Below are 57671 nucleotides of genomic sequence, written 5' to 3'. Positions count from 1 at the left end.
TCGTCGAGCAGATCACCGGGGTGGCGCAGCGCGAGACGGTTCCCGACAGTTTCTTGCGGGGCGCCGCCCAGATCGAGGTCGTTGATATCGCGCCGCAGGCATTGCGCGACCGGCTCGGCGCCGGATTCGTGTACCCAGCCGAGCGGATCGACGCCGCGCTCGCCAACTACTTTCGGCTCGGTAACCTCACCGCGCTGCGCGAGCTCGCGCTCATCTGGCTCGCCGACGAGGTCGACCAGGCGCTCAACGGCTACCGCGAGCACCACGGCATCGACAGCACGTGGGAGGCGCGCGAGCGGGTCGTCGTCGCGCTCACGGGAGGGGCAGAGGGCGAGACGCTCTTGCGCCGCGGGGCCCGCATCGCCGCTCGTTCGGCGGGCGGCGAGCTGCTCGCGGTGCACGTCTCGACGCAGGACGGGCTGCGGGCGACGAACCCCGCCCGGCTCACCGAGCAGCGTGCCCTCGTTGAAAAGCTCAACGGAACCTATCACCAGGTGGTAGGCGACGACATTCCCGCGGCGCTCGTGCAGTTTGCCCGCTCGGTCAACGCGACCCAGCTCGTGCTCGGAGCGAGCCGACGCGGCAGGCTCGCCGCGATGTTCTCGGGCCCCGGCATCGGCGCGACGGTCGTGCGGGAGTCGGGCGACATCGACGTGCACATGGTCAACCACGCCTCGGCCGGTCGCGGCCTCAGGCTGCCGCCGCTCAAGGGATCGCTCACGGGCAAGCGCCGCCTGCTCGGGCTCCTCGTGGCGCTCATCGGCGGGCCGCTCATCACGGGCGCCCTGATGCTGCTGCAGGGCGAGTCGACGATCACGACCGAGGTGCTGAGCTACCAGCTGCTCGTGGTGGTCGCGGCGCTCGTCGGCGGCATCTGGCCCGCGCTCTTTGCCGCGGTGCTCTCGGCTTTCACCCTTGACTTCTTCTTCATGGCGCCGCTCTACACGGTGCACATTCACCAGCCAAGCCACCTCGTCGTGCTGTGCCTCTACGTGATCATCGCGAGCCTCGTGAGCGTCATCGTCGACCGGGCGGCCCGCTACACGAGGGCCGCGAGGCGGGCCGCGGCCGAGTCAGAGCTCATGCAGACCGTTTCTGGAACCGTGCTGCGCGGCGAAAGCGCCGTCACGGCGCTCGTTGAGCACACCCGCGAGGCGTTTCACCTCGAGTCGGTGCGGCTCGTCACCGACGGCTCCGTGGTCGCGGAGGCGGGCGTGGGCGTGGGCGTGGGCGCTGGTGCTGCGGCACCCACGGTCATGCGGGTGAACGAGGCGACGACGCTCGAACTCGTGGGGCCCGACCTCGAAGCCTCAGAGCAGCGGCTGCTCGCCGTCATCATCGAGCAGCTTCGAGCGGCGCTTGAGCACCAACACCTCGAGCAGACGGCACGGCAAATCGAGCCGCTCGCGGCTTCAGATCGGGTGCGCGGCGCGCTCCTCTCGGCGCTCAGCCATGACCTGCGCAGGCCGCTCGCCGCCGCGACCACGGCGATTGGAGGCATCAAGATGGCCGGTTCGGCGCTCGACGAGCGTGACACCGCAGAGTTGCTCGATACCGCGCACGAGAGCCTCATGGCGCTCGCCGCACTGCTCACCGACCTGCTCGACGTGAGCCGGCTCGAGGCGGGCATGCTCTCAACGAGGAGCCGGCCCGTTGACCCCGCCGAGACCATCGCTCCCGCGCTCGACGAGCTCGAGTTGAGCCCCACCGACGTGACCCTCGGGTTGCAGCACGGCGAGGCCGCGGCCTACAGCGACCCGACACTGCTGCAAAGGGTGCTCGTGAACCTCTTGGCGAACGCTCACCGCTTCAGCCCCGAGGGCCAGCCGGTGCATGTGAGCACGAGCACCTTTGGCGAGAAGCTCGAGATTCGCGTGATCGACCACGGCCCCGGCATTGAGCAGAGCCGACAGCAAGACATCTTCGTTCCGTTTCAACGACTCGGTGACACCGACAACACGACCGGCCTTGGCCTCGGGCTCGCGCTTTCGCGCGGCTTCATCGAGGCAATGCAAGGCACCCTCGAACCCGAAGACACCCCTGGCGGCGGCCTCACCATGGTCGTCTCGCTCCCCATCGCACCGCCAGCCGAGGCCGAAAGGCACGCATGAAAATTCTCATCGCCGACGACGACGCGCAAATCCTGCGAGCCCTTCGTATCACCCTCACGGCAAAGGGCTACTCGGTCGTGACCGCGACCGACGGGGCTGAGGCCATCTCGCTCGCGATCGACGAGCGCCCAGACCTCCACCTCATCGACCTCGGAATGCCGGGCCTCGACGGCCTCGACGTCATTCACGGCGTGCGCGGCTGGTCGCAGGCCCCCATTCTCGTGGTGTCGGGCAGGGCCGGAGCCGCCGACAAGGTCGAAGCGCTCGATGCCGGTGCCGACGACTACATCACGAAACCCTTCGCGGTCGAAGAGCTGCTCGCGCGCATCAGGGCCCTGACCCGGCGGGTTCCGCAGGAGGAGGCGTTGCCCGTGGTGCGCCTCGGCCCGGTCACGATCGACCTCGCCGCCCACAGCGTCACGCGCGAAACCCCCGAAGCGACCCGCCAGATACGGCTCACGCCCACCGAGTGGCAGTTCATTGAGATCCTCATTCGCAACGCGGGCAAGCTCGTCACGCGCCAGACGATTCTCACGAGCATCTGGGGAACCGAGCACGCCGAAGACACGGGCTATCTGCGCCTCTACGTCTCGCAGCTACGCAGCAAGCTCGAGACCGACCCGGCAAACCCGGTGCACCTCATCACCGAACCCGGCATGGGCTACCGGCTCGAGGGCCTCACCACCTAGGCGCTTGCCCCGGTCACAGCGCTCACACGAACTCGGGAGAGTACACTAAGCACGTGAGGCATGCCCGCTCATCGCTCTGGCGAGTAACGATGCTTAGCGAATGCCGTTCACGACTCACCCCACGCCCAGGCGTGTGAATCGGCCCAACGTTGCCGTTGCTCTCTGACGATTCGCCGCCCGAGCGACCCGACGAGAGGCGGCCCAACCCCCAATGCACAACGCGAGAAGCGAACTCAAGAGCGCCCTGCGCAGCCTGTTCACCCTGAACCCCCAGAAGGGGCCAAGACGGTGGATCGCAACGCGCGCAGCCCTCTCGATGGGTGTTCCTCTCGCCGTCATGACCTTCGCTGGCCGCCCCGACCTCGGGCTGCAGGCCGGCACGGGAGCGTTTCTCGCCCTCTTCTTCGCGGGGGCCCAGGCCAAGGAGCGCGCCAAAGTACTACCCGTCATGGCCGCGGCCCTGCTCGCCTGCGCCGCGATCGGCACCTGGCTCGCCCCCTGGCCGTGGATCAGCGCAACGGTCATGGTCTTCGTCGCGATCGCCGGCAGCGCCTTCGCCTTCGGCTTCCGCATCGGCCCGCCCGGCCCCGTGTTCTTCGTGCTCATGTACGGGCTTGCGAGCATGATCACGGCCGAGTACGACGGGGCTCGGCGCATCGATCCGCTCGTGTTCCTCACGGCCCTCGCCTCTGGCCTCGCCTTCGCCTACCTGCTCGCGCTGCTGCCGCTCTTGCTTCCGAGCCAGCGCACCCGCCCCGCCCGCACCCTGCGCGAACTGTTGCCCGGCCCGTGGCTCGGCGACGGCGAGGGCTGGCTCATCGCCCGCGTCGCCGTGGTCTCGGCCGCCGGCATGGTCGTGAGCATGCTGTGGATCGACCCCGGCCGCGCCTACTGGACCGTCGCCGCGGGCATCGCCGTGATCGGCCTGAGTACGGTTCCGACGCACGCCCTCTCGCGCGGCATGCACCGCACCTTCGGAACCCTCGTCGGGGCCCTGCTCTACCTCGTGATCGCCCCGCTCGGTGCGCACCCTTGGGCGTTCGTGCTGCTGCTCGCTGGCCTGCAGTTTGTCATCGAACTCGTCGTGGTGCGCAACTACGGCGTCGCGCTCGTGTTCATTACGCCCCTCGTGCTGCTCATCGCAGGCGCCGCCATGGGCAGCACCGACCACCTCACGACCGCGACCGAACGCCTCGTCGACACCGCGGTCGGCTCGGCCCTCGCGATGGCTTCGGGCTTCTTGCAGCGCCCGGGCGCGGCGTCGCGCGCTTCGCGCTGACGGGTCGGGGGCGCGTGCCCCGCGCCGCCCGCGCCCCCATCGTGTGGTCAAAAAGTGTCGAAAATCGAGGGCGGTTTCTAGCGGTCAGCGCAACAGTATCTCTTCGATGACCTCGGCCGGCTTCGCGAACGCTAACCGTTTCCGGGGCCGGTCGTTCATCTCCCACTCAACATAATCGAGATCTGCCTGACTGAACACACTCAGATCAGTGCCCTTGGGGAAATACTCCCGCAGTAACCCATTCGTGTTCTCATTCGTCGGCCGCTGCCAGGGCGAGTGCGGGTCGCAAAAGAACACATCAATATCAGCTCCCATAGCGACTTCTTGATGCTTACTCATCTCTTTGCCCTGGTCCCAGGTGAGAGTCCGACGAAGCACATCAGGTAACTCTTTCATCTTCGCGATAAGCCCCTCAGTGACTGCTTCTACCCGCGGTAACGAGGGGTCTAACCAAACAAGGAATAGATAGTTCGAGTGGCGTTCAACGACCGTCCCGATAGCGCTCTTGCCATCTTTCCCGATAATTAAGTCACCTTCCCAATGCCCAGGAACAGCCCGATCAAGTGCTTCTGCGGGACGGTCAACAATGTTCACCATCCCAGCAATTCGGCCCTGCCTAGACTGGCCAGAACGGTGACTGTGTCGGATCTTCCTCCCCGTACGAACCCGAACCTCAAGCTCGCGTTTGAGCCCACCCCTGGCAAGGAGATAGATCGCTTGATAGATCGTTTCGTGTGACACTCGCATCTCCGGCTGATCCGGAAACTCGCGCTGTAGCCTGCCCACAACCTGTTCCGGTGACCGCTTCAACGATAGTTCAGCCTCCACAAAACGCCGTAACCGCGGATTCGTTACCAGCTTCGACGGTTTCGGTCTGCGGGCGCGCTGAAACGTTTGCGATTGTGCCTGTGTTGCCCGATACCTCGGCCTACGAGCCCGTTCAGAAGAAAAGAACGCGTTCCGCCGAATCTCACGACTCACTGTTGACGGGGCACGCCCCAACTTCCTCGCGATCTCACGAATCCCAGCCTTTGCCGTCCATAACGCCTGAATCTCGATACGCTCCTCGAACGATAACGACGACACCCGGGCTACTCTTCGGGGTCTCACCCCGCCCTGCGAATGAATATGTGACAAGATCGCGGCTTCGCTCTTGTCTACCCGTTCACCAATCTCTCGTGCGGTGAAGCCAGCAGCTCGCATATCCCAGATCGTGTTCACATGCTCAGCAAGCATGTTCCTTGAGAACTTCATGTCAGTGTCCACCCTTGTATTGTCTCGGGTGTTGCAACCACCGTTAGAACCCGCGAGCGAAATTCGACACTTTTTGACCACGTGGTGTGTGAAAGTGACCACACGGCGTGCGAAAGTGGCCCCATGAAGGGGAGGCGGCTAGGCCGCCGCGTTTGCCCGGTCGACGAGGCGCTCGAGCGAGGCGTTGAACAGTTCGATCTCTTCGGCCTGAATCGCGTGGGCGCTGTCTTCAAAGACCACGAGTTCGGCGTTCGGGATCGCCTCCTGGAGCACCGACGCACCCTCGAAACGCTGCTTCGTGTCGTGCTTTGAGTGCAGAATCACGGTTGGTTGGGTGATGTCGCCAAGGTAGGCGCGGTGGTCGAGATCGCGCATGTTGATGTCGTATGCGTCGAGCACGTAGAGGGGCCATTCGAGCTGCTGCAAGATTGTCGCGGTGCGCACGATGTCGCTCACCGGGTGCTTGAAGAGGTACGTATCGGTCATCTTCGCCATGACGTCTGGGTAGGTGAGGCCGGTTCCCGAGACCGAGCCCTCGATGAACTCCATCGACATTCCGCCGACGAGACCGTCGCGTTCACCGGCGTACCAGGGGCCTGAACTTGCAACGGCGAGGCCAGACACGAGCTCGGGGTGCTTCGCCGCAACAAGAATTGCGAGGTGCCCGCCCATGCCATGCCCGACCAGTACGGCGGGAGCGGCAACCACCTGCTCAAGTAGCTCGGCAAGATCTTCGGCGGCGCGTTCTGCGGTGTATCCCGAGCGAGGTCGGCCAGAAAGGCCGGTGCCACGCCAATCGAAGGTGATGGTGCGGTGCTTGGGAGCGAGCCCCGCGACCTGCTCCTCCCACATTGAGTGGGTCGCGTTGCCAGAGCAAATAAAGACGATCGGCGTTCCCTCTCCGAAATCTTCGTAGTAAATCGAGGTCTCATCTGAAGCAATGAACGTTGGCATGTGGTGTTCTCCTAAACCTGTGAGGTGGGTGTTGTGAAGGGGTGAATTAGGCATCGAGGTGGGTTGGCGCGAAGAGGTCGAGGTGCGTCTCAACGACGATTACCCGGGGGCCCTTTGCGGCGAGCGATTCGGCGACCGCTTGCGGGGCGTCAGCCACTGCGACGATTTCGGCCTCGATGCCGAACGACTGAACGAGTTCGACGAAGTTAGGGCGGCTCAGTTCAGTTGCGGTGGAGGCGCCAAACGCTGCCTCCATATAGTCACGCAAGATGCCGTAGCCGCCGTCGTCGATGATGAGCCAGGTGACATCGAGCTGGTGCTGAGCCAGCGTCGCGAGCTCAGCAATGCTGTACATTGCACCGCCGTCGCCTGAAACCGCGAGAACCGGCCGTGTGTCGGCCGATACTTCAATGCCGAGTGCTGCGCCCATCGCGGCGGGAAGCCCGTAGCCGAGCCCTCCGGCGCCCTGGGCCGAGGCGAAGAGACCCCCGCGAGGGTCCCAGGCCGACCAGGCCCAGTACGCAAGAACCGTCATGTCCCAGAACGTGTCGACGTCGCTCGCAACGGCATCGCGCAAGCCCTCGAGCAGTTGCCGCTCCTTGGCCAGGGGCTGCGAGTCGATGCGCTGCTGAACCCGCTCACGCACCGATCCAGCCCACTGGGCGCCACGCTCCTGCCTGGCCTCGCTGTCAGTAACCGATACGAGATCAACGATCGCCGGCAGAGCGTCTTCGGCAGCCGCATGAATGCCGAGACCGGGGTGGTTTGAGGTGACTTTGCCGAGGTCGGCCTCGATGTGTATGAATGATCCGCCCGGTTGCAACGTGAAGTAGTTGCTTGAGAGTTCGCCAAGGCCCGTACCGACGGCGAGTAAGACGTCGGCCTGTTCGAGGGCATCGGTGGTGTGACGGTCTTCGATCCAGCTCTGTAAGCTCAGCGGGTGGTCCCAAGCGAAAGCGCTTTTGCCCCCGAACGTGGTCGCGACGGGTGCGCCAAGGCGCTCGGCGAGTTCACGCAGTGCCTCGCGAGCGGCCGGGGTTTTCACCCCGCCACCCGCAAAAATGACGGGCCTCTCGGCGCTCGACAGGGTCGCCGCAGCGGCAGCAACGAGCTCGGCGGGCACCGCCGGTGTCTGAGGAGTAGAGGTGAGATGGGCGACAGTGGGAAGCGCATCGGCCGATTCGAGCAGAATGTCCTGCGGAATCTCGACGAGAACGGGGCCAGCAGGGGCCGACTCTGCGATCTGCCAGGCCTCGTGAATCGCGGGAACGATCTGCGAGATCGTGCGCACCGTTCGAACGTGTTTGACCACCTGGGCGAAGGCCGCGCTCTGCTCAGGCAACTCGTGCAGAAAGCCATGGCGGCCACCGCCAAGCCCTGCGACCGGAACCTGAGCGGCGATCGCGAGCACCGGCGTCGACGACAGCTTGGCCTCTTGGAGCGCCGCGAGCGAGGTGAGCGCCCCTGGGCCCGTTGAGAGCAGGAGCGGGGCGACGGTTCCGGTCGATCGGGCGAGGCCCTCAGCCATGAAACCGGCGTTGTTCTCGACCCGTGAACTGAGGTAGGTGAGAGAGCTGCGGCGCAGCGCGTCAAAGAGGCCGAGGGCGTGTTGGCCGGGAAGGCCGACGACCGCTGTCGCGCCGAGGGCGGTGATGGCTTCGAGTGCCAGGTCGCCGCCAATGCGTGGGGTGCCGTTCATAGTTCACTGTTCCTTACTGTGTGCGTTGTGCAATGTCTTGGTCATGGGTGAGCGCTCGGCGCCTCGCAGAACCCACTCGCTGGGGCTGCCACTCTCGTGCCACTCGGCGATTCTGAGCGCCGCGGTCTCTTCGTACTGCGTGAGCGATCCGCTCGAAAGAAAAGCCACGTGGGGCGTGAGTAAGACCCGGGGGTGGGTGCGCATGGGGTGCTGTGCGCTTGGCGGTTCGGTGTCGAGCACGTCAACGCACGCTGCCGAGAGCCTTTCGGCATCGAGCGCCTCGACGAGGGCGGTTTCGTCAACGAGTTCGCCGCGCGAAACATTGACAAGGGTCGCGCCGGGTCGCATGCTCGCGAGCGCTTTGGCATCAATGATGTGGTGGGTCTCAGCGGTAAGTGGCAGGTGCAGCGAGAGCACGTCTGAGCCTGTGACGACCTCGCCGAGCGGTAGCGCGGTGACCTCGCCGAGCACACCCGTTTGTGAGGGGTCGTGCACGATTACCGAGGCGAAGAACGGCTTGGCGAGCTCGGCAACGGCCTGACCGATTTTGCCAAAACCGACGATACCGAGCGTCAGGGTACTGAGCCTGCGAGGGGTGAGCGTGACCTCGGTGGTCCAACCTCCTTCACGGGCGATGTGCTGCATGGCTCCCAGGTGCCGCTCGGCGGCGAGAATCAGCGACATGGTGTGAACCGCGACTTCTTCGGTCGCTGCGTGCCCAACGTTCGTGACCCAAATACCGCGTTCGCGGGCGTGATCGAGGTCGATCATGTCGAAACCGTTGCTCGTCGTTCCAATGATGCCGAGGCTCCCGAACTGCGCGAGCAGATCGGCGGTCAGCTGCCGATACCCGACAATGAGTGCGACCGCCTCACGCTGGTGGGTAGCAACGACGCCCGACGCGTCGACCTCGAGCACCTCGCTCTGAAACCCGTGCTCGGCAAGAATGCGTTTGGCGGGTTCGATCGAGAGGTCTGTGAGGTCGGTGAAGAGTGCGAGTGGTGGGGTAGACATGGGTTATAAGACCTTTGAGAGAAATGATTGAGTGCGCTCGTGCTCTGGGTGAACAAGCACCTGTTGAGGGTCGCCCTCTTCGACGATGCGGCCCGCGTGCAAGAAGGCCACCTTGTCGCACACTTCGCGCGCGAAGCCGATCTCGTGTGTTACCACGATCATCGTCATGCCACTTTCGGCGAGTTCGCGCATCACGTCGAGCACTTCGCCCACGAGCTCGGGGTCGAGGGCCGATGTTGGTTCGTCGAAGAGCATGAGCTCGGGCTGCATCGCGAGCGCTCGCGCGATCGCCACGCGTTGTTGCTGGCCGCCAGAGAGCTGCACCGGGTAGTGGCCGTATTTATCGCTCAGGCCAACCCGCTCAAGCAGTTGGTGCGCGTGCTCGATCGCCTCTGCGCGAGATTTTTGCAAGACGCGGATCGGCGCCTCGATGATATTTTCGAGGGCAGTCATGTGCGCAAAAAGATTGAACCGTTGAAATACCATGCCCGTCTTGCGGCGCTGCATGGCCTCCTCTGCCTCGGTCAGGTCGTGCAGTTTGTCGCCCCGAACGCGATAACCGACGAGCTCGCCGTCGACCCAGATGCGGCCCTCATTGAGGCGCTCCAGGGTGTTGATGCAGCGAAGAAAGGTCGACTTGCCGCTCCCGCTCGCCCCTAGGAGCGAGACGACACTGCCCTTTGGTACTTCAAAGTCGATGCCGCGCAAGACCTCATGATCGCCGAACGACTTGTGCACATTGCGTGCTCTCACCATTGGGATGCTTGCGTCACGTACGGTCTCGGTCATGGTGTTCTCCGTTCGCCGATGGCTTCGATGAGTTCGGTGTTGGTTACCCTTCCGGGGGCAAGATTCTTGACGATGCGTTTGCGCATCTTTGCTCCCGTTGCGACGGTTCCCTTCGCGAAGCGGCGCTCCAACTGCATTTGGACGAGTGTGAAGATGGTCGTGAGCAGCATGTACCAGACGCTCGCGACGATGAGCAGCTCAAACACGTAGAAGTTTTTGGCCGAGATCGCCTGGGCGCGGTTGAGAAGGTCGGGGGCCGCGATGACCGTTACGAGCGATGTCATCTTGAGCATGGTGATGAGGTTGTTGCCGGTCGGGGGAATGATGACGCGCATCGCCTGAGGCAAGATGATGCGCCGCATCACCAGCGAACGTCGCATGCCGAGGGCCGAAGCGGCTTCGGCCTGGCCGGCGTCAACCGCTTGAATGCCACTGCGCATGATCTCGGCCATGTACGCGCCCTCATTGAGCCCGAGGCCAAGAAGCGCGGCAACAAACGCCGTGATGAGCGCATTGGTGTCAACCGAGAAGTCGCCGAAGCCGATGCGTGGAAAGAAGAGGGCGAGGTTGAACCACAGCAGCAACTGCACGAGCAGCGGTGTGCCGCGAAAGAGCCAAATGTATGCGAGCGAGACGCCGCGCAACACGGAGTTCTTTGAGAGCCTCGCGACGGCCAGTAGCATGCCGAGGACGATGCCGATGAGCATCGCGAGAACCGTCAGCGTGATGGTGGTCGTGAGCCCGCGCAGAATGCTCGGGGCGGTGAGGTTCTTGGCCACAATGCCCCAGTTGAAGTTGGGGTTGGTTGCGACGGTGAAGACAAGCCAGCCGACCACGACAGCGATAATGGTTCCCGCGATGATCTGGCCTGGCTTGCGAACGGGCACCGCGTTGATGGGGCCCGTTATTGAGCCGGCATTGGCAAACGGTTCGCTGCGTCGCGGCGACGAAGTTTCGGCGATCATGATTATTCAGCCACCACGTTGATCTCTGAGCTCTCGACCGCGCCGAGCGCGAGGCCATGCTCATCAAGAATGTCGCCGTAGACTCCTGAACGAATGAGCTCGTTCATCGCGGCCTGAACGGCGTCACGAAGCTCCTGCTCATCTTTTCTGAAGATCTTGCCGAGCAGCTGCGCTCCGAAGGTCTCATCGTTGACGACCGCAAACTTCTTGCCCTCACCAAACGTCGTAGCGTTGTAGACCGCGACCGGGTACTGGGCAATGTGCGCGTCTGCGCGGCCGTTTTGCAACTGCATGAGCGCGTCTGAGTCAGACTGGAAGGCCTGAATCTTCATGGGGTTCGAGGCGCACTCGTTGTCGTTGAACGACTCGAGCAGGCTCAGCTGGTAGGAAGCGTCGAGCACCGCAACGTTCAAACCGCAGAGGTCGTCTTTGCCCTTGATGCCCTTCGGGTTCTCGGCCACGGTTGTGATGCCCTGCGTCGCTGAGAAGTATGTGACGAAGTCGTACTTAGCGATGCGTTCTTCGGTCGTGCCGAGGGCTCCAGACACCATGTCGAATCGTCCCGCCTCGAGCGCTGGGAGGAGCCCATCAAACGCCATATTTTCGATGGAAAACTCGACCCCGAGAATGCTACCGAGCGCGTGCAACAGGTCAGGATCAAGCCCAACGATGGTTTCTTCATCGTCGCCGAAGTAGTCATATGGAGGGTAGTAGGCCTCGGTGCCAACCTTGATAACCCCGGCATCTTGAATACGCTTCGGCAAAAGCTCCCGAATCTCGTCAACCACCTCGGTCTTGGTCTCTGCGGAGTCTGCCGGATCTTTAGCGGTGTCGTTGTCTGCCGAGCACCCGGTCAGTGCGACAAGGGTCGTTGCGGCTATGGCGGCAATGCCGCCAAACAAAAGTCTGTGGTTTCGCACGGTGATTCTCCTCATTGAGTGGTTTCGGAACCCGACGTGTTCCTTGGGGCATTACATTATGAGATTGATCACCAATTATCAATAGATAAAGTGAAATCAAATAAAATTGGTGATCATTCTCTAGAAACTGTGTAACATTTGTGGTGCCCTTGCATAAGGTTGACCACGGGCAATCGTTATCGAAAGGCAGTTGATTGGGAAGAACCGCTGTGGCGGTCGCAGATGACCTGCGTTCGCAAATATTCGAGGGCTCTCTCTCAAGCGGCACACCGCTTCGTGAGATAGCGCTGGCGCAATTCTTTGAGGTCTCAAGACGCACTGTGCGCGAGGCGCTCCTACTGCTCGCGAGCGAGGGCCTTGTGGTTCACAAGCACAACCAGGGCGCGCACGTGAAGGTATTCACCATGGCCGACGTACACGACCTATACCGAATTCGGCGCGTGCTCGAACTCGAGGGCGCGAGATTCGTGTCTGTCGCTTCAGAAGAGCAACTCGCGAGGGTCACGGTTGCGATGGGGGGCATTCGTGACGCCGCGGCTGGTGGTCTCTTGAGCCCCGAACTCGCCCGCGCCGACGTTGGTTTTCACGCGAGCATCATTGCCTTGATTGGCAGTCCCGGCATCGATAAGTTTTACGAGCAGAGCGGTAACCAGACGGCATACGCGCTCTTGCAGCTTCAGCGTCATGACGCCTCGCAGGCGGCCGAGGTTGCCGCGACAGTGTACGAGCATCAAGCGATTCACGATGCGGTCGTGGGCCGCAATGCCCTCGACGCCCAGCGGCTCATTCTCGAGCATATTGAGCGCCACGAGTCGTCGTTCCTGCACTCGCTGCGCGCGGTGGCACTGCACGAGGCCTGACGCTGCGCGCGGTGGCACTGCGCGCGCTCGCTCGCTCGACCACCCTTTCGCCCCAATGTGTGGTCAAAAAGTGTCGAATTTCGCTCGTTTTTCGACACTTTTTGACCACACGGCGCGCGAAAGTGACCACAGGGCGTGCCAGCAGTGTCACGGGGCGCGCGGGGGTGGCACAGGGTGTGACGGGAGTGCCACAGGGCGCGGGAACGTGAGCGCGCGCGGGGTCGGGCGGAGCGATCCGCCCCCAAAAAGTCGCCCGGCGGGCACGGTTTGTTGCTGTAATAGGTGAGGGGCCGACGCGCGGCCCGGGCGAAGCGGCGCAGGAGGCCAGTGTGACGGAGCAAACAGGCAAAGCGGCGATCGTGGTGTGCGCACCCGACTCGTTTAAGGGAACGCACACGGCGGCCGAGGTCGCCGAGGCGATGCGCGACGGGGTGCTCGCGGCGGGCGGCAGGGCGATCTGCCTGCCGATTGCTGACGGGGGTGAGGGGACGATTGCGACGATCCACGCGGTGCTCGGCGGAGAGTACGTCGAGACGAGCACCGTCGACCCGATGGGTGGCCCGCTGACCGCGCACTATTTGCGGGTGGGTGACCACGCCTACGTCGAGATGGCGATCGCGAGCGGCATCCAGTTTGCGAAGCTCGAGGGTTTCGACGCCCTGCGCGCCTCGACCCGCGGGACGGGCCTGCAGATCGTCCATGCTTTGCGTGCCGGGTGTCGCTCGGTGACGGTCGCGGTTGGCGGCAGCTCGACGAGCGACGGCGGGCGCGGAGCGATCGAGGCCCTGAGTGAGGCGGGCTTGGCGGGCGCGGCAAGCGGCGATGGGGCGGGGCAGACCGGCGCCACCATTGCCGTGCTCACCGACGTCGAGACTCCCTATGAGCAGGCCGCCGAGGTGTTCGGGCCGCAGAAGGGCGTGCTGCCGGGACAGATCGACGGGGTGACGGAGCGGTTGCGCGGGTATGCCGAGACGCTTCCGAGGAGCCCGATCGGGGTTGCATACACCGGCGCCGGCGGGGGACTCTCGGGTGCCCTTTGGGCCGCGTGCGGGGCAGAGCTCGTGAGCGGCATCGACTCGCTGCTCGGGCTCGTCGGCTTCGAAGAGGCAGCGCGAGGGGCCGACCTCGTGCTCACCGGCGAGGGCCGTTTCGATGGGCAGTCTGAAAGCGGCAAGGTCGTTTCTGGGGTGCTGCGCGCGAGCCGGGGGCTCGGGGTCGCCTGCACGGTCATCGCGGGTCAGCTCGCCGACGGCGGCGAAGCGCTGGCTGAGCGCATGGGGTTTGTCGGGGCGATGACCGCTTCGACGCTCGACGAGATTCGCGAGGCGGCGCGTGAGGCAACGCAGGACGCGGCGCGAGAGGCCACGCTCTTCAACCGCCTCAGCGCGCGAGATGCTCGCTAACGAGCGCGACGCCCGGGCCTGAGAGCCGGCCCTCGCCGACCTCGCGACCCGTCGCCGTGAGCAAGAGGTCGAGGGCGCTCGCTGTCACCTCGGGGCCTTCACCCCAGGATGATCCGCCGCCATTGGTCACGAGACGCACCCGCGCTGCCAGCTCGCGGCAGCCGCCAAACGAGGCCGGCGTGCGCGCGAGGTAGTCGATGGCGTCGTGTATTGCCCAGGCCTCGTAGTCGCGGGTGATTCCGAGGGGCCGCCGAATGTCTTCGCCGTGCGCGATGGCCTCGACGAGCCGGGTGCTCGGGCTCGCTGGCGGCGACTTCGTGAGGGTGCGGGCCGCGCGAAAGGCCTCGAGCGTGTGCGCCCCCGTCGCGCCCAGGTGCCGCTTCACGCCCCGCTCGTTCGCACGGTCAAAGTTGCCGGCGCTCGCGATCATGCTGCCCACGAAGGCGAGCTTGCCCGTGTGCGCGGTGTCGACGAGGTGGGCGAGAACGTCGTGCACGCTCCATCCGGCGCAGAGCGAGGGTGTGGCCCACTGCTCGTCGGTGAGGTGCGCGAGATCGTCTGCGAGCCTGCCGCGCTCGGCGTGAACGAACGACCAGATTTCGGCGGTGCTTGGCGGCATGAGGGGCTCCTTTGGCGGGTGGTGAGTTTGAGAATAGCGCGGCGGGGTGCAAACTGCACACCCCAATACGCGAACTGGGCCAACAACGTCCCTGAACCGCGCGGCCCACTGCTCGTACCATGGGGCAATGCCATTGGAAGCTGATCACTGGCGATCGGCTCAGAAGGGACGGCAATGACGCTGACACATTTGCTTTGGGAGTCGCCCGCCGCGGGCACGGGAAACGATTGCCTCGGAGACGAAGATCGCACGCTGAGCTACGCCGAGGTCGAAGACTTGGCGCTCGCCTTTGCCGAGCAGCTCGCTGAGCTCGGGGTGGCCGAGGGCGAGGTGCTCGGCATCATGCTCGAGAACAGCATCGAGCTCGTCATCGGCATGCTCGGGGCGTGGATCGCGGGGGTCACCGCGACCCCGATCAACCCGACGTTCACCGAGCGAGAGCTCAGCTATCAGCTCGAAGATTCGGCGACGAAGCTGCTGCTCACCGAGCGCAGCATTCTCGACCGCCTGCCGGGCCTCACCGCGCCGGGTTCGGCTGTGCCGGTGCTCGACGTTGCCGCGATGCGCACCGAGCGATCGAGTGACGCCGGGGCTATAGCGATCGACCCCGCGAGCATCGCGCTGCTCATTTACACGAGTGGATCGACGGGCCAGCCGAAGGGCGTCATGCTCGACCACGCCAACCTTGACGCGATGGCGCGCGGCATGGCCGCTCACGCCGAGATGACCGCCGAAGAGCGCGCGCTCGTCGTGCTGCCATTCTTTCACGTCAACGCGATTTGCGTGAGCTGGCTGGCTCCCATGTCGGTTGGCGGATCGACGATCATCTTGAGGCGGTTTGCGCCGGTCGCCTTCCTTGAGGCGATCGAGAAGCACCGGCCGACGTACTTCTCGGTCGTGCCCGCGATTCTCGCGCGCCTCGTGCAGCTGCCGAGCGACGTGAGTACCGACTTCAGTTCGATCCGCTTCGTGATTTGCGGGGCGGCTCCAGTGTCTCGCGAGCTGCTGCAGTTGTGCGCCGAACGTTTCGGGCTGCTCATCATCGAGGGCTACGGCCTCACCGAGGCGACCTGCGTTTCGGCGGGTAACCCCCTGCGCGGGCCGCAGAAGCTCGGGACCGTGGGGCCCGTGGTCTCGGGCCAGGAACTCAAGCTCACCGATGAGCATGGAGCCGAGGTTGCGGTGGGTGAGCGCGGCGAGGTGCGCATCAAGGGTGCCACGGTCATGCGCGGCTACCTCGGCAGGCCAGAGGCGACCGCCGAGACCGTCGTTGACGGCTGGCTGCGCACGGGTGACGTCGGCGTGCTCGACGAAGACGGTTACCTGAGCATCGTCGACCGCATCAAAGACATGATCATTCGCGGTGGCGAAAACATTTACCCGAAAGAAATCGAGGCGCATCTCGCGACTCACCAGGCGGTGCTCGAGTCGGCCGTCGTCGGCGCGCCACATCCAACGTTGGGTGAGGTGCCCGTCGCCTACGTCGTCACGCAGCCCGGCAGCGAGGCGACCGCGGCCGAACTGCTCGCACACTGCTCGGCGGGCCTCATGAAAATCAAGGTGCCCGCGAGGCTCGAGGTCGTGAGCGACCTGCCGAGAAACCCCGTCGGCAAGGTCGATAAGCCAGAACTCAGGCGGCAAACGGTGCCGATTGGGTCGGCGAACGACGTGGGCGCCCCACAGAACGACGCCGCGGTGAGCGAGACTGCCGCCGCGAGCGTCGGAGCCAGCGTGTAGCGCGGCGCGCCACGGTTTTTTCTAGGCCGCCCCGAAGCGAACGCGGGGTGTCGGCCTCACTTGCGGTGCCTTGGCCGCCGCATGCCCATTTTCGTTCAGCATTCATACACCTGTCACCAAAGGAGTTGTCATGGGATATCACCAACCGAGGCTTCCGAATATCGAGCCCGATGAGTTTTTGCGCAGCACGTTTCAAGAGCGCATCAAGTTTGTGTCGAAGGAGTGGGGTGAGTGGGGTTTTGGTGCGGCGCGCAAGATCTCGGTCATGTACCTCGTGAAGCTCTTTGGCGGGTGGCTGCTTGGCGGCGCCCTCGTGATCACCCTCACCTCGGGACTGAACCCCCTCGATGTGGCTTCGTGGTGGACCAACCCGATCGTGTACCAGAAGTACCTTGTCATGGCGATGCTGCTCGACGCGATTGGGGTGGCGGGGTCCTGGGGCCCGCTCGCCGGCAAATTTGGCCCCTACACGGGCGGCATTCTGTTCTGGTCACGACCAGGTACGATCAAGCTGAGCCCGTATAAGTGGATCCCGTGGCGCGGCGGCAACCGGCGCACGATCTTCGACGTGTTTCTGTACTGGGGGTTCCTCTTCTCGATGGGTCTCGCTCTGCTCTCGCCTGGGCAGACGGCGGCAGACCTGCCGGCGCTCGCTCGCTTTCAGGCGTTGCTCACCGACCCCGCGAACGGGGTACCGTCGTGGCTTGCGAACAATGCCGAGAGCTTCATGCTCATTCAGACCACCCCGCTCATCAGCGCCGTCATCTTCCTGTGCCTCATCGGCATGCGCGACAAGATTATCTTCCTCGCGGCACGTTCTGAGCAGTACCTGCTGCCCGTCGTGTGCTTCATCGTGTTCCCCAACCTGTTCGAGGTGACCGACATGGTGATCGCGCTCAAAATCTTCCTCGTGACGGTGTGGGTAGGCGCGGGCTTCTCGAAGCTCAACCGGCACTTCAGCCCGGTGATTCCACCGATGCTCAGCAACACGCCCTTCTGGCCGCCACGCTGGCTCAAGAAGAAGGCCTACCAGGATTACGACAACGACAACCTGCTTCCCGGCCCCATCGCGCACTTCTTTGCACACGTGCTCGGTACAATCGTCGAGATCGCAGCGCCACTCACCATGCTCTTTGTCGTCGGTCAGGCATTCGGTGGCCAGGTCACCGTGACGCTTGCGACGCTGCTCATGGTCGGGTTCTGCCTCTTCATCATCTCGACCTTCCCGATTGCGGTGCCACTCGAGTGGAACCTCCTCTTTGCCATCTGTGCCGTGGTCTTTTTCATCGGCTACCCGAACTCGGCCGGTTTCAGCGTGTTCGACATGTCACAGCCGTGGATGCCGTTCTCGGTCATCGCCGTGCCCGTCTTCTTCGTGATTTTCGGGAGCATTCGACCCGACAAGGTATCGTTTCTTGCGGCGCTTAGACAGTACGGCGGCAACTGGGCGACGGGGCTCTGGGCGATTCACCCCGATGCCGAGAAGAAACTGCACCGGGTATACCGCCCGACCCTCGACCAGATCGACCAGTTCCAGGCGATGGGGCTGCCCTACAAGCAGGCCGAGACCTTTCTCGAGGTGTCGCTCGCATGGCGCGCGCTACACACGCAGGGTCGCGGGCTCTTCTCGATCATGCTGCAAAACGTGCCCGACATCGACCACCGCCGGGTGCGCGAGGGCGAGTTCGCCTGCAACGCGATGATCGGCTTCAACTTCGGCGAGGGACACTTTCACGACGAAGAGCTCATCGCGGCGATTCAGGAGCAGGCCCGCTTCGAGCCCGGCGAGTTCATTGTCGCCTGGGCTGAGTCTGAGCCGCTCTGGCACGGCTATCAGGAGTATAAGCTCATCGACGCGGCCCTCGGCGTTGTTGAGCGGGGCCGCTGGCAGGTGAAGGATGCCGCGCAGGCGCAGCCCTGGCTTCCCGACGGCCCGTTGCCCCTCACCGTCACCTGGCGTTCGCCAGACTTCGACAAGTTGCGCTTCACCGCAACCGATATCATCGGCCCTGACGCCGAGCCGCCGCTCACCGACGGCACCGGCGGCATTGACGTCGCGAATACCGACCTCGTGAACGTCGTGGCCGAGGCCGAAGAGGCGCTCACGGAGGGAGTGAAGCGATGACCACAGCGGTCGTTGTTGGCAGCGGGCCGAACGGGCTCGCCGCCGCGACCGTGCTCGCACGCGCGGGAGTTCAGGTCACCGTCGTCGAGGCTGCCGAGCAGCTCGGCGGCGGTGCCCGCTCGACCGAGTCGCCCATCTCGGGTCTCGTGCAAGACCACTGCGCTGCCGTGCACCCCATGGCGCCCGGCTCGCCCTTCTTCAAGACCCTCGATCTCGAGGCGATGGGGGTGCGCTGGGCGCGGGCGCCGATCGATGCGGCTCACCCGCTCGACGGCGCCGAGCCGGGCTTCTTGCACACCTCGGTCGATGAGACCGCGGCGGGGCTCGGCCGTGACGGCGCCCGCTGGGCGGGGGCCTTCGGTCCATCGGCCCGGGCGTTTGACCGGCTCTCTGGCGTCATTATGTCGCCCATGCTGAGGGTGCCACGGCACCCGCTCCTGCTCGCCCGCATGGGGCTCGTCGCAGGCCCGCCACCATCGCTCGTGGGTAAGCTCTTTCGCGACGAGCGAGCTCGGGCCCTCTTCATGGGCGTTGCCGCTCACGCCTGCCAGCCGCTCACACAGCCGCTCGTGACGGGCATCGGAGCGGGCATCATCATCGCCGGCCACGCGGTTGGCTGGCCCGTGATCGAGGGCGGCACCGGCCGCTTCACCGACGCCCACATCGAGATGCTTCGCGGCATGGGCGTGCGCTTCGAGACGGGGCAGCGGGTGAACCGCCTTTACGAGCTGCCGCCCCGTGACATCACGATGCTTGACGTGCACCCCCGAATCGCCGCGGGCATTCTCGCCGAGCAGCAACCGGCCAGAGCCCGTGCCGCCTTTCGCCGCTTCAAACCGGGCCCCGCCGCGTTCAAGGTCGACTTCGCGGTCGACGGCGGCGTGCCCTGGCTCGACGAGCGCGTCTCGCAGGCGGGAACGGTGCACCTCGGCGGATCCGCCGAAGAAATCGTCGCGACCGAACGCGACGTCGGAGCGGGGCGCATGCCCGCTCGCCCCTTCGTGCTCGTCGGCCAGCAGGCGGCCGCCGACCCGACGCGAGCGAGCGGATCGATCGTTCCCATCTATGCCTATGCGCACGTTCCCGCGGGCTATTCGGGCGACGCGACCGAGGCGATCATCGCCCAGATCGAGCGCTTTGCGCCGGGGTTTCGTGAGCGCATCGTCGCGCTCAGTTCGCGCACGACGGCCGAGAGTGAGGCCGAGAACGAGAACTTTCTCGGCGGTGATATTCTCACCGGCGCGAAGTCGCCCCTGCAGTTTCTGCTCGGGCCGCGCCTCAGCGCACACCCTTACGACACAGGCATCCCAGGGGTGTATTTGTGCTCGGCCGCGACCCCGCCCGGGCCCGGGATTCACGGCATGGGCGGGTATAATTCAGCTCAGCGTGCGCTGCAGTTTTTGCAGCACCGAAGCGCCGTGCACACCGAGGTGTACGAGCCATGCCGGTAGTGGGGGCGACGATGGGTGATCTGCACATGCGGGAGTTGGTCGCGCAGGCAGGCCGCAACCTGCAAGAGATGGGGCCGCGCATTGTCGACGAGATGACCGAGCTCCTTTCTGAACGGGTTGCGGGGCTCGACCAAGACCCGCAACTCATCGAGATGCTGCACGCCAGCATCGACGGGAACGTTTGGACCCTCGGCCACATTCTCACGAACGACATCGGCGTCGACTCGATGCAGCCGAACACTGGCGCGGTCGAGTATGCGGTGCGGCTCGCACAGCGTGACGTTCCGCTCGGTTCGCTGACCCGCGCGTACTACCTCGGCCAGTCGATGTGCGTGAGGCGGGGCATCGACGCGGTCGACCAGCTGCAGCTTGAAGACAAAGAGATGCAGATGAACATTGTGCGTCTCGTGACCGACGTCGTGCACAACTATTTCGACTGGATTTTGCAGTATGTCGTCGAGGTGCACGTCGTCGAACAGCAGAAGTGGTGGACGGCGAGGGCGGTCACGAACGCCGCCGCCGTGCTCAAGGTTCTGCGAGGCGAACCAGCATCGGCGGCTGGCTTCGAGGCAAAGACCCGCTACTCGCTCGAGCAGCAGCACCTCGCGATCATCGCGTGGCTCGAGTTCGAGACCCCCGACACCGAAGACCAGCAGCGCATCGACCAACTCCTGCGCCGCATTGCGTCGCTCGTGCACTCGACCAAGCCGCCGCTCATCACGGCCTCTGACCGCTCAACTGCCTGGGCGTGGGTTGCGCTTCCTGACCCCGAGCTCACGCCGAGCCTCTTGCGGCGGCTCGCTGAGTTCGCCGACTCAGACGAGGCCCGCAACATTCGCTTTGCGATCGGCGGCTCGGCGAACGGTATCGAGGGGTTTAAGCGCAGCCATGAGCAGGCGGCGAAGGCCCGCCACGTCGCCCTCGGTGCCCAACGCTACCGCGAGGCCCGCCTGGTCTCGTTCACCGACCCCGACGTGGGCTTTCTCTCGCTCATCATGCACGACACCCAGAGCGCTCTCACCTGGACCAAGGAGGTGCTCGGCCAGGTCGCAACCGAGGGCGAGGCCACGGCGGCCCTGCGCGAAACCCTCGCCACCTTCTACGCCACGGGTGAGAACTCGTCGCGCACCGCCGAACTGCTCGGCCTGCACCGCAACACCGTGCGGCAGCGCGTCGCCCGCTTCGAACAGGAACGTGGCGCCAAGCGAACGAACGGGCTCGAGATCTCGCTCGCGCTGAAGCTCTTCGACCTTTTGGGTGGCTGAGCGGGGGCGCGGTGCTTCGGGCTGTGCCCCCGCTCGCGCTCGGCTCGCGCTCGGCTGCGTTCGACGCGCGTTCGGGCCGTTTCCTGCCCGTTTGCGGTCTACTTGACGAAAAGCAGGGTGTTATCGCCGAAACACCCTGCTTTTCGTCAAGTAGATGCCGTATCCGGTTTCAGCGGCGGATCCGCCAACTTCAGCCCACTCGCCACCCATCGGCGGCACCATTTCGCCCGAGACATCACCCTAGAATTGTGGCCTGTCTGAGCGGCAGCCGTGACCGGACGCTTCGCCGACTACGCCCCGACCCTGCCCGCCGACGCGGTCAAGATCGCCGTGCCCGGTGCCGGCCAGGCCCCAGAGCTGCGCGCCATGACGGTTGCGAAACGGCCATCGCCCACGAGCATCGAGATCGAGGTGCTGCGGCACGGGGGCGGCATTGTGGGGCCGTGGATCGCCGCTGCCAAACCCGGTGACACCGTCGAGGTGTATGCCGTACGCCGGGAGCACGCGCTCGGCGACGGGGTCACCCGGCACCTCATCGTCGCCGACGCGAGCGCGCTGCCCGCGGCCGCCTCGATCGTCGCGGCGATTCCCCGCGACCACCGCATCTCGCTCATCGCCGAAACCCCCGCTGCCGAGGGCTCACAGGCGCTCCTGCCAGCGCACCCCGGCCTTCGCGCCACGCTGCTTTGCGCGGCCGAGTGGAACGAAGAACGGGTTGCCGGTCTCGTTCGTGCCGAGCCGATCGAGCCCGGCGATCCGCTGCAGTCGTGGATCGCGGCCGAGGCCGAGATCGTCGCCCGCCTGCGCCGGCAACTGCGCGAGGCTGGTCACCCGCGCGACCACCTCTTCGCTGCGGCCTACTGGAAAGCGGGACGTGACAGCACCGCCAGGGACCGGCTCATTGGTGAGGCCTTCGCCGAGGCGGCGGCTCGCCAGGCCGATCTCGCCGACCCGAGCGTTCGTGGCGAGGTCGAATCGGCCGCCGATGCGAGAAATGTTGCCCCGTGAACGAGGTCGTTTGGCCCCCAAAATATAACGCCCAATGTCGGTAGCGCGAACTACACTCATGGGTATGGAAGCCTCGAATACCCCTCCCGTGCATATCCGACCAGAAGTGCTCGCGGTTCCCGCTTACAAGCAGGGCGCGACGCCAGAGAAGAAGGGCTACAAGCTCTCAAGTAACGAAAACCCATTCCCACCCTTGCCCGCAGTGCAGCGGGCCATCGCTGAAGCACAGGTCAACCGCTACGCCAATGCAGCGCTGCCAGAGCTCAAGGCCAAGATCGGCGAGCTCTACGGGCTCGACCCGGCCACGAGCATGCAGCGCGTGCACGTCGGTGCGGGGTCAGTGTCGATTCTGTATCAGCTCGTGCAAGCAACCGTCGCCCAGGGCGACAACTTCATTTACCCCTGGCCCAGCTTTGAGGGCTACCCGATGCTCGCCCTCGTGGCCGGCGGTGAGGGTCGTGGCGTTCGCGGCAACGATGACGGAACGCACAACCTCGACGTCATGGCCGACGCGATCGATGAGCGCACCCGCGCCATCATGGTGTGTACGCCCAACAACCCGACCGGGCCCATCGTCACGAAGCAGCAGTTCGCGAACTTCATGCAGCGTGTGCCCTCGAACGTGCTCGTCGTGCTCGACGAGGCCTACGCCGAGTTCGTGACCGATCCCGAGGCAGTGCGCGGCGACGAAGAGGTCGGCAAGTACGACAACCTCGTCGTGTTGCGCACCTTCTCGAAGGCCTACGGCCTCGCTGGCCTGCGCGCCGGTTACGGCGTCGGCCACCCCATGATCTGGGAGGCCTGCCGTGTCGTCGGCATTCCCCTCTCGGTGTCGCCACAGGCTGAGGCGGCGGCGCTTGCCTCGCTCGAAGCCGAGTCGACACGGCAGCTGAAAGAAAATATTGCGGTGCTCGTTGAGCGGCGCGAACGGCTCGTTCAGGGGCTTCGTGACCAGGGTTACGAGGTCGCCGAATCGCAGTCAAACTTTGTCTGGCTACCGCTAAGAGACAATTCGCAGGAATTGGCTTTAGCCTTTGCAGAACAAGGGACCCTTGTACGTAACTTCGCTGGTGAAGGTGTGCGCATCTCTGTCGGCGAAGAAGAGAGCACCCACGAAGTGCTCCGAATTACCGCAGCATTCCAACAGGGAGCGTGACACCTATGAGGATCGACATCAATGATCCAGAACCCATTCGCTTTCTCGACGCCGAAGGAACCTTCGCGCCGAACGAAAGCGCTCAAGAATATCTCGCAGAGATCGAGGCACTTGACACCGAAGAGGTGCAAGAGTGGTACCGCGCAATGGTGCGCGCCCGAGCCTTCGATACTGAGTGCACCAACCTGCAACGTCAGGGGCAACTCGCACTGTGGGCACCGAGCCTTGGGCAGGAGGGCTGCCAGGCGGGTCTCGCCTTCGCTGCCGAACCCCAAGACCATCTGTTTCCCGCCTACCGCGAGCACCTCGTGGCCGACGTGCGCGGCGTCTCGATGCTCGACCTCGCGGCGCAGTTTCGCGGCCTGACCCACGGCGGCTGGGACGTGAACGACCCGAAAAACGGCAACTTTCACCTCTACACCCTCGTGCTCGGCGCGCAGGCACAGCACGCGCAGGGCTTCGCGCTCGGCATGGTGCTCGAGGCCAAGCTCAAGGCCGGCGATAACGCCCTCGACCCGGGCGAGGCAGGCACCCCTACCGACGCGGCCGTGATCAGCTTCTACGGCGACGGCACGACGAGCCAGGGCGATGCCAACGAGGCACTCGTGTTTGCTCAGAGCTACCAGTCGCCCACCGTTTTTGTGGTGCAAAACAACCAGTACGCGATCTCGGTGCCCGTTGCGCGCCAGTCACGCACCCCGATTTACCGTCGCGCTGTTGGCTTCGGCATTCCCGCCGTGCAGATCGACGGCAACGACGCGCTCGCGGCCTACGCCGTGGGCAAGCGGTTCATGCGCCACGCTCGTGAGGGCCACGGGCCCTCGTACATCGAGGCGCTCACCTACCGCATCGGCGCCCACACCACGAGCGACGACCCCACGCGCTACCGCGAGAACGAAGAGCTCGATTCGTGGCGCCAGAAAGACCCGATCGTGCGCCTCGCAGGCTACCTGCGCAGCAAGGGCGTGCCCGAGGAGTTCTTTGAGACGGTCGACGCCGAGGCCACGACCCACGCTCGCACGATTCGCGACGAGATTCTCGCGCTGCCCCCGATCGACACGACCGAAATGTTCGACCACGTGTATGCCGAGCAGCACCCCCGCATTGATGAGCAGCGCGAATGGGCGCTGCAGTACGAGGCGTCATACGACGACCAGGCGGCGGCGCCATCACCCGCGCCAGTAGCGAGTGGCTCAGGCCAGAAGGGAAACCGCGCAGCATGAGCCAGAACACCACCGCACTCACCGCCCCGGGGGCAGCGACCACGGGCACGGCCCCCGTTGCTGCGCCCGAAACCGAATCGCTCGCGATCGCGAGGGCCATCAACGCTGGCCTGCGCGACGCGATGCGTAACGACGACCACGTCGTGCTGCTCGGCGAAGACATCGGCACGCTCGGCGGCGTCTTTCGCGTGACCGATGGCCTGCAGAAGGAGTTCGGCACCGCACGCGTGCTCGACACCCCGCTCGCAGAGGCCGGCATCGTCGGCTCGGCCATCGGTCTCGCCATGAACGGCTTCAGGCCCGTCGTCGAGATTCAGTTTGACGGCTTCGTCTTTCCCGCCTTCAACCAGATCACGACGCAGCTCGCGAAGATTCGCAACCGCTCAGAGGGCACGATCGACATGCCCGTCGTGATCCGCTTGCCCTACGGCGGCCACATCGGCGCCGTTGAGCACCACCAGGAGAGCCCCGAGGCTTACTTTGCCCACACCGCGGGCCTCAGGGTTGTGAGCCCGGCAAATGCCAACGACGCTTACTGGATGATTCAAGAGGCGATTCGCTCGAACGACCCCGTGATCTTCATGGAGCCCAAGGCGAAGTACTGGCAAAAGGGCGAGGTGCGCAAAGACGCACCCGGCGCCCCGATGCACAGCTCGCTCGTCGCCCGAGAGGGCAGCGACATTACGCTCATCGGCTTCGGCGCCATGGTCACGACGCTCATGCAGGCTGCCGAGATCGCCGAGAGCGAGGGCGTGAGCGCCGAGGTCATTGACCTGCGCACGATCTCACCACTCGACTACGGGCCACTCGTGGCCTCGGTGCAAAAGACCGGCCGCGCGATCATCGCCCAAGAGGCGCCAGAAAACGCGAGCGTCGGTTCAGAAATCGCTGCAACGCTCAGCGAGAAGTGCTTCTTCTCGCTCGAAGCGCCTGTGCTGAGGGTGAGCGGCTACGACCTGCCGTTCCCGCCCGCGGGCCTCGAAAAGCAGTACCTGCCCGACGCCGATCGCGTGCTTGAAGCCGTCGACCGCGCAATGAATTGCTAGCGCGCCCACCGCGCAGAAATATCGAGGAAATCGTGAGCAATAATGAATTTGCCCTACCCGACGTGGGCGAGGGACTGACCGAGGCAGAGATCGTCACGTGGGCAGTGAAGCCCGGCGACGAGCTGCACCTGAACCAGGTGATCTGCGAAATTGAGACTGCAAAATCGCTCGTCGAACTGCCGTCGCCCTTCGAGGGCGTCGTCGCCGAGCTGCTCGTCGACATCGGCACCACGGTTCCCGTGGGAACGCCGATTCTTCGCATGCAGGGCGAGGGCCAGGACGCGGATCCCGCCTCAGGCGGCGGCGCCGAGGCCCCCGCGGCGCAGGCTGCCGCCCCTGCCGCGGCACCTGCGGCAGCCGAAGCCTCGGGCGATGACGACAACTCCGGCGCCGTGCTCGTCGGCTACGGCACGGGCGGCGCGGTCAAGAGCCGCCGCGGTGCGCGCCAGGCGGCCGCACCCGCTGCTCCCGCGCAGGCGCCCGCTGCCCAGACCGCAGCTGCGGCACCCGCGACCGGCCCCGCCCCCGACGCCCCGGCGCCGGGCAAGGTGCTCGCAAAGCCGCCCGTTCGCAAACTCGCTAAAGATCTCGGCATCAACCTCGCCAGCGTGACCCCGACGGGCGCGCACGGTCAGGTGTTGCGAGACGACGTGCTCAGCCACGCGAGTGCTGCCCCCGCGGCGGCTGCTGGCGCGGGTCTTGCTGGCGTGTCCACCGCTCCGCGCCCCGCCGCCCCGCAGTTCACCACGAACGGCGAACGCGAAGAGCGCGTGCCCGTGAAGGGTATTCGTAAGGTCGTCGCGCAGGCCATGGTCGAGAGCAAGTTCTCGGCTCCGCACACCGGCGTGTACGTCGACATCGATGCGACGCGCACGATGGAGTTCGTGAAGCGTCTCAAAACCTCGGGCTCGTTCGAGGGCGTGCGCGTTTCGCCGCTGCTCATCATGGCGAAGGCCGTGACCTGGGCGCTCGCGCGCAACCCCGAGATCAACTCGGCGTGGGCCGACACCGAGATTGTGCGCCGCAACTACGTGAACCTCGGCATCGCGGCGGCGACCCCGCGCGGCCTCGTGGTTCCGAATATTAAAGATGCGCACCTGCTCAGCCTTCGTGAGATGGCGCAGGCGATCGAGACCCTCACCGACCGCGCTCGCGCTGGCCTCACGCAGCCCGCCGAGATGCAGCAGGGCACGATCACGATCACGAACGTCGGCGTCTTCGGCGTCGACTTCGGCCTGCCGATCTTGAACCCCGGCGAGACCGCGATCATGGCGATGGGCTCAATCAAAGAGAAGCCCTGGGTCGTTGACGGCGAGGTGCGCCCCCGCATGGTCACGACCGTCGGCGGATCATTCGATCACCGCGTCGTCGACGGCGACGTCATCTCGAACTTCGTCGCCGACGTGGCTTCGGTGCTCGAGGAGCCCGCGCTGCTGCTCGACTAGCAGCCACCGGGCGCCGCGTGCCACGACGCTCGTGCGGCCAGCCTTCGGGCTTGGCCGCACGGGTGCGGGGCGATCCGCCAGCCTCACGGGCTCGACGCCCCGCGGCGCTGACAGTACAGTGGAGCCTATGCACTACTGGGAGCTGGCCAAAGAAGATCAGCGGGCACTTCGCCCCGAAGATTTCATGCTCACCCGCGAGTTCACGACTCGCTGGCGTGACAACGACGCGTGGGGGCACCTGAACAATGCCGCCTATTACGAGTACTTCGATAACGCGATCAATGACTGGTTTCTCGAGCAACTCGGGCCGACGCTCTCGCACGACGCAACGCTGCAGTTCGTCGCGGAGTCTGCCTGCCGCTACTTCCGCGAGACGGCCTACCCGAGGCCCCTCATCGTGGGCGTGCGCGTCGCCCGCCTCGGACACTCGAGCATCACCTTCGAACTCGGCCTCTTTGACGCGCCCGACGGCGTGGTGGGCGACATCTGCGCGCTCGGACGCTGGGTGCAGGTCTTCGTCGACGGTGAGACGCGCACCCCGGTCTCGGTTCCAGGCTCGGTGCGCGCGATGATCGCCGCGGCGAGCTAGCGGATCATGCCCGGGCAGGCCCGCCCCGGCGCGGCCCCGGGCCCCGGTTTCGGGCCTCTGAGAGCTGACTCGCGAAATTGTTTGCACTTTTCGCCCCAAAACAGGCCAAAACCGCCCAAAAGTGCAAACAATTTGGGCGGCAGGAGCCGAGGGGTGCGGATCGGGGCAGCCAGCAGCCAGAAAAGCCATAGGCCCAGGCTCGGCAGGCTCGGCCGGGCCCGGCCAGCCGCAGACCCGGCAAGCCGCAGGCCGCACCAGCTGCAAGCCTGGCCAGCCGCGGGGCCCTACCACCCGCTACTTCTTCGCGCGCAGCGCCTTGAAGACCATCTGCCCGAGCACGTAGGCCAGCAGAATCGAGAAGGCGACGTTCGACCAGAAGGGCGAAATGTAGACGGCGATGAGTGAGCCGAGGGGCGAGAGCACGCCGGCGGTCACGCCGAGGAAGAGGGCCGACCGCAGGTCGACGTTGCCTCGCTTGACGTTGCCGAGGGTGCCTGAGATCGATCCGGGAATGAGCATGATGAGCGAGGTGCCCTTGGCGATGAGGTCGCTCGCGCCGAAGAAGAACATGAGGGCGGGCACGACGACAACGCCGCCGCCGACGCCGAGCAGGCCCGAGAGAATGCCGGTGACGAGGCCGAGCACGACGAGCAGCGCGCCGGTGAGCAGGTCGATGTCGATCTGGGCGTCACGCTGCGGCACGACGAACCAGAGGCTGACGACGACGCCGAGCAGGAAGATCATGAACAGCCAGCGCAGGAACCCGGTGGGCACGCGTGAGAGCAGGTAGCTGCCTACCTGCGCGCCGATGACGATGCCGACGGCGAGCAGTACCGCGGCGAGCCAGTCGACGTTGCCTTGCACGCCGTAGCTGATGCCGCCGATGATGGCTGCGGGAAGGATCGCGGCGACCGAGGTGCCTGCCGCGAGGCGCTGCTGAAAGCCGAGAAAGAGCACGAGCATGGGCACGAGCACGACGCCGCCGCCGATGCCGAAGAGGCCGGAGAGCAGGCCCGTGATCGCTCCGAGAACGATGAGCAGTGGTGCCGAGGGGTTGGGTTTGGTGAATTCAGTGGTGTTCATAGGGTGACGTTCCTGTCGTGTGGTCGGTGCGTGGGCGGCGTGGGCGCGGGCCCAGCGCTACCCGTCGCCGACCGTGCCTGAGCCTTCGCCAGCGCTCGTGGCTTCGCCCGAGCCCTCAGCATGACCCGAGCGGTGAACGACGATCGCCGAGCCGTCAGAACGCGGATCGCTCGCGGCCGTATACCCGGTCGCGCCGTTCGAGGCGTCGCTTGCCCCGTCGAGGCGCACGACGTTTGAGTGGCCGAGCTCCTCGTCGTAGGCGGGCACGACGCGCAGGGTGAAGCCCGCGGCCGTCATCGAGGCCTTGGCTTCTTCGGGCACGTCGTTCTCGACGAGCACGGTCGGCGGGCCGTCGGTCGTGAGTTCTTCGACCATCCAGCGTGGCGCGTGGGTCGCGGTGTGGGGGTCGGCGCCCTCGGCGGCCATGCGCTGCAGGAGTTGTGCGTGGATTTGGGGCTGGGCCGATCCGCCCATGGTTGCGGGCACGTATGCGAGCTCTTCGCCGCGCATGACCATGACGGGCATGAGGGTGTGGCGGGGGCGCTTGCCGGGCTCGAAGGTGTTCGGCGAGGCGGGGTCGAGCGAGAACGAGGTTCCGCGGTTTTGAAAGATGATGCCGGTGTCGGGCTCGAGAATGTGGGCTCCGAAATCCCAGTACACCGAGTTGATGAACGAGACGGCCCAGCCGTCGGCGGTGACGGCCGAGAAGCCGACGGTGTCGCCCGAGGCCTTCGCCTCGGCAAGCAGGGTTTCGGCGGGAGCGGTCGCGGCGACGAGTTCGGCGCCGGTTGCCCCGCCAAAGGTGGGGTCTGAGAGCGAGGCGGTGCGCACGAGGTTGCTCTCGAAGAAGGCCTGGGCGAGCGCGCCAGCGCCAGCGCCGAGCGGATCGTCGATGCCAGCGCTGATCGCGTCGAGCGCACGCAGCAGCATGAAGCCCGAGGTGTTGGGCGGGCCGGTGAGCACGCGTAGGCCCTGGAAGCTCGTTTCAATCGGCTCGTCCCAGAACGGGGCGTAGGCCTTGGTGTCTTCGAGGGTGATGGTGCTGCCGAGGCGGGCGAGGCCCGCGACCCAGCGTTCGGCGAGGGCGCCCTCGTAGAAGGCGTCGGGGCCGCCGGCCGCGAGCTCACGCAGCGACTCGGCGAGGGCCGGCTGCACGAGTGGGGCACCCTCGGGCAGGGGCGATCCGCCCGGGTAAAAAATGGGTTGCGCGCCAGCGTCCTGGCCGAGGGTGGCCTGCGCGGCAATGAGTTCGCGGGCGACCGAGCGTGAATTCGGGAACCCCTCTGAGGCAAAGCCGATGGCGGGGGCGAGGTGTTCGGCCCAGTCGCGGGTGGCGCCGAGCTCGTGCAGAGCCTGCCAGCCGCGAATACCGCCGGGAACGGTCACGGTGTCGATGCCGCGCAAGGGCAATGCGTCGCCGTGCTTTTCACGTAGTGCCTCGAGGCTCTGGCCCGATGGGGCCGTTCCGGTTGCGTTGAGGAAGCGGACCTTGCCGTCTGGGCTGCGCACGATCGCGACGAGGTCGCCGCCGAGCGCAACGTTGTTCGGGTACACGACACACAGGGTCGCGGCTGCCGTGATGGCGGCGTCAATCGCGTTGCCGCCGGCTCCGATGACGGCGGCTCCGGCCTCGGTCGCGAGGTGGTGCGAGGTCGAGATGGCACCCAGGGGGGCGGGGTTCGTCACTTGGCTTCCTCTTCTCCTTCGGTGCCCGCGAGCTGAATTTGCTGGGCAATGTCGACGACGTGGGCACGGGCCTCTTCTTCGGCGAGTGCGCCGTCGCGGGCCTCGATGGCCTCGAAAATGCGGCGGTGGGCGACGCTCGACGCGTGGCGGCGTTCGCGGGTCTGGTAGCGGCTCGCGCGGCTTGGCGCGATCTGCTGGGCGATGTGCGTGTTGATGAGCGCGAGCAGCGGGTTGTGCGTGTACTGCGCGATCGACTGGTGAAAGGCGCGGTCGAGTTCGGCGTAGCGCTCTTTCGTGACGTCCTTTTCCATCGCCTCGACGAGGCTGCGCAGCTGCTCGACGTCGCGGTCGGTCGCGCGGCCAGCGGTGATGCGGGCGATGGGGGGCTCGACGATTGCGCGCAGCTCCATGATGTCGGTGATCTCGGGGTCGACGCCGCTCACGGCCGAGGCGATGAGGTCGGCCATGGGGCTTTGCTCGCCGGGGCTTAAGACGATGGTGCCGCGGCCTGGGCGGCGGTCGATGAGCCCGCGGTTTTCGAGCTCGCGCAGCGCCTCACGAATCGAGACGCGCGAGACGCCGAGCTGCTCAGCGAGCTCGCGTTCGGGTGGGAGCCGGTCGCCTGGGGCGAGCTGCCCGTCGAGAATGAGTCGCTCGAGATCGACTGAGAGACGATCGGGCAGCGAAAGCGTCGTCGCTTTCTTGAGCTGGCTCCAGTCCATCGTCACTTCCTTTCGCATGTGGGGTCGGTTGATGGTGCGATGAGCCCCGAAACACTCTTTCAAAGCCTGGGCAAATACGCAATTGACAGAACCCACTCGAACCAGGTAAGTTCACTTATCGTTCGAGCTGTTGGTCAGACCATCTTACGAACGAGACTAACATTCACGGTCTTGAATGCAAAACACACGAGCCGTGGCCATACACCCATCAACGGAATGTGCGGTTACACCCGCGAAGCATCCTGGAGGATCAATGACGAAACCTTTGCCCGACGATCAACCATCACAAGGGCTTGTGAAGCCTGCCGCTGAGCAGTCGACCGGTGTGACCCGCGCCCTTGGCGTGGTGGTTGAAGACGCAAAACCGAGCGGTCTCATCACGCTCTCGGGCGTCGAAATGTGGGAGCGCTTCAGCTTCTACGGGCTGCAGGTGCTGCTCGCCTACTACCTGTACTACTCGATGGGCGAGGGCGGCCTCGGCCTGCCGCAGCCCGTCGCTCTCGGCATCGCCGGCTCGTACGGCGGCCTCGTCTACATCGCGCAGATCGTTGGTGCGTGGATCGCTGACCGCGTGCTCGCCCCCAAATATGTCGTGCTCATTGGCGGTAGCTCGATTCTCGCCGGCCACATTATGCTCGCGATTGTTCCCGGGCTCGCGGGTCTCGTGATCGGCCTCGCACTCATCGTCATCGGCACCGGTGGCCTCAAGGTCAACACGACCATGATGGTCGGCGAACTCTACCCGAACGGCGGCGCACGCCGCGATGCGGGCTACTCGATCTACTACATGGGCATCACGATCGGCGCCTTCGCGGGCCCACTCATCACCGGCTGGCTGCACCAGTCGTGGGGCTTCCACGCCGCATTCTTCGCCGCCGCGATCGGCATGGCCGCTGGCCTCACGCAGTACGTGTTTGGCATGGGGCGCCTGCCCGCGAGCACCGCAACCGTGCCGAACCCGCTGCCGAAGGCAGATCGCACGAAGTGGATCATCATCGCGGTCGCGATCGTCGCCGCGATTGCGCTCGGCGTCGTCTTTGGCGTGATCCGCGCTGAAAATATCAGCAACGTCGTTGCGCTCGTCGTGCTCGTAGCGGCCATCGGCCTCTTCGCGATGCTCTTCACGAACCGTAAGGTGACCACGGCAGAGCGCCGCGGTGTCGTGCGCTACATTCCGGTGTTCCTCATGAGCCTCGTGTTCTGGACGCTGCTCTTTCAGCTCTTCACCGCGTTCGCGGTCTTTGCCGACACCAAGATCAACCTCACGATCGGCTCGTTCACGATGCCTCCGACGCTCATCGTCACCCTTGAGAGCCTCGCGGTTGCCGCCATCACGGCGCTGCTCGCCGTGCTCTGGACGAAGAGCCGTGCGGCGCGCATGACCCCCGTCACGAAGCTCGTGATCGGCGTCATCGCGATGTCGTTTGGTGCGGCATTCATTGTTCCGTTCAGCCTCGGCGAGGGCACCTCGATGCCGCTCGTCATCGCGCTGCTCGTCATGATCTTCTTCGCGTTCGGTGAGTCGCTCTTCGCCCCGTCGGCACTGTCGTTCACGGCAGAGCTCGCGCCGAAGGCCGTGAACTCGCAGATGACGGCCCTGTACTTCCTCACGATGGCGGGCGGATCGACCTTCTCGGGTTGGATCTCGCAGTCGTACCGCGAGGGCGCAGAAGCGCAGTACTTCACGACCGTTGCGATCGTCTCGCTCGCCGCGATCGTCGTGCTGGGCGTCGTGTACCGCGTCGTTGATCGGGCGATGGGGCGCCGCGAAACGGTCTAGCCTGCCGACACGGCGTTTGCCGTTCACATTGGTGAAACCCTTGAGCGATTGGCTCTTCGAGGCCCCTGGCCGAGAGCCAATCGCTCAAATGAATGTCGCTTGGCTTGGTGATCACGTAGGATCGGGCACATGAGTAACGCAGTGCTGCTAAACATTGAAAACGGGATTGCCCGAATCACCTTGAACCGGCCAGAACGCCTCAACGCGTTCGACCCAGAGGTCGCAGAGGGGTGGGCCGAGGCCTGCGAGCTCGCGACGCAGACGAGCGAGGTCAAGGCGATTCTCGTGGCTGGTGAGGGCCGCGCCTTCTGTGCGGGCGGCGATGTTCGCGCGATGGCCGAGATGGAAGACCGGCGTGAGTCGATGCAGGTACTCGCGGGCCGCATCAACGACGGCATTCTCGCCCTCGTCGAGTCGGCGAAGCCCGTGGTTGCCGCGGCGCACGGCGTCACGGCAGGTGGCGGGCTCGGCATTCTGCTCTCGAGCGACTACGCGGTCATTGGCGAGTCGTCGAAGGTGGGCAGTATTTACGCGGGCGTCGGCCTGACCCCAGACCTCTCGGTCTCGGCGCAGCTCGCTCGTGCGGTCGGCGAGCGTCGCGCGCTGCAGCTCGTGCTGCAAGACAACCTCTTGAGCGCCGATGAGGCCGTCGAGTGGGGCCTCGCGGCCGAGAAGGTCGCCGACGACGCTGTGCTCGCACGCGCCGAGGCGATCGCCGAGCATTGGGTACAGAATGCTTACGCCTACGGTGAGGCGAAGCGTCTCGTGCGTGCCGCTGCTGGCCGCTCGTTCCGCGAGCAGGTTGCCGACGAGGCGCGCACGATCGGTGTCGCGTCGATCACCCCCGAGGGTGAGAAGCGCATCGCGGCTTTCGCTGCTCGCTAGCGGCGGGGCTGAGGGGCGGCGCAGAAATGTTCTCGACAAATGAGACATTGTTCGCATAACATGTAGAACATGTCGCTGCGCCGCTCACTCACCGTCTTTCTCATCATCGCCTATGGCCTTGCGTGGCTGCTCGCGCTGCCGCTCTGGCTGGGCAACGGTCTCGAAGAGCCATCGGCGAGGCTCATACTCGTCATCACGATGTTCGTGCCGACCGTCGCCGCGCTCGTCGTCGTCTTTTTCATCGAGCGACCGAAGCACAAGGCGCGGGCGCTCGGCCTCGTTCCTTTGGAGCCCGTGAAGCCGCTCATACTGAGCCTCGTTGGTGCGCTTTTCATTCCGATCATCATCTGCATTGGCGGCCTCTGGCTCGGCTCACTCTTTGGTGTCTTTCCCGCCGACTTCGTCACCTTCGCAGGTTTCCAGCAGCTCACCGAGATGCAGCTCGCGCAGGTCGGCGTGAGCGAACTGCCCATGCCCGTCGGCGCGCTCGTGGCCCTGCAGTTCGTGAACCTCATCATCGCGGCGCTCTTCATCAACCTCATCCCGGCTCTCGGCGAAGAGATCGGCTGGCGCGGTTGGCTCCTGCCCAAGCTCATGCGCTTTGGCCCGTGGCCAGCGATCGTGATCTCGGGCGTGATCTGGGGCCTCTGGCACGCCCCGGCGGTGCTGCTCGGCTACAACTATCCGGGCACGCCCGGCTGGCTCGCGCTCGTCGCCATGGTCGTGATGAGCACGATCGTGGGCGGCATTTTCGGCTGGCTGCGCCTGCGCGGCGGTTCGGTGTGGCCGGCGGCGCTTGCGCACAGCTCGCTCAATGCCGCGGCAACACTCGTGTTCGTGTTCATCGCCGAAAACGGAACCTACAACCCCCTGCACGCCAACGTGACCGGCTGGAGCGGGTGGATCATTCCCGGCATCGCCCTCATCGCGATCGTCGCGTCGGGCAGGTTTGCCCCGCGTGCCGATGCGGCTCCCCTCGAAGAGCAAACAGCAGGCGACGCCCAGTGACCGCCGTCATTGGGTTGATGGTTGGGGTGCTTGGGCTCGGCGGCGCTGGCCTGTTCATGGTTCGGCTCGCTGGGCGAAGCGCTCGCGGTGAGCTCGAACGAAACTACCTGGTCGGTGTTCGCACGAAAGCTGCCCTGGTCTCAGACGAGGCGTGGTTCGTAGCGCAACGAGAGGGCGCACCGCTCACTCGCCGCGCAGGCTACGGGCTCTGGGTGGCCGCAGTCGCATGCCTCGTAGGCGCAGCCGTTTCGCTCGGCGTCTTCGGGCCGGTCTCGGCAGACACGCTCGCGTGGGGTATGGCTGTCGTGATCCTCGGCTCATCGCTCTGGTGCATCGTCTGGTCGCTTCGCGCCTGCGTGCGCGGCAACCGCGCGGCTGCCGCTCTGCTCGGGTGGAGCGATGCCGATGCCCGCATGCGCTTTTCAGACTGGTTCACCGTCTAACGGTTACGTGATTAAGGGTATAAAACATGCTTTTTCGACTGCGACCTGACGCCGAGGTGTCGCTTGCCGAGCAGATCGCGGTGCAGGTGCGCGCCGCGGTTGCCTCTGGCGAACTCGAGGCGGGCGAGCGCCTGCCGCCTGCCCGCGACCTCGCGCGCTCGCTCAAGATCAACATGCACACCGTGCTGCGCGCCTACCAACAACTGCGCGACGAGGGCATCATCGAGATGCGCCAGGGCCGTGGGGCCTTCGTGTGCAACGATGCCAACGCCATGCTCGTGCGCATCAACGAACTGACCACCCAGCTGGTCGACGAGGCCAAGAAGCTCGGCCTCTCGGCGAGCGAGATACACCGGAGTATTGACCGAATGATGGGAGACCCCGCATGACCGCTCGCATGAGCACCACACGAAAGCTGTTCATCGTGCTCACGATGTGGCTGCCCGCGGTAGCCCTGATCGTGACAAGATCGCTGTGGATCGCCGAGCTGCCAGCCGAGTTACCGACGCACTGGGGCGCGAGTGGCCCGGCCGACGGGGCGAGTGCCGCCGGCCCGTTCTTCGGTTGGATGCTCGGCATCTCGCTCGCCGCTGCCATCGTCGGAACCGTGATGATCGTGGCTCCCGTGCGGGGCAAATGGGTGCAGCGAGCGACCGCGGGCGTCATCGGTGCGGTCGCCTTTTTCCCGCTTGCGATGTGGATCACCTCGGCCGCTCCCTCCCGTGGCGTCACCGATCCGTACACGGTTGAGCTCGGTGCATGGTTTGCGCTGCTCATGCTCGCCCCGGCGTACGGCCTACTGCCACTCGTGATCTACCCCAAGATCGACAACCCCGCGATCGAGGTCGTCGCCGATGCTGAGGTCGAGCCGGTTGAACTCGAGCCTGGCGAGGTCGCCTCGTGGAGCCGCACCATTGTCTCGAAAATGTTCGTCATCATGACGATTCTGCTCACGGTACTGCAGGCGGCCATCTATATTCCGGTGATCATGACCGAGGGCATCTCGCACCTGCACTGGAGCGTCATTGTCGCGGTGCTCGTCGTGCTCTTGGTCGCGGCCTTTTGCGTGTACCGGGTGAGCGTCGATTGGCGGGGCCTCAGGGTTACGTCTGGCCTCTTCGGGTTTCCGATCAAGCGGCTCTCACCGGCGCAGATCGTGAAGGCCGAGGTCGCCGAGATCAACCCGGGCGAGTGGGGCGGCTGGGGCTATCGCATCGCTCCAGGCCGCTCGGCGATCGTGCTCAAGCAGGGGCCGGGGTTCGTGGTGACGCAGGCCAACGGCAAGCTCTTTGCCGTCACGCTGGAACGCCCCGAAGAGCCGGTGAGCGTCATGCAAGGGCTCCTTGACGCCAGCAAACGGCGGGGCGATGGCAAAGGCCTCGGCCCGAACGCGACCTCGGAGCTGGGCGAGTGACCGGCGGGGCAGGGGTCGGCGGCCCCGGAACGAACGGCGCCGCGGGGTCTGGGCTCTCAACCCTCGAGAAGGCCCGTATTGTGCTCGCCGGGGTGGTCGCACCGGCCCTCATCGTGCTGCTCGGGTGGCGTCTCACGCTGTCGTGGCAAGACCTGCCCGGAGAGATTCCTTCACACTGGCAGGGTGAGGGTGCGACGAGCTTCTCGGCCCCGGCCGATATCATCTCGTCGTGGGTGTTCGGCGCGAGCTTCGCGGCGCTCGCGGCAATGCTTGGCACCGCAGCAATGGCCTGGGGCTGGCAGTGGACCAGGCTGTCGCGAGGCTTCAGTGCAACCCTCGTCGGGGTCACCGGGGCCGTCATGACGGGGCTCGTGCTCTCGCTGGCCGTCGCCCGAGGCCTCACGACCGAGCAGGTCGTCGAGCGTGGCGCGGCTCCCGGCATGCTCGGGGTGTTCGGCGGTTTTGCGCTGTGGCTGGTGCTGGCGCTCTGGACGTTGCCACGGGCCCGGCCGCTGCAGCGTAGCTGAGAGGCCACCGGCGATGCCTCCCGGGGCCCTTGTGAACGCCGCCGCTCTGCGGTAGCGTGCAAACGTGAAAGTGTTTTCACTTTTACGGGTTGGCCCGGCGACGACTGTCTGAGGGCCCGGGGTATCGGCCAAGGGAGGCTTGATGACTGAGCAACGCACCCTCACCGAGAAGGGCCGCGAGACGAGGCTCAGGCTGCTGCGATCTGCCGAGCAACTCCTCGCCACCCAGGGCTACGCCAACATGCGCATCACCGACATCACCTCGAACGCGGGACTCTCGGCCGGCGCGTTCTACCGCTACTTCACCGATCGCCACCAGATCACGCTCGAACTCATGCGCGAAATGATCGACGAGATGGCCGAGTTCATTCGCAGCCCCTTCGACGAATCAGACCCGAAGCGTTCGGTGCTCGAATCGACGCACAAGTACTTCGAGTTTTACGACGAGCACCGGGCTGTGCTCGGGGTGCTCGTCGAGATGTCGCAAACCGACGCTCAGGTCGCCGCGTTCTGGGACGAGACGAAGCGAGCCTTCTACGCACGCATCGCCCGCTCGTTGCGACGTGGGGTTCGGCTGGGGGTGATCCGCGACGATATTGATCCGCAGATTGCGGCCGAGATGCTTGGCAGCATGACCGAGTTTTATGCCTTTCAGCGCTTCGCGATGAACGGGAGCGGGCTGACCGACGTGTCAACCGCCGATGCGACGCGCACCATCGCCGAGATTTGGATCTCGGGAATGGGACTGAATGAACAGGACGTGCAGCGAAGCGCGCCCGACGACACAGAAACCGACTAGAGGAGTCACCATGCCAGAAGCCGTTATCGTTTCAACCGCCCGTTCGCCGATTGGCCGCGCGTTCAAGGGCTCGCTCGTCGACATGCGACCCGACGACCTCACCGTGCAAATGGTGCAGGCGGCGCTCGCGAAGGTTCCGGGGCTTAACCCGAACGACATTGACGACCTCATGCTCGGCACCGGATCGCCAGCGGGCGAGGGCGGCTTCAACATGGCGCGCGTCGTGGCGGTACTCTCGGGCATGGACTCGGTGCCCGGCACAACCGTGAACCGTTACTGCTCGAGCAGCCTCCAAACGACGCGCATGGCGATGCACGCGATTCGCGCGGGCGAGGGCGACGTGTTCATCTCGGCCGGTGTTGAGACCGTGAGCCGCTTCGGCAATGGCGCGGCCGATTCGAGCCCCGGCACCGAAAACCCGCTCTTCGCAGACGCGATGAAGCGCACCGAACGTTTTGCCGCGGGCGGTGAGCGGTGGATCGACCCGCGCGAGTCTGGCGAACTGCCCGACGTGTACATTGCGATGGGCCAGACGGCCGAGAACGTCGCCCAGTCAGAGGGCATCAGCCGCGCCGACCAGGATCGCTTCGGGGTGCGCAGCCAGAACCTCGCCGAGCAGGCGATCGCGAGCGGCTTCTGGGAGCGCGACATTACCCCGGTCACGTTGCCCGACGGCAGCGTCGTGAGCCGCGACGACGGCCCGCGCGCTGGCGTGACCCTTGAGGCGGTGAGTGAGCTTCAGCCGGTATTTCGCCCAGACGGCACCGTGACCGCGGGTAACTGCTGCCCCCTCAACGACGGGGCCGCAGCGCTCGTCATCATGAGTGACACCAAGGCGAAGGAGCTCGGGCTCACGCCGCTTGCCCGCATCGTGAGCACCGGCGTCTCTGGCCTCTCGCCCGAGATCATGGGCCTCGGCCCGGTCGAAGCCTCGAAGCGGGCGCTCAGCCTCGCCGGGCTGAGCGTGGGCGACATCGACCTTGTCGAAATTAACGAGGCCTTCGCCGCGCAGGTCATTGGTTCGGCTAGGGCGCTCGGCATCGACGAAGACCGCCTCAACGTCAACGGCGGCGCGATCGCCGTCGGCCACCCCTTCGGCATGACGGGCGCGCGCATCACGAGCACCCTCATCAACTCGCTGCAGTGGCACGACAAGCAGTTCGGCCTCGAGACGATGTGCGTTGGCGGCGGAATGGGCATGGCGATGGTGCTCGAGCGCCTCTCGTGACGCGCCTCGGCCTGCGGTCGCATGGCCGCGCCGGCACCCCACACCACGATCTGTACCGTACAAAGGAGTATCTATGACCACCACGACGACCACGAACACCAAGACCGCGATCGTGACCGGGGCCGCGCGGGGCATCGGAGCGAGCACCGCGAAACGGCTCGCCGCAGAGGGCTTCGCCGTTGCAGTGCTCGACCTCGACGAGGCCGCCTGCGCCGAAACGGTCGACGCGATCACCGCCGCCGGAGGCAGGGCGCTCGCCGTCGGGGCGAACGTTGGCGACGAGCAGTCGGTTGCTGACGCCGTGGCCCGCGTCGCCGACGAGCTCGGCGCCCCGACCGTGCTCGTCAACAACGCTGGCATCATTCGCGACAACATGCTGTTTAAGATGACGGCCGACGACTGGGATTCGGTCATGACCGTGCACCTGCGCGGATCCTTCCTCATGAGCCGCGCCGTACAAAGCCACATGACCGAGGCTGGCTGGGGGCGCATCGTCAACCTCTCGAGCACCTCGGCGCTCGGCAACCGCGGCCAGGCGAACTACTCGGCGGCGAAGGCCGGGCTGCAGGGCTTCACGAAGACCCTCGCGATTGAGCTCGGCAAGTTCGGGGTCACCGTGAACGCGATCGCCCCCGGTTTCATCGAGACCGACATGATTGCCCAGACCGCCGAGCGCGTCGGTATGCCGCTCGACGACTTCCTCGCCGCGGCTGCCAAGCAGATTCCGGTCGCGCGCACCGGCCGCCCCGAAGACATTGCCCACGCCGTCGCTTTCTTTGTGAGCGAGGGCGCGAGCTACACCTCGGGTCAGGTGCTCTACGTCGCGGGCGGGCCAACATCATGAGGGTCTTCACCGGAGCCGCCGCACTCGAGGCTGCCGCGGGCGACGACCTCGGCTTCTCCGAGTGGCACACGATCGACCAGGCTCGCATCGACGCGTTCGCCGAAACAACCAATGACCGGCAGTGGATCCACGTCGATCCCGAACGCGCGGCCGAAACCCCGACCGGCGCGACGATCGCCCACGGATACCTCACGCTGAGCCTTATCGCGTCGATGATGGGTGAGATCTACCGCGTCGAGGGCGTGACCATGCTGCTCAACTATGGGCTCAACCGCGTGCGCTTCCCGTCGCCCGTCCCTGTCGGATCCCGCGTGCGGGCCCACGCCCGCATCGCCGCGGTCGAGCCCGGCGAGCGTGGTGTGCAGGTCGTCTTCGCGGTCACGATCGAGATCGAGGGTGCGGATCGCCCCGCCTGCGTCGCCGAACCGGTCGTGCTGGTCGTCCCGTAGCTGGCCGCGTCGCCCGCGTAGCCCGCGTCGTATCCGGTCGCGGGCTGTGTCGGTGTCGTTCGCTTTGGGCGGTCGCGCCTGCCCGCCGCCGATCTACTTGACGAAAAGCAGGGTGTTTTGGCTGAAACACCCTGCTTTTCGTCAAGTAAACGCGAAAAAGGGGTGCAAGGGGCCGTGGCGGCCGGTGCGCGCCGCCGGCCGCGCCCGCACCCGCCGCCGGCCGCTCCCGTAGCGTCGCAGCCCATAGCGGCGTGCCGCCAGCCGCACCCTCGGCCGCGAACGCCCACCCTGTGTATGCGCTAAACGTGAATTCTTCGTGAACAGCTGTACTTTTGCGCATTAGTGTATACACTGTAGGTATGAAGCCAGTGAAGGAAATGCGGGCGGGCGACAGGGCCTACGCAACACTGGTGTCTGAAATTCAGAGTGGCGAGCTCGCCCCCGGCACCGTGCTCGGCGAGGTCGAGCAGGCCACACGGCTCGGCGTCAGCCGCACGCCCATGCGTGAGGCGATCGGCAGGCTCATCGCCGACGGGCTCGCAAAGCAGCAGTCACCGCGCACGACCGTCGTGACGGGGTTCGACGCCGCCGACATTCGCCGGTTGTTCGAGGCACGTCGCGCACTCGAAGAGACCGCGGCGAGGCTCGGTGCCCAGCGGGCAGACCGCGACGAGTTCGCGAGTCTCGCTGCCGACTTCGGCGCCGTGCAGGTGTCGAGCGAAACGAACATCGACGAGTACTACGAGCTCATTCGGCGCTTCGATCGGGCGCTCGACGTCGCGGTCGATAACTCGTATCTCGTGTCGGCGCTGCGAGTGATCCGCACCCATCTCGTGCGAGCCAGGCAGCTTGCCCGCGACAACCACATGCGGCTCGAGAGCTCGGTCGCCGAGCATCGACTCATCGCCGAGGCCATCGCGGCGGGCGACCCCGACCTCGCGGCCCACGCGACGCACGTGCACCTGCACAACGCACTGACTTCAATTCTTCAATCGCTAGCAGAAGGAGCAGCATCATGACCGTGAATCATCACGTACGCGTATACAAGAGTGAAGAGGATCTGCCCCGCGAGGGCCAGCTCGCCTGGAAAATCGCAGAGGTCGCCGTCGACCCCGTCGAGGTCGAGGCCGATGTCGTTGACATGATCATCAACCGCATCATCGACAACGCGTCGGTGGCTGCCGCCTCGCTGAACCGTGGCCCCATCATCGCGTCACGCGCACAGGCCCTCTCGCACCCCGCCTCGACCGGCGGCAAGGGCGCGACGATCTTCGGCGTTGAAAACGCAGAGCGCACGAGCCCCGAGTGGGCCGCGTGGGCAAACGGCGTCGCGGTTCGCGAGCTCGACTACCACGACACCTTCCTGGCGGCGGAGTACTCGCACCCGGGCGATAACATTCCGCCGATTCTCGCGGTAGCCCAGCACGTCGGTGCTGACGGCCGTGCGCTCGTTCGCGGCATCGCGACCGGCTACGAGATTCAGGTTGATCTCGTGCGCGCGATCTGCCTGCACAAGCACAAGATCGACCACGTCGCACACCTCGGCCCCTCAGCGGCTGCCGGTATTGGCACCCTGCTCGGGCTCGACGCAACGACCATCTACCAGGCCGTTTCGCAGGCACTGCACACCACGACCGCGACCCGCCAGAGCCGTAAGGGCGAGATCTCGACTTGGAAGGCACACGCTCCCGCGTTCGCCGGCAAGATGGCCGTTGAAGCAGTCGACCGCGCAATGCGCGGGCAGACCTCGCCAAGCCCCATCTACGAGGGTGAAGACAGCGTCATCGCGTGGCTGCTCGACGGCCCCGAGGCTGCCTACGAGGTGCCGCTTCCCGCTAAGGGCGAGGCGAAGCGCGCGATTCTCGACACCTACACCAAGGAGCACTCGGCCGAGTACCAGGCCCAGGCCCTCATCGACCTCGCACGCAAGCTGCACACCGAGCACCCTGAACTGCAGGGCGGCGCGGCTGTCGAGTCGATCGTCATTCACACGAGCCACCACACGCACTACGTGATTGGCTCGGGCGCGAACGATCCGCAGAAGTACGACCCTGCCGCTTCACGTGAAACGCTCGACCACTCGATTCCCTACATCTTCGCGGTCGCGCTGCAAGACGGCGGCTGGCACCACGTTGACTCGTACACGCCTGAGCGTGCGGGTCGCGAAGACACGGTAACGCTGTGGAACAAGATCACGACGGCCGAAGACGCCGAGTGGACCCGCCGCTACCACTCAATCGACCCCAACGAGAAGGCCTTCGGCGGCCGCGTTGAGATCGTGCTCACCGACGGCACCAAGATCGTCGACGAGATCGCCGTAGCCGACGCGCACCCCCTCGGCGCAAAGCCGTTCATGCGCGAGAACTACATTGCCAAGTTCCGCCTGCTCGCCGAGCCGGTGCTTGAGCAGGCCGAGATCGAGCGCTTCCTTGAGCTCGTTCAGCGCCTGCCCGAGCTCAGCGCCGCAGAGGTGCAGGAACTCAATATCGTTGCGAAGTCGGGCCTGCTCGACCTCGCAGCAGCACCGAAGGGACTCTTCTAATGCTGTACGCAAAGACCACCCCCGCCGAGAAGCGCCGCATCTTTCGGGAAAAGCTGAACTCGGGCGAGCTGTTGCGCTTTCCCGGCGCCTTCAACCCGCTCTCGGCGAGGCTCATTGAAGAGAAGGGCTTCGACGGGGTCTACATCTCGGGAGCCGTGCTCTCGGCCGACCTCGGTCTGCCCGACATCGGGCTCACGACCCTCACTGAGGTTGCCGGCCGCGCGCAGCAGATCGCGCGCATGACCGAGCTGCCCGCGATCGTTGACGCTGACACCGGCTTCGGCGAGCCCATGAACGTGGCCCGCACGATTCAGACGCTCGAAGATGCGGGGCTCGCGGGCTGCCACATCGAAGACCAGATCAACCCGAAGCGTTGCGGCCACCTCGACGGCAAGGCCGTCGTTGACGAAGACACCGCCATCAAGCGCATTCGCGCCGCCGTCGACGCGCGCCGTGACGAGAACTTTCTCATCATGGCCCGCACCGACATTCGTGCGGCCGAGGGCATGGACGCGGCGATTGCCCGCGCGAAGGCCCTCGTCGAGGCTGGCGCCGACGCGATCTTCCCCGAGGCCATGCGCTCGCTCGACGAGTTCAAGGCCATGCGCGACGCACTCGATGTGCCGATTCTCGCGAACATGACCGAGTTCGGTAAGAGCGACCTCTTCTCGAGCGAAGAGCTCGCCGCAATCGGCGTGAATATCGTCATCTGGCCGGTTTCGATGCTGCGCATCGCGATGGGTGCGACGGGCCGCGCGCTCGACACGCTCAACGAAGAGGGCCACCTCACCTCGAAGCTTGACGAGATGCAGCACCGTGCTGACCTCTACGAGCTCATCGATTACGAGGCATACAACCACTTCGACACCAGCGTGTTCAACTTCGAGGTCAAGAAGTAACACCGAAGACCCCGCGGTGCCGGGGGCGTAGCGGAGGAGCGCTGCGCCCCCGGCACCGCTCGGTCGTTTTTCTCGCTTTACCGGGTCACTCCGCGATACGGTGGCATGAGGGAAACGATCGGCCAACCCTCACCGAAGTACGCGTAGTACGACACCTTACGCAAAGGAGCGATCATGGCAGAAGCCGAAATTCACAAGGGCCTCGCAGGCGTCACCGTTGATTACACGGCCGTCTCGAAGGTCAACCCCGAGACCAACAGCCTGCTCTACCGCGGCTACCCCGTTCAGGAGCTCGCGGCGACCCAGCCGTTCGAGGCCGTCGCGTTTCTGCTGTGGAACGGTGAACTGCCGACCGACACGCAGCTCGCAGCCCTGCGCGCCAAAGAGCGCCAGCACCGTGAGCTCGCGCCGAACGTCAAGGCCGCGATCGACCTTTTGCCGCTCGATGCTCACCCGATGGACGAGGTGCGCACCGCCGTCTCGGTCATCGGTGCCTCAGATACCTCTGGCTCGGGATCGGTGCTCGACGCCGCGGGAAGCCCTGAAGAGAATCTCGATCGCTCGATCCGCCTCTTCGCAGCCCTGCCCGCGATTGTCTCGTACGGCCAGCGCCGCCGTCGTGGCGAAGCGATCGTGCCCGCCCGCGATGACCTCGACTACGCGGCGAACTTTCTTTGGATGACCTTCGGTGAAGAAGCCGACCCCGTCGTGGTCGAAGCCTTCAACCAGTCGATGATTCTCTACGCAGAGCACTCGTTCAACGCGTCGACCTTCACCGCCCGCGTCATCACCTCGACGCTCTCTGACCTCTACTCGGCCGTCGTCGGCGCGATCGGCGCGCTCAAGGGCCCGCTGCACGGCGGGGCAAACGAGGCCGTGCTACACATCTTTAACGAGATCGAGTCGGCCGACAACGTCGTGCCGTGGCTCGACAAGGCGCTCGCTGAGAAGCGCAAGATCATGGGCTTCGGCCACCGCGTGTACAAGCGCGGCGACTCGCGCGTGCCCACGATGAAGCAGGCGCTTGATCGTCTCGTCGATCACTACGAGCGCCCCGACGTGCTTGCGATGTACGACGCGCTCGAGGGCGAGTTCGTGAGCCGCAAGGGCATCTACCCGAACCTCGATTACCCCTCGGGCCCCGCATACGACCTCATCGGCTTCGATGTGCTCACTTTCACCCCGCTCTTCATCGCCTCACGCGTGACGGGCTGGACCGCGCACATCATGGAGCAGACCCAGTCGAACGCGCTCATTCGCCCGCTCTCGGCATATAACGGCCCCGACGAGCGCCACATCGATGGCTACGTCGCGACCGCCGCCGATCTTGAGGCGCAGCAGCGCGAGGCAGAGGCCGGGGCATAGCCATGGCCGCGAAAGAAAAAGTCGTCATCGTTGGCGGTGCCCGCACCCCCATCGGCTCGTTCGGCGGATCGCTCGCCGAGGTCGATGCGTACGAGCTCGGCGCGGCTGCCACTGTCGAGGCGCTGAAGCGCTCCGGGATCGCGCCTGCCGAGGTCGGCGAGGTCGTCATGGGCTGCATCTCGCAGGTGGGCCCCGACGCCTACAACGCGCGTCGCGTGGCACTCGAAGCCGGTCTTGACCGCTCGGTTCCTGCGTTCAACGTGAACCGCTTGTGCGGATCGGGTCTGCAGGCCATCTGGTCGGCAGCGCAAGAACTCCTGTGGGATGGTGGCGAGGGCGGCCTCGACGTCGCCGTAGCCGGCGGCAACGAGTCGATGTCGCGCACGCCGTTCATCGAGTTCGGTGCCCGTGGCAATGCTCGTCTGGGAGACCGGAAGCTGCTCGACGGCACCCTCGCGATTCTGACAGATCCGTTCAGCAAGAAGCACATGGGCTTCACCGCGGTGAACGTCGCCAACAAGTACGGCATTAGCCGTGACATGCAAGACGAGTTCGCACTCGAGTCGCAGCGTCGTGCCGACTCGGCGGCCGCGAAGGCTGCGTTTGCCGAAGAGATCATTGCGGTCTCGTCGGGCGGACGCAAGCCGGTCGAGGTCTCGACCGATGAGCACCCGAAGCCAAGCACAACGCTTGAGGTGCTCGGTGGCCTGCGCCCCGCCTTCGACCCCGAGGGTTCAGTGACCGCGGGCAACTCATCGGGCATCAACGACGGTGGCGCCGCAACCGTGCTCATGCGCGAGTCAGACGTGCGGGAGCGCGGCCTCAAGGGCCTCGTGACCCTCGAGGCGGTCGCGACCGCGGCCCTCGAACCCGAGCTCATGGGCTACGCCCCCGTGATCGCGCTCGAGAAGCTCTGGAAGCGCACCGGGCTCACCCCGGCTGACGTCGACGTGTTCGAAGTCAACGAGGCCTTCGCAGCCCAGGCGGTTGCCGTCGTGCGCGACGCTGGCCTCGACCCCGAAAAGGTGAACCCCTACGGCGGCGCGATCGCCCTCGGCCACCCGGTCGGCGCGACCGGCGCGATTCTCACCGTGCGTGCGGCGCTCGACCTGCACCGCCGCGACCTCGAGTACGCGGTCGTCACGATGTGCATTGGCGGCGGACAGGCGCTCGCGGCGCTGATTCGCCGGTACGACGCGTAGTACAACGCCAAGCTGGTCATTGAGGTGGGGAGTCGAGAGACTCCCCACCTCAATGCGTTTGGGAGGCTGGGATGCCAATGCGCTCATCGATGCCTCTCTTCAGTTTTCAGAAGAGACGAAGCTTGGTCCGATGTCGAGCGAAAGGGCGGCGAACGAGCTGCGCGAACACCTGCGTGGCGAGGTTACTGATGGGCTTGATGTTCGCGGAAATTTGGACGGCATTGAGAGTGAAAGCCGTGACCTTGCTCCGTTTATGATCGTCGAACCTGATCGGAGCAACCGAATTTGGTCGACGGAGCTCTTTGGGCCGATCGCGATGCTGACTCCGGCTGAAACCGTCGACGAGGCGATCGCGATCGCGAACGATTCGCCGTACGGGCTTGGCGCGACGGTCTATACCGACTCGATCGAGCATGCTCGCCGGTTTGTCGCTGAGGTCGAAACGGGCATGGTTTTGGTCAACGGGCCACGGGGCAGTAACCCGGCACTGCCGTTCGGCGGTGTCAAGCGATCGGGCATCGGGCGCGAGCTTGGGCGCTGCGGAGTGCGTGAGTTTGCGAACGAGAAGCTGGTGGTGTTGCCGACGGAGTTTGTCGGCGCTGAAAGCTAAGTGGTGCACAGCCATTGAACCGTCAATAGTCGCCGCACTCGTGCATCCGATGTGAGGCGTGACGCAGCAAACGGTGAGGGGAGGGACAGTCTGAGAAACTGTCCCTCCCCTCACCCTTTGGCATTGGTGCTATTGCTGAAGGCGCAGCGCTCGCCTGGCAGCCTGTTCCACAGGGTCAGGGACAGGCACGGCGTTTACCAAACGGGCGGTGTACTCGTGCTTTGGCGATAGAAGCACCTGGGCGGTATCGCCCTGCTCAACGAGAGTTCCCGCACGAAGCACGCCGACGGTGTCGGCAAGCTGCTCGACCACGGCGAGATCATGGGTGATGAAGAGCGACGCAAAGCCGAGTTCTTGCTGGAGCGACGAAAAGAGCTCCAGCACCCTTGCCTGCACCGAGACATCGAGGGCGCTCGTTGGCTCATCGGCAATCACGAACTCTGGCCCCAAGATCAGTGCTCGGGCAAGACCGACACGTTGCCGTTGCCCTCCCGAAAGCTCGTGGGGAGCCCGCTCTGCCATGCTGCGGGGCAGCTCGACAGCATCGAGAAGCTCAAAGACGCGCTCACGCAATTGGTTGCGCTGAGGGTACGTTCGGTGAATCGTTGCTGGTTCAGCGATGCACTGAAACACTGAGAAAAACGAGTTAAATGAGGCCGCTGGGTCTTGAAAAACGAACCCCACACGCTTACGAAGGTCGCGCATCTCACGCGGCTTCAGTCGCGTTACGTCCTGACCCAGTAGCCGCAGAGACCCGCCGGTGACAGTGGTGATGCCAGCGAGAGCTTTCCCAATGGTGCTTTTGCCCGAACCAGATTCGCCCACGAGGCCGTAGACCTCGCCGGGATTGATGGTGATGTTGACACCGCTTACGGCAACGAACGCTTTCTTGCGAAACTGCCCCGGATATGAAATCTCGAGGTTCTCAGTGGTGAGCACAGGCTCAGCGGCCGCGGGGGCTGGTTCTGAGGGCTGCGACTGCGAGGTAGCGATGCGCCCCGAACCGAGCTTTGGAACCGCCTTGAGCAACTTCTGGGTGTACGGATCACGTGGGCGTTCAAAGAGCTCTTGTACCGGAGCATCTTCGACAATATGACCGCGAAACATGACTGCGACACGGTCGGCAAGGTCGGCCACAACTCCCATGTTGTGCGTGATGAGCACGATTGACGCGCCGAGCTCATCGCGGCATCGTCTGAGCAGATCAAGAATTTCTGCCTGAACGGTGACGTCGAGTGCCGTCGTTGGTTCGTCTGCGATGATGATGCGCGGTTCCAAAGCGAGCGCCATGGCGATGACGATGCGCTGTTTCTGTCCGCCAGAAAATTGGTGTGGATAGTCATCGATCCGCCGCTCAGGCTCGGGAATACCAACGGCTCGGAGCATTGCGATTGCCTTCGAACGGCGTTCAGCTCGATTGAGGGCGCCGTGAGCTCGAAGACCTTCCTCCATCTGCCAGCCGATGGAGTAGACCGGGTTGAGTGCGGTCGAGGGCTCTTGGAAGACCATCGCGGCGTCACTTCCGCGGAGCGCTCTCAACTCTTTCGATGAAGCGGTGAGCACCTCTTTGCCGTTCACAAAGATGGCACCGCCGGTGGTCGCCCCCGAAGGGAGTAGGCCCAGGATTGCTCGGGCCGTGATCGTCTTTCCTGATCCAGATTCGCCAACAACGGCAAGAATTTCCTGGTCACCCACCTCGAGCGAGATGCCGTCGACTGGGCGCACGTGACCAGCGCGACCGCTGATATCGACGCTGAGGTTGTCAATACGCAGAGGAATGCTCATTCTGAGGCTCCGTTCTTTCGGTTCGTGGTCTTCGCCGTGCCGAAGAGGCGCGCGATCACGCCACCTGGGCTGGCAGCGACGCTGCGACGATCGACGAGGTCCCTGAGACCATCGCCCAGCAGGTTCAGGCCGATGACCGTGATAATGAGGGTCACGCTGCCGAGGATCACCATGTGGGGTGCCTGCAGAATGACCGCTTTCCCGTCGTACAAGATATTGCCCCAGCTTGGTGCTGGTGTGGGAACGCCCGCTCCAAGAAAGCTGAGGGCGGCTTCGGTGATGATTGAGTCAGCGAAAATAAAGGTCGACTGAACCGCGAGTACCGATAGCGTGTTCGGCAGAATATGCCGAATCATGATGTGGATCGGAGTTGCACCTTGGGCAAGACTTGCTTCAACGAACACTTCTGACTTCACAGACATTGCTTTTGAGCGCACGAGTCGTGCCACGTTGGGGGTGAAGACGACCGTGAGCGCAATGATGAGGTTTGGCACGCTCGGTCCAAGCGAGGCCGAGAGCGCGACGGCAAGCAGCATGGCCGGAATCGACATGAGGCCATCGCAGATGCGCATAAGAACCATGTCGAGACGGGGGAAGAAGCTCGCGAGAACGCCGATGGCGGTTCCAAGAATCGAACTCAGCACCGCGACGCTTGTGCCGACGATGAGCGAGGTAGACGCCCCAACAAGAATTCGCGCGAAGAGATCGCGGCCAAAGGTATCGGTACCAAAGAGATGGTCGGCAGAAGCAGGTTGCAGCCTTTTTGCTGAGTCAACAGCATACGGGTCGAGGCCGACGATGAGGGGAATCAGGAAGGCGCACGCGAAGACCAGCAGGACGATCAGGCCGCCAAAAACGAGCGGTCGATTAGAGAGGATCCGCGCGCCGATCCCGTGTTTCGCTTTGGGCGCGATATTCAGAAGCTCGGTGCTTGGCACAGGTTGCTGTGTCATCGGGCAGCTCCTTTCGAAGTGGTCAATCGAACTCTGGGGTCAACGAGCCCGTACAACAGGTCAATAATGAGGTTGACCGTGAGGTAGATGAGGGTGGTGAAAAGTACGACGCCCTGAATGACGGCGTAGTCGCGGCGCGTGATCGAGTTGACGAGCAGCGAGCCGATTCCCGGAATGTTGAAGATCGTTTCAGTGACCACCGCTCCGGTGACGAGCCCGCCAAAGCTGAGGCCGATGACCGTCAGGATGGGAAGACCTGCGTTGCGCAACGAGTGGCGAAACAGGAGACGACGCTCAGAGACGCCCCGTGACCGTGCCGCGTCAATGTAATCGGCGCTGAGCACATCAAGCACCGAAGCGCGAGTGGTGCGGGTCAAGAACGCAGCCTGCACTGTTCCGAGTGAGATTGCCGGAAGCAGAAGGTAGCGGAAGCCCTCTGACGGGTCTGTGAATATATTGACGTAGCCGGCGACTGGCAGGAGCCTCAGCCCAACTGAAAAGACCAAGACAAGGATGAGGCCCAAGACGAAGCTGGGCACGGCCATGCCAATCAGGGTCAGACCTTGCACGCCGTTGTCGAGCAGGCTGCCGCGGCGTTTAGCGGCGAGTGTGCCGAGAGGAACCGCGACAATGATCGTGATGATTTGCGCAAGCAGAGCGAGCTGAATCGTGGGCATGATGTTATCGGCGATCGCCGTTAACACTGGCTTTTTGAGGAACAAGGAATCACCGAAGTCACCGGTGAGAATTCCTCCAACCCAGGAGAAGTACTGGCTGAGGAGCGGCTGGTTGAGGCCGAGCTGTTCCCGTAGCTCAGCAAGCTGGTCGGGAGTCGCTTCGGGACCCAAGATGGTCATTGCCGGATCACCAGGGGTGATGTGTACGAGAGAAAAAATGACGATTGAAACGACAAAGAGCACCGGCAACAGTGCCAGCAGTCGCTTACCTACGTATGAGAGCAAGTCGAGGTCCTTCCTGCAGGAATAAGAAGCGGGGTGGCCGGCCTTGCGGCGGCCACCCCGTGGGGCTACTCAGTGAAGCGAGCTGCCCACCAAATAATGCTGTCGTCGACGGGAAGTTGCTCTACTTCGAGGGTCGTTGCGTGCACGCCGTAAGCATCACCGATCTTGCTCACAGGAATGTAATCGATGAACCACTGCTGCAGCTCGTCGTAGTGCGACTGGGCCTCTTCGAGCGTGGCTGAGTTGCGGAAAGTCTGCAAGAGCGCGTCAAGCTCGGGGCTTTCAGTGAAGCCTGCGAAATCATTACGCATGAAGACGAGCGAACCCGGATCGTTCTTCGGAGTGTTCGGAATCACGGTGAGGTCATACGCTGATGGGTCGTTGCGAATCTCGCTGAACGTGGGCCAGTCGTAGGTGTCGAGCGAGACGGTTGCGCCGATACTCTGGAGCTCTTCCTGAATGACTACAGCGGCGTTGTAAGCCTCTGAGTAGTCGCGGGTGACGATCATCTTAATCGTCTCGCCCTGGTAGCCGGCCTCTTCGAGAAGCTTCTTTGCTTTTTCTGGGTCGTTGGGGTTGTAACTGTCTGCGCCCACCGATGATTTCCACTGGCCCTCTTGGTCAGCCATCATCATGTGTGGTGTGAGTGCAAAGAACTCATCGTCGACCACTGCGGCTTTCATGATGCTTTCGCGGTCGAGGAGCGTGTCGACAGCTTGGCGGGCCTTGACATTACTGAAGAGGCCCTCTGCCTTGTTGTAGTACAGGTTGAGCAGCGTGCCAGGAGTCGAACCTGCTCGCAGAGCCGGGTCATCGAGAACATCGGCAGCGTTGTCGTAAGGAATTTCGGGCACAGCATCATATTCACCGGTCTGCAGGCCTAGGATTCGTGTTGAAGCGTCAGCCACAAACACGTACTTCAAGCCCGCAGTTTGCGCGGTCCTGTCACCCGAGAGCCCGTCGATGGGGCCTTCGGTCGGGCTGTAATCGTCAAACTTGTTCAAGACGAGCTTCTGATCGGGAACCCACTCGTCGAGCATGAACGGGCCGGTACCGATGACATCTTCAATGGCGTCGTCGCCGGCTGCTTCCACGACCTCGGAAGGGTAGATGCCGGCAAACTGCTCACGGCCGCTTGACAGTGCAATCGGCACCGTGAAGCTTGGCGCAGGAAGCGTGAGCGTTACCGTCAGGTCGTCGGTAGCGGCCCATTCTGCATCAGCGAAGGTGCTCTGTCCTGGGCCCGAGAGACGGTCCCAGCGTTCCATCGAAGCAACGACATCTTCGGCATCGAGTGCGCTGCCGTCATGGAATGTGACGCCTGAGCGAAGCGTGAACGTGTAGACGGTACCGTCGGCATTGGTCTCGTACGACTCGGCGAGCATCGGCACGACGTTCCGGTCGCCGTCAGTCGTGAGCAGTGTTTCGAGAATGTTGCGGGAAATCGAGGCGGTTGCCGTTGCCGTCGATACATGCGGGTCAAGGTTTGGGGGTTGAGCGTTCATGGCGATCGTCATGACACGCTCTTCAGCGTTTCCAGATTCACCGGCGCTGGGGGAACAAGCAGTGAGTGCGAGGGCTATGGCTCCGATCGAGATGAGCCCTATGGCGGGTTTCCGCATGGATGTACTCCTTTGTCGTGGTCTTCCGAACAGGAAACAACAGTTTGGGCCACCCTCATCGTTGACGGACGTTTGCTGATTCCCGGTCGTGTGGTGTAATCAAATCACACTGATGTATGCAAGAGCAAATTTTCTTTGATCAAGTTTGAATTATTGCGTTAACGGCCATATTTTATGCCATATTTTGAGGGGTATCGCTGAGCGCCTCTCTGGTGCTTTTTCATCAATCTTGTAGTGTTTATTACTGATATTTGTAGTGCTTGTTACTCAAAATCCGTCTGGCTTCAATAAAATACTTGGAGACGCGGTAATGTGCAGGCGAGGGGCCTGTGTCGCAGGCGCTACTGAGACGGAGGTGTGACGATGAAAGCTGAGGCAATGGTGCCCGCTGGTTCGTTGCTTGACAGGGTGCGGCAGCTTGACCCCAAGCCGCAATCAGCTGAGGGGCGTGTGATTGCCTATGTTTTGGCTGCCCCAGACCAGGCAATTATGGAATCTGCGATGCGTATTGGTCAAGAATCTGGGGTGAGCGACGCGAGCGTCATTCGCACGGCCAATAAGCTCGGCTATGCCGGTCTACGCGATATGAAACACGCGATTCGTGACTATTTGAGCAACGGAAAACCCGTCACGGAACAGCGAAGGTCGATCCGCTCCGTTCCTCCTGCCACGGTTACCAACGCAAGAATCGCGCAATCTGATGTTCACGAAGAATTGCGGAGGCAGATTCTTACGGGAGAACTTGCGAGTGGGGTCCGTGTCACCGAAGCGGAACTTGCCGATCGACTCGGCGTGAGCCGCACCCCGATACGCGAAGCGGTAAGACTTCTTGAGCAATCTCAGCTGATCGTTCGAGACCATCGGGGCATCACGGTCCCCGTGCAAACCGTCGATGAAATGATTGAGCAGTACGACGCTTACATTCTGCTCAACAGTGCTCTGGTGCGAAAAGCATGCACCAACCGTAAAGAGGGTGATCTCTTGGCGATGCGTCGGATTAACCAGGAGATGCGTGAACTCACTGGTGACGATCAGGTGATTGAGTTGCTGGCTGACGGCAACCGGAGGTTTCACGCGGCGACTTGGAAAGCCTCTGGTGACCGAACGCTTATTTCCCTCGTGCGGTTTTTGAGTGACCAGCTCGACCGTTGGAACGGGACAACACTTACCGCCCCAGGGCGCAGGGAAGAGTCGCTTCAGCAGCACGAAGACCTTACTGACGCGATAGACCGTCGTGAGGGAGATCTGGCGGTAGCGATTATTTCGTCACACCTGCATCGCGCCCGCCAGATCAGGCAAGAACTCTACGAGCTCTAGGCGCTCGCTGACTCGTAGAGGTTCCACGGCAGCGCCTTGAGCGAGCGCTGTGATGGAAGCCCGTCAGCGAGCAGGTACTCGCCCGTCGTGAGATCGACGATTGACGCGGTCACGGTCTGCCACTGCTTGGTGTCAGGGAGTGACAGGTCGGGTAGGGCACACACCGAGTTCGGTGCAAACGTTTCATTCGATAGGGCGTGCACAATGCTGGCGCGGGTTGTGTCGGTGTCAGCTGCGTTCTTTGCTGACTTCAGGCGCCCCTCGACCAGGGGGACTCGGTAGAGCGAGTCGACCGCCATGGGCATGTACGGGCCGGGCTGACCGGTGGGGATGTGCACCTCGTGGTGGTTTCCGTGTACGAGAACCCCATCGCTCGCGTACTTCCAGGCGGTGCGTTCGGCCGGAGTTGTCTCGAGGCTGATCGAGAAGCCCTCGCGGGTCGCGAGAAGGTAGTTTGCGCCGATCTGCTGGTCTGCTTTGAACACTCGATCCATGGCCTCGTTGAGCGAGGTTGACTGGAGCACCCGTCGGCGTACGAAGGGCTGCGGAACCCCGTACCCTTCGTAGCCGTATCGCCCGCCGAGTCCGTTGACCTGCATCGCGATGCCGGCTCCGTTGGCGCCGTGACGGCCTACCTGGCCTGCCTCGATCTGCATGATGATGTCGGGTTCATTCTCGCCGCGAACGCGAAGCATGATGATTGAGTCGATGGCGCCACAGAGGTAGTCCCAGTTTTGCCCAGCGTACGAGTGTCCGTCGCCCGCGGCCTCGGGTGACAGTGCGTAGGTGGTGCATTCGCCGCCCTGCAGGTCTGCGAAGCGCTTGTCGTAGATGATCTCTCCACGCGCGTTGATCGCCATCAGCTCGAGGAAGTCGAAACCTGAGCCCTCGGCGATTGCTCTGACCTCTTCGACAAGGTCAGGCGCGTATTCGGTAGCGGGCGCTACCCATGCCTCTGCTCGCGCACAGATCTCGGTCCACTCAAGGCCCGAAGCCTGTTTGAACGCACGCTGGTAGAAGTCAATTGAAGCTGCGATCTGTTGTTTGGCCTGCTTGCCGTACTGCAGGCCGCGTTCCCTGGGCGTGCCGCTGATATCAATGAGGGGCAGGGAAAATTGCTGAGAGTTGGTCAACGGTGACTCCTTCAAACTGAGTGAACTGCGGTATGTAATGAACGCTACCTAGTTCTGACGCAAAGCGTCTAAATGAGCCAGATAATGTGTAGTGTTCAGGTATACAGTAGCGCACTACATGAATGAACTTGCAAGTTTTCACCGTGAGAAGTTTGGCTTCAGCGCCTCAGCGTTGTGAGAAAGTGGGGGCCGAGTGCGGCAACTGTTTCGGTGTTGAGTGAGTAGTAGACGTATTTGCCCTGACGTTGCGTTCGCACGAGGCCTGCTTGCCGAAGGCGCCGCAAATGCCGAGAGATGAGGGGTGATGTCGTGCGCAGCTCTTCGGCAATATCAAGCGTTGTTGAGGGGCGTCTCAAAATCATGCGGCATATGCCGAGGCGAACGGGGTCTGCGAGGGTTTGAATACGCTCAAACACCTCAGCGACTCGAGGCGAACTGGGGGCATCAACGTCGTACTGGATGACGATCGGAAGGCCCGGGGCGAACTGAATGTGAAGGTGTGGTGAAACGAGTGCCGAGGGCACGATGATGAGTGGGCGCCCTGCGACCCGTACGGTGTCGTTGTAGACCTTGTCGACGATGGCCGTTTCGTCTGACGGGATGGTGATTTCGGGTATTCTTTCCGAGAGTGCCAGGAGCCCGACCGAGCTGAGCCTGCTTGAGAGGAGCTCCGCATGGCGTGCAAGGTTCGGTGCCGAGGCTTTCCAGACGGGCCCCATCCACGCTTTCCAAGCGGATTGGAGAAACTCAATGAGCTGCCACCGCACCGTTTCTGGCGAGAGAACCAGGTCGCGCGCGAGCTCAAGGCGACTCATTGAGATTCGTTCGACCCGTCTGAAGAACTGTGCTTGTTCCTGTGTGGAGTCTCTGATGGTACTGCTGACGGGCCGCCCTGCGTCTTCGGTGAGGCTGTCGGCGGCAAGAATGATAAACCGCTCGACGGGAAGTTGGGCCAAGAGGGTGAGTTGATCGGTGATCGTGGTTGCTTCGTGGGGGGTCTGGTCTAGCGGGAAGAGTAGGCGCGAGCGCAAGGGGCCATAGAGCGGGAGAAACCGGTTCAAGTGCTGTCGTAGCGTGCCGCCGTTGTCGGTTTGTTTCGCGTGACCAATGAGCGGCTCTGCAAGCGGGTGGTGATCTTGAAATGAGAGGGCGTGAAGGAGTGCCCCGAGCTCCGCGAGCGGATCGGGGCGAACGATGAGTTGGTCTGGTGTGACCCCTTCGAAATGCATCGTGATGGGCATTGGGAAATGGCCTCCTCATGATTATCGATTGTTCGGTAATCGTACCGCCTGCGCGCTCAGTGTGACGTAGCGTCGCACGTAAGGTTCGCGACCAAAGGGGGATCGCGAAGAAAGGATCCCGTGGACGTTTTTATTGAATCCCGAAATCTTTACCGTGAAGGCGCGACGACGTTTTTCGCATCGCGCATCGATCAGCGTTTCAGTTACTGCCTGTACGTTCCAGATCGGCTCCCTGGCGACCCTGACCGGTACCCTCTCGTCGTGATCCAGCACAGCACCGACCGTGACGCTGCCGAATATCGCAATGCCTTTGCGCAGTTTTGCGAAGACGCTCGCTGTATCTTGCTGGCGCCGCTGTTTCCTGCAGCGATTGGCGATCCCGATGACCTGCATAACTACAAATTTTTAGAGTACGAGGGCATTCGCTTTGACCTCATCTTGCTCGAGATGATTCGTGAGGTATCGCAGGTCTTTCCGGTTGACGGTGAGCGGTTCCTGCTCCATGGGTTTTCTGGCGGCGGCCACTTTGCCCACCGTTTTCTCTACCTTCATCCCGAGAAGCTTCTCGGGTGCTCGATTGGGGCGCCGGGGCGTATCACGATGCTTGACCCTTCGCAGGAGTGGTGGTTGGGCACCGCGGGGATGGCGGAGCGCTTCGGCATCGAGCCCGACCTGCAGAGCATTCGTGACGTGCCTATTCAATTAGTCATCGGTGGCGCTGATGTTGAGACTTGGGAGATTAACGACAGGAGTAGTCGGTACTGGAAGCCGGGCCTTGAGGGGCAGGGAATGACGCGGATCGAACGGATGCGTGCGTACCGAGAAAATCTACGGCAAAACGGTGTTTCGTGTCGTGCCGATGTGATTCCGGGCATTGGGCACGACGGGTTTCCCCTTATTCCCGCGGTTGAACGGTTTTTCCATGATGTGTTGAAGGGTGAGTTTCGGCCTGAGCCACGGCGGGCAGAGCCGCTCATCGCTGTTCGCGTGTAATCGCGAGCTGTTCACGAATAACTGGGAGTGGGCTTCGACTTCCTTGCGCTTCGGTCGGTACAGGAATTTAGCGGAGTTATTACGCAAAGTAGCCCATATCAGGTGGGAGTACGAGAGAGGCTTCGAGAATCCGTTGGCTCAGGTACTCCGAGTTTTCACGGAGCCCTCCTAAAGAAAGGAAGACGTGTTCCTGACCTTCGTTTTTCGCTGCGAGATACGCTGAGCCCCGGGCGACGGAAATACTTTGAGCAGCGAGGCGCAGGACAGTGTCTTCTTCTGAGCGGACGGGAATCCACAGGCAGAGACCCGCTGCTGAATGAATTTCTATGCCAGCGGTTGCAAAGCGCTGAATAAAGATGTTCCTCCTTGCTGCATACTCGTGGCGTGCCTGTTTAACAGTTGAAGCAACATGAGCGTCGGTGAGGGCAATTTCAAGTAGTTTTGCGTTTATTGCGCTCACCCATTCGCCTCCGCTGCGCCAGACCGAGATCCGTTCCATGATCATCGCGGGGCCGGTGATGGCGCTTACCCGAATATCGGGATGGATCTCTTTTGAAAATGCCGACATCAGGATGACA

General features: G+C 64.0%; 52 protein-coding genes (2 of these 52 only partly in view). 34 read left to right on the top strand and 18 right to left on the bottom strand.

Annotated features, from left to right (window positions below):
* From JSO19_RS05760 to JSO19_RS05750, 3 genes are all read left to right on the top strand, one after another.
* Positions 1-2111, top strand: the 3' portion of a protein-coding gene (locus JSO19_RS05760) for an ATP-binding protein (protein ID WP_270910347.1). The gene continues 403 nt to the left of window position 1, outside the view; 2111 of the gene's 2514 nt are visible here — the last part of the coding sequence; the start codon falls outside the window, past its left edge; its stop codon occupies positions 2109-2111.
* Positions 2108-2800 (top strand): response regulator, encoded by a 693-nt coding sequence (locus JSO19_RS05755; RefSeq protein ID WP_270910346.1) that lies wholly within the window; start codon positions 2108-2110, stop codon positions 2798-2800. The genes JSO19_RS05760 and JSO19_RS05755 overlap by 4 nt, the downstream gene beginning before the upstream one ends.
* Before the next feature lie 211 nt (positions 2801-3011).
* Positions 3012-4079, top strand: a complete 1068-nt coding sequence (locus JSO19_RS05750) for an FUSC family protein (RefSeq protein ID WP_270910344.1) — start codon at positions 3012-3014, stop codon at positions 4077-4079.
* Positions 4080-4163: 84 nt separating this feature from the next.
* Here the strand turns inward: JSO19_RS05750 and JSO19_RS05745 are convergent, their stop codons facing one another.
* The 7 genes from JSO19_RS05745 to JSO19_RS05715 form a co-directional block, all read right to left on the bottom strand.
* A complete protein-coding gene (locus JSO19_RS05745) occupies positions 4164-5315 on the bottom strand; it encodes an IS30 family transposase (protein ID WP_442915703.1) in 1152 nt (383 codons plus the stop codon).
* A 156-nt stretch (positions 5316-5471) separates the two neighbouring features.
* Complete coding sequence (locus tag JSO19_RS05740) at positions 5472-6287, bottom strand: alpha/beta fold hydrolase (protein WP_270910342.1); 816 nt, start codon at positions 6285-6287, stop codon at positions 5472-5474.
* A gap of 46 nt (positions 6288-6333) precedes the next feature.
* Positions 6334-7986 carry a thiamine pyrophosphate-binding protein gene (locus JSO19_RS05735; RefSeq protein ID WP_270910341.1) on the bottom strand — a complete coding sequence of 551 codons (1653 nt, stop codon included), beginning with the start codon at positions 7984-7986 and terminating at the stop codon, positions 6334-6336.
* Positions 7987-7989: 3 nt separating this feature from the next.
* Positions 7990-9000 carry a C-terminal binding protein gene (locus JSO19_RS05730; RefSeq protein WP_270910340.1) on the bottom strand — a complete coding sequence of 337 codons (1011 nt, stop codon included), beginning with the start codon at positions 8998-9000 and terminating at the stop codon, positions 7990-7992.
* 3 nt (positions 9001-9003) lie between these two features.
* Positions 9004-9789: an amino acid ABC transporter ATP-binding protein gene (locus tag JSO19_RS05725; RefSeq protein WP_270910338.1), complete on the bottom strand. Its 786-nt coding sequence runs from the start codon at positions 9787-9789 to the stop codon at positions 9004-9006.
* Entirely contained in the window at positions 9786-10754 is a 969-nt protein-coding gene (locus tag JSO19_RS05720; RefSeq protein WP_270910336.1) for an amino acid ABC transporter permease, read from the bottom strand. The genes JSO19_RS05725 and JSO19_RS05720 overlap by 4 nt, the downstream gene beginning before the upstream one ends.
* A gap of 2 nt (positions 10755-10756) precedes the next feature.
* Positions 10757-11674, bottom strand: coding sequence for an ABC transporter substrate-binding protein (locus JSO19_RS05715; RefSeq protein WP_270910334.1), 918 nt, complete (start codon positions 11672-11674; stop codon positions 10757-10759).
* A gap of 209 nt (positions 11675-11883) precedes the next feature.
* Between JSO19_RS05715 and JSO19_RS05710 the strand changes: the two genes are divergently transcribed.
* Both JSO19_RS05710 and JSO19_RS05705 read left to right on the top strand, forming a co-directional pair.
* The gene (locus JSO19_RS05710; protein WP_270910332.1) at positions 11884-12534 is read left to right on the top strand and encodes a GntR family transcriptional regulator; all 651 of its coding nucleotides are present in this window, start codon (positions 11884-11886) and stop codon (positions 12532-12534) included.
* Between the two features lie 329 nt (positions 12535-12863).
* Positions 12864-13937 (top strand): glycerate kinase family protein, encoded by a 1074-nt coding sequence (locus JSO19_RS05705; protein WP_270910330.1) that lies wholly within the window; start codon positions 12864-12866, stop codon positions 13935-13937.
* Here the strand turns inward: JSO19_RS05705 and JSO19_RS05700 are convergent.
* Positions 13915-14556 (bottom strand): maleylpyruvate isomerase family mycothiol-dependent enzyme, encoded by a 642-nt coding sequence (locus JSO19_RS05700; protein WP_270910328.1) that lies wholly within the window; start codon positions 14554-14556, stop codon positions 13915-13917. The genes JSO19_RS05705 and JSO19_RS05700 overlap by 23 nt on opposite strands.
* 174 nt (positions 14557-14730) lie before the next feature.
* Between JSO19_RS05700 and JSO19_RS05695 the strand changes: the two genes are divergently transcribed.
* From JSO19_RS05695 to JSO19_RS05650, 10 genes are all read left to right on the top strand, one after another.
* Positions 14731-16293 (top strand): class I adenylate-forming enzyme family protein, encoded by a 1563-nt coding sequence (locus JSO19_RS05695; RefSeq protein WP_270910327.1) that lies wholly within the window; start codon positions 14731-14733, stop codon positions 16291-16293.
* 130 nt (positions 16294-16423) lie between these two features.
* Entirely contained in the window at positions 16424-18418 is a 1995-nt protein-coding gene (locus tag JSO19_RS05690) for a DUF3556 domain-containing protein (protein WP_270910326.1), read from the top strand.
* Positions 18415-19869 (top strand): phytoene desaturase family protein, encoded by a 1455-nt coding sequence (locus JSO19_RS05685; RefSeq protein WP_270910325.1) that lies wholly within the window; start codon positions 18415-18417, stop codon positions 19867-19869. Before JSO19_RS05690 ends, JSO19_RS05685 begins: the two co-directional genes overlap by 4 nt.
* Positions 19860-21134, top strand: a complete 1275-nt coding sequence (locus tag JSO19_RS05680) for a PucR family transcriptional regulator (RefSeq protein WP_217136150.1) — start codon at positions 19860-19862, stop codon at positions 21132-21134. Before JSO19_RS05685 ends, JSO19_RS05680 begins: the two co-directional genes overlap by 10 nt.
* Positions 21135-21404: 270 nt before the next feature.
* Positions 21405-22142, top strand: a complete 738-nt coding sequence (locus tag JSO19_RS05675) for a siderophore-interacting protein (RefSeq protein WP_270910324.1) — start codon at positions 21405-21407, stop codon at positions 22140-22142.
* Between the two features lie 64 nt (positions 22143-22206).
* Positions 22207-23298, top strand: coding sequence for a histidinol-phosphate transaminase (locus tag JSO19_RS05670; protein WP_270910323.1), 1092 nt, complete (start codon positions 22207-22209; stop codon positions 23296-23298).
* A gap of 5 nt (positions 23299-23303) precedes the next feature.
* Positions 23304-24521 (top strand): thiamine pyrophosphate-dependent enzyme, encoded by a 1218-nt coding sequence (locus tag JSO19_RS05665; RefSeq protein ID WP_270912101.1) that lies wholly within the window; start codon positions 23304-23306, stop codon positions 24519-24521.
* Positions 24518-25567 carry an alpha-ketoacid dehydrogenase subunit beta gene (locus JSO19_RS05660; RefSeq protein WP_270910321.1) on the top strand — a complete coding sequence of 350 codons (1050 nt, stop codon included), beginning with the start codon at positions 24518-24520 and terminating at the stop codon, positions 25565-25567. The genes JSO19_RS05665 and JSO19_RS05660 overlap by 4 nt, the downstream gene beginning before the upstream one ends.
* A 32-nt stretch (positions 25568-25599) precedes the next feature.
* The gene (locus tag JSO19_RS05655; RefSeq protein WP_270910319.1) at positions 25600-27012 is read left to right on the top strand and encodes a dihydrolipoamide acetyltransferase family protein; all 1413 of its coding nucleotides are present in this window, start codon (positions 25600-25602) and stop codon (positions 27010-27012) included.
* A gap of 127 nt (positions 27013-27139) precedes the next feature.
* Positions 27140-27601, top strand: a complete 462-nt coding sequence (locus tag JSO19_RS05650) for an acyl-CoA thioesterase (RefSeq protein ID WP_270910317.1) — start codon at positions 27140-27142, stop codon at positions 27599-27601.
* A 294-nt stretch (positions 27602-27895) separates the two neighbouring features.
* Here JSO19_RS05650 and JSO19_RS05645 read toward each other — a convergent pair whose 3' ends face one another.
* Genes JSO19_RS05645 through JSO19_RS05635 form a run of 3 tightly spaced genes read right to left on the bottom strand, consistent with a single transcriptional unit; the run spans position 27896 to position 31110 of the window.
* A complete protein-coding gene (locus tag JSO19_RS05645; protein WP_270910316.1) occupies positions 27896-28684 on the bottom strand; it encodes a sulfite exporter TauE/SafE family protein in 789 nt (262 codons plus the stop codon).
* 57 nt (positions 28685-28741) lie between these two features.
* A complete protein-coding gene (locus JSO19_RS05640) occupies positions 28742-30370 on the bottom strand; it encodes a gamma-glutamyltransferase family protein (protein ID WP_270910315.1) in 1629 nt (542 codons plus the stop codon).
* On the bottom strand, positions 30367-31110 hold the full coding sequence (locus JSO19_RS05635; protein ID WP_254259674.1) for a FadR/GntR family transcriptional regulator: 744 nt from the start codon (positions 31108-31110) through the stop codon (positions 30367-30369). Before JSO19_RS05635 ends, JSO19_RS05640 begins: the two co-directional genes overlap by 4 nt.
* A gap of 235 nt (positions 31111-31345) precedes the next feature.
* Here JSO19_RS05635 and JSO19_RS05630 point away from each other — a divergent pair, with 235 nt between their 5' ends.
* From JSO19_RS05630 to JSO19_RS05550, 17 genes are all read left to right on the top strand, one after another.
* Complete coding sequence (locus tag JSO19_RS05630; RefSeq protein ID WP_270910313.1) at positions 31346-32872, top strand: peptide MFS transporter; 1527 nt, start codon at positions 31346-31348, stop codon at positions 32870-32872.
* A gap of 129 nt (positions 32873-33001) precedes the next feature.
* Positions 33002-33757 (top strand): enoyl-CoA hydratase/isomerase family protein, encoded by a 756-nt coding sequence (locus JSO19_RS05625; protein ID WP_270910312.1) that lies wholly within the window; start codon positions 33002-33004, stop codon positions 33755-33757.
* A gap of 69 nt (positions 33758-33826) precedes the next feature.
* Positions 33827-34765, top strand: a complete 939-nt coding sequence (locus JSO19_RS05620; RefSeq protein ID WP_270910310.1) for a CPBP family intramembrane glutamic endopeptidase — start codon at positions 33827-33829, stop codon at positions 34763-34765.
* Positions 34762-35208, top strand: a complete 447-nt coding sequence (locus tag JSO19_RS05615; RefSeq protein ID WP_270910308.1) for an SdpI family protein — start codon at positions 34762-34764, stop codon at positions 35206-35208. Before JSO19_RS05620 ends, JSO19_RS05615 begins: the two co-directional genes overlap by 4 nt.
* Positions 35209-35234: 26 nt before the next feature.
* Positions 35235-35597, top strand: a complete 363-nt coding sequence (locus tag JSO19_RS05610; protein ID WP_217136186.1) for a GntR family transcriptional regulator — start codon at positions 35235-35237, stop codon at positions 35595-35597.
* Positions 35594-36622, top strand: coding sequence for a hypothetical protein (locus JSO19_RS05605; RefSeq protein WP_270910307.1), 1029 nt, complete (start codon positions 35594-35596; stop codon positions 36620-36622). The genes JSO19_RS05610 and JSO19_RS05605 overlap by 4 nt, the downstream gene beginning before the upstream one ends.
* Positions 36619-37149: a hypothetical protein gene (locus JSO19_RS05600; RefSeq protein ID WP_270910306.1), complete on the top strand. Its 531-nt coding sequence runs from the start codon at positions 36619-36621 to the stop codon at positions 37147-37149. Before JSO19_RS05605 ends, JSO19_RS05600 begins: the two co-directional genes overlap by 4 nt.
* A gap of 142 nt (positions 37150-37291) precedes the next feature.
* Positions 37292-37948, top strand: coding sequence for a TetR/AcrR family transcriptional regulator (locus JSO19_RS05595; RefSeq protein ID WP_270910305.1), 657 nt, complete (start codon positions 37292-37294; stop codon positions 37946-37948).
* 10 nt (positions 37949-37958) lie between these two features.
* Entirely contained in the window at positions 37959-39176 is a 1218-nt protein-coding gene (locus tag JSO19_RS05590) for an acetyl-CoA C-acetyltransferase (protein WP_270910303.1), read from the top strand.
* Between the two features lie 73 nt (positions 39177-39249).
* On the top strand, positions 39250-40020 hold the full coding sequence (fabG, locus tag JSO19_RS05585) for a 3-oxoacyl-ACP reductase FabG (protein ID WP_270910301.1): 771 nt from the start codon (positions 39250-39252) through the stop codon (positions 40018-40020).
* On the top strand, positions 40017-40469 hold the full coding sequence (locus tag JSO19_RS05580; protein WP_270910300.1) for a MaoC family dehydratase: 453 nt from the start codon (positions 40017-40019) through the stop codon (positions 40467-40469). The genes fabG and JSO19_RS05580 overlap by 4 nt, the downstream gene beginning before the upstream one ends.
* Before the next feature lie 377 nt (positions 40470-40846).
* Complete coding sequence (locus JSO19_RS05575; protein WP_217136387.1) at positions 40847-41488, top strand: GntR family transcriptional regulator; 642 nt, start codon at positions 40847-40849, stop codon at positions 41486-41488.
* A complete protein-coding gene (locus JSO19_RS05570) occupies positions 41485-43011 on the top strand; it encodes an MmgE/PrpD family protein (RefSeq protein ID WP_270910298.1) in 1527 nt (508 codons plus the stop codon). Before JSO19_RS05575 ends, JSO19_RS05570 begins: the two co-directional genes overlap by 4 nt.
* Positions 43011-43910 carry a methylisocitrate lyase gene (gene prpB, locus JSO19_RS05565; protein WP_217136203.1) on the top strand — a complete coding sequence of 300 codons (900 nt, stop codon included), beginning with the start codon at positions 43011-43013 and terminating at the stop codon, positions 43908-43910. The genes JSO19_RS05570 and prpB overlap by 1 nt, the downstream gene beginning before the upstream one ends.
* 174 nt (positions 43911-44084) lie before the next feature.
* Positions 44085-45275, top strand: coding sequence for a bifunctional 2-methylcitrate synthase/citrate synthase (locus tag JSO19_RS05560; protein WP_270910297.1), 1191 nt, complete (start codon positions 44085-44087; stop codon positions 45273-45275).
* 2 nt (positions 45276-45277) lie between these two features.
* Positions 45278-46477, top strand: coding sequence for a thiolase family protein (locus JSO19_RS05555; protein ID WP_270910296.1), 1200 nt, complete (start codon positions 45278-45280; stop codon positions 46475-46477).
* A gap of 52 nt (positions 46478-46529) precedes the next feature.
* Positions 46530-47087, top strand: a complete 558-nt coding sequence (locus tag JSO19_RS05550; RefSeq protein WP_270910294.1) for an aldehyde dehydrogenase family protein — start codon at positions 46530-46532, stop codon at positions 47085-47087.
* A gap of 129 nt (positions 47088-47216) precedes the next feature.
* Here the strand turns inward: JSO19_RS05550 and JSO19_RS05545 are convergent, their stop codons facing one another.
* The 4 genes from JSO19_RS05545 to JSO19_RS05530 form a co-directional block, all read right to left on the bottom strand.
* Entirely contained in the window at positions 47217-48872 is a 1656-nt protein-coding gene (locus JSO19_RS05545; RefSeq protein WP_270910292.1) for a dipeptide ABC transporter ATP-binding protein, read from the bottom strand.
* On the bottom strand, positions 48869-49825 hold the full coding sequence (locus JSO19_RS05540) for an ABC transporter permease (RefSeq protein ID WP_270910291.1): 957 nt from the start codon (positions 49823-49825) through the stop codon (positions 48869-48871). Before JSO19_RS05540 ends, JSO19_RS05545 begins: the two co-directional genes overlap by 4 nt.
* Positions 49822-50787, bottom strand: a complete 966-nt coding sequence (locus tag JSO19_RS05535; protein WP_270910290.1) for an ABC transporter permease — start codon at positions 50785-50787, stop codon at positions 49822-49824. The genes JSO19_RS05540 and JSO19_RS05535 overlap by 4 nt, the downstream gene beginning before the upstream one ends.
* A 65-nt stretch (positions 50788-50852) precedes the next feature.
* Positions 50853-52409, bottom strand: a complete 1557-nt coding sequence (locus JSO19_RS05530; protein WP_270910289.1) for an ABC transporter substrate-binding protein — start codon at positions 52407-52409, stop codon at positions 50853-50855.
* 363 nt (positions 52410-52772) lie between these two features.
* Between JSO19_RS05530 and JSO19_RS05525 the strand changes: the two genes are divergently transcribed.
* Entirely contained in the window at positions 52773-53726 is a 954-nt protein-coding gene (locus tag JSO19_RS05525) for an FCD domain-containing protein (protein WP_270910288.1), read from the top strand.
* Here JSO19_RS05525 and JSO19_RS05520 read toward each other — a convergent pair.
* A complete protein-coding gene (locus JSO19_RS05520) occupies positions 53723-54859 on the bottom strand; it encodes a C45 family autoproteolytic acyltransferase/hydolase (protein WP_270910287.1) in 1137 nt (378 codons plus the stop codon). The two genes, JSO19_RS05525 and JSO19_RS05520, sit on opposite strands and share 4 nt — an antisense overlap.
* A gap of 158 nt (positions 54860-55017) precedes the next feature.
* Positions 55018-56100 (bottom strand): ArsR/SmtB family transcription factor, encoded by a 1083-nt coding sequence (locus JSO19_RS05515; RefSeq protein WP_270910285.1) that lies wholly within the window; start codon positions 56098-56100, stop codon positions 55018-55020.
* 261 nt (positions 56101-56361) lie between these two features.
* Here JSO19_RS05515 and JSO19_RS05510 point away from each other — a divergent pair, with 261 nt between their 5' ends.
* Entirely contained in the window at positions 56362-57093 is a 732-nt protein-coding gene (locus tag JSO19_RS05510; protein ID WP_270910284.1) for an alpha/beta fold hydrolase, read from the top strand.
* A 79-nt stretch (positions 57094-57172) separates the two neighbouring features.
* On the opposite strand, the gene JSO19_RS05505 is transcribed toward JSO19_RS05510, so the two are convergent.
* A protein-coding gene (locus JSO19_RS05505) for an aminotransferase class I/II-fold pyridoxal phosphate-dependent enzyme (RefSeq protein ID WP_270910283.1) crosses the window boundary here: on the bottom strand, positions 57173-57671 show its 3' portion. 860 nt of this gene lie beyond the right edge of the window; only the last 499 of its 1359 coding nucleotides appear in the window; the start codon falls outside the window, past its right edge — the gene reads right to left on this strand; its stop codon occupies positions 57173-57175.

Source organism: Leucobacter sp. UCMA 4100 (genome assembly GCF_027853335.1).
Taxonomy (GTDB): domain Bacteria; phylum Actinomycetota; class Actinomycetes; order Actinomycetales; family Microbacteriaceae; genus Leucobacter_A.
Note: the sequence above shows the minus strand (reverse complement) of the source record. Positions and strands in the feature narration are given on the sequence as shown.

Coding starts and splice junctions, on each gene's coding strand:
- fabG (WP_270910301.1), top strand. CDS start 39,250: ATGACCACCACGACGACCACGAACACCAAGACCGCGATCGTGACCGGG.
- JSO19_RS05595 (WP_270910305.1), top strand. CDS start 37,292: ATGACTGAGCAACGCACCCTCACCGAGAAGGGCCGCGAGACGAGGCTC.
- JSO19_RS05635 (WP_254259674.1), bottom strand. CDS start 31,110: ATGCGAAAGGAAGTGACGATGGACTGGAGCCAGCTCAAGAAAGCGACG.
- JSO19_RS05540 (WP_270910291.1), bottom strand. CDS start 49,825: ATGACACAGCAACCTGTGCCAAGCACCGAGCTTCTGAATATCGCGCCC.
- JSO19_RS05750 (WP_270910344.1), top strand. CDS start 3,012: ATGCACAACGCGAGAAGCGAACTCAAGAGCGCCCTGCGCAGCCTGTTC.
- JSO19_RS05555 (WP_270910296.1), top strand. CDS start 45,278: ATGGCCGCGAAAGAAAAAGTCGTCATCGTTGGCGGTGCCCGCACCCCC.
- JSO19_RS05680 (WP_217136150.1), top strand. CDS start 19,860: ATGCCGGTAGTGGGGGCGACGATGGGTGATCTGCACATGCGGGAGTTG.
- prpB (WP_217136203.1), top strand. CDS start 43,011: ATGCTGTACGCAAAGACCACCCCCGCCGAGAAGCGCCGCATCTTTCGG.
- JSO19_RS05690 (WP_270910326.1), top strand. CDS start 16,424: ATGGGATATCACCAACCGAGGCTTCCGAATATCGAGCCCGATGAGTTT.
- JSO19_RS05755 (WP_270910346.1), top strand. CDS start 2,108: ATGAAAATTCTCATCGCCGACGACGACGCGCAAATCCTGCGAGCCCTT.
- JSO19_RS05580 (WP_270910300.1), top strand. CDS start 40,017: ATGAGGGTCTTCACCGGAGCCGCCGCACTCGAGGCTGCCGCGGGCGAC.
- JSO19_RS05605 (WP_270910307.1), top strand. CDS start 35,594: ATGACCGCTCGCATGAGCACCACACGAAAGCTGTTCATCGTGCTCACG.
- JSO19_RS05670 (WP_270910323.1), top strand. CDS start 22,207: ATGGAAGCCTCGAATACCCCTCCCGTGCATATCCGACCAGAAGTGCTC.
- JSO19_RS05665 (WP_270912101.1), top strand. CDS start 23,304: ATGAGGATCGACATCAATGATCCAGAACCCATTCGCTTTCTCGACGCC.
- JSO19_RS05725 (WP_270910338.1), bottom strand. CDS start 9,789: ATGACCGAGACCGTACGTGACGCAAGCATCCCAATGGTGAGAGCACGC.
- JSO19_RS05650 (WP_270910317.1), top strand. CDS start 27,140: ATGCACTACTGGGAGCTGGCCAAAGAAGATCAGCGGGCACTTCGCCCC.
- JSO19_RS05575 (WP_217136387.1), top strand. CDS start 40,847: ATGCGGGCGGGCGACAGGGCCTACGCAACACTGGTGTCTGAAATTCAG.
- JSO19_RS05645 (WP_270910316.1), bottom strand. CDS start 28,684: ATGAACACCACTGAATTCACCAAACCCAACCCCTCGGCACCACTGCTC.
- JSO19_RS05545 (WP_270910292.1), bottom strand. CDS start 48,872: ATGAGCATTCCTCTGCGTATTGACAACCTCAGCGTCGATATCAGCGGT.
- JSO19_RS05525 (WP_270910288.1), top strand. CDS start 52,773: ATGAAAGCTGAGGCAATGGTGCCCGCTGGTTCGTTGCTTGACAGGGTG.
- JSO19_RS05550 (WP_270910294.1), top strand. CDS start 46,530: ATGCGTTTGGGAGGCTGGGATGCCAATGCGCTCATCGATGCCTCTCTT.
- JSO19_RS05620 (WP_270910310.1), top strand. CDS start 33,827: ATGTCGCTGCGCCGCTCACTCACCGTCTTTCTCATCATCGCCTATGGC.
- JSO19_RS05695 (WP_270910327.1), top strand. CDS start 14,731: ATGACGCTGACACATTTGCTTTGGGAGTCGCCCGCCGCGGGCACGGGA.
- JSO19_RS05590 (WP_270910303.1), top strand. CDS start 37,959: ATGCCAGAAGCCGTTATCGTTTCAACCGCCCGTTCGCCGATTGGCCGC.
- JSO19_RS05700 (WP_270910328.1), bottom strand. CDS start 14,556: ATGCCGCCAAGCACCGCCGAAATCTGGTCGTTCGTTCACGCCGAGCGC.
- JSO19_RS05625 (WP_270910312.1), top strand. CDS start 33,002: ATGAGTAACGCAGTGCTGCTAAACATTGAAAACGGGATTGCCCGAATC.
- JSO19_RS05570 (WP_270910298.1), top strand. CDS start 41,485: ATGACCGTGAATCATCACGTACGCGTATACAAGAGTGAAGAGGATCTG.
- JSO19_RS05740 (WP_270910342.1), bottom strand. CDS start 6,287: ATGCCAACGTTCATTGCTTCAGATGAGACCTCGATTTACTACGAAGAT.
- JSO19_RS05560 (WP_270910297.1), top strand. CDS start 44,085: ATGGCAGAAGCCGAAATTCACAAGGGCCTCGCAGGCGTCACCGTTGAT.
- JSO19_RS05610 (WP_217136186.1), top strand. CDS start 35,235: ATGCTTTTTCGACTGCGACCTGACGCCGAGGTGTCGCTTGCCGAGCAG.
- JSO19_RS05745 (WP_442915703.1), bottom strand. CDS start 5,315: ATGCTTGCTGAGCATGTGAACACGATCTGGGATATGCGAGCTGCTGGC.
- JSO19_RS05720 (WP_270910336.1), bottom strand. CDS start 10,754: ATGATCGCCGAAACTTCGTCGCCGCGACGCAGCGAACCGTTTGCCAAT.
- JSO19_RS05685 (WP_270910325.1), top strand. CDS start 18,415: ATGACCACAGCGGTCGTTGTTGGCAGCGGGCCGAACGGGCTCGCCGCC.
- JSO19_RS05660 (WP_270910321.1), top strand. CDS start 24,518: ATGAGCCAGAACACCACCGCACTCACCGCCCCGGGGGCAGCGACCACG.
- JSO19_RS05730 (WP_270910340.1), bottom strand. CDS start 9,000: ATGTCTACCCCACCACTCGCACTCTTCACCGACCTCACAGACCTCTCG.
- JSO19_RS05515 (WP_270910285.1), bottom strand. CDS start 56,100: ATGCCCATCACGATGCATTTCGAAGGGGTCACACCAGACCAACTCATC.
- JSO19_RS05530 (WP_270910289.1), bottom strand. CDS start 52,409: ATGCGGAAACCCGCCATAGGGCTCATCTCGATCGGAGCCATAGCCCTC.
- JSO19_RS05630 (WP_270910313.1), top strand. CDS start 31,346: ATGACGAAACCTTTGCCCGACGATCAACCATCACAAGGGCTTGTGAAG.
- JSO19_RS05735 (WP_270910341.1), bottom strand. CDS start 7,986: ATGAACGGCACCCCACGCATTGGCGGCGACCTGGCACTCGAAGCCATC.